This is a genomic window from Burkholderia sp. R-40, assembly GCF_049942845.1.
Classification (GTDB): Bacteria; Pseudomonadota; Gammaproteobacteria; order Burkholderiales; family Burkholderiaceae; genus Burkholderia; species Burkholderia ambifaria.
In genome coordinates, this window is the sequence record NZ_CP187968.1 from 855821 (window position 1) to 910648 (window position 54828).

54 protein-coding genes and 4 pseudogenes (1 of these 58 running past the window's edge) are annotated in these 54828 nt (G+C 67.2%); 32 read left to right on the top strand and 26 right to left on the bottom strand.

Annotated features, from left to right (window positions below):
• The first annotated feature begins 82 nt into the window (after positions 1-82).
• The 3 genes from ACP26O_RS20245 to ACP26O_RS20255 all read left to right on the top strand — a co-directional run bounded on the left by ACP26O_RS20245 (position 83) and on the right by ACP26O_RS20255 (position 2184).
• Entirely contained in the window at positions 83-514 is a 432-nt protein-coding gene (locus ACP26O_RS20245) for a YciI family protein (RefSeq protein ID WP_105831842.1), read from the top strand.
• 135 nt (positions 515-649) lie between these two features.
• Complete coding sequence (locus ACP26O_RS20250) at positions 650-1456, top strand: DinB family protein (protein ID WP_175663317.1); 807 nt, start codon at positions 650-652, stop codon at positions 1454-1456.
• On the top strand, positions 1453-2184 hold the full coding sequence (locus tag ACP26O_RS20255) for an alpha/beta fold hydrolase (protein ID WP_175663316.1): 732 nt from the start codon (positions 1453-1455) through the stop codon (positions 2182-2184). The genes ACP26O_RS20250 and ACP26O_RS20255 overlap by 4 nt, the downstream gene beginning before the upstream one ends.
• Positions 2185-2327: 143 nt before the next feature.
• On the opposite strand, the gene ACP26O_RS20260 is transcribed toward ACP26O_RS20255, so the two are convergent.
• Positions 2328-3380 (bottom strand): RNA-guided endonuclease InsQ/TnpB family protein, encoded by a 1053-nt coding sequence (locus tag ACP26O_RS20260; RefSeq protein WP_175723900.1) that lies wholly within the window; start codon positions 3378-3380, stop codon positions 2328-2330.
• 119 nt (positions 3381-3499) lie between these two features.
• On the opposite strand from ACP26O_RS20260, the gene ACP26O_RS20265 reads away from it, so the two are divergent.
• The 3 genes from ACP26O_RS20265 to ACP26O_RS20275 all read left to right on the top strand — a co-directional run bounded on the left by ACP26O_RS20265 (position 3500) and on the right by ACP26O_RS20275 (position 6522).
• Complete coding sequence (locus ACP26O_RS20265) at positions 3500-4348, top strand: alpha/beta hydrolase (RefSeq protein WP_175666635.1); 849 nt, start codon at positions 3500-3502, stop codon at positions 4346-4348.
• A gap of 155 nt (positions 4349-4503) precedes the next feature.
• On the top strand, positions 4504-5403 hold the full coding sequence (locus tag ACP26O_RS20270; protein ID WP_175666634.1) for a LysR family transcriptional regulator: 900 nt from the start codon (positions 4504-4506) through the stop codon (positions 5401-5403).
• A gap of 111 nt (positions 5404-5514) precedes the next feature.
• Entirely contained in the window at positions 5515-6522 is a 1008-nt protein-coding gene (locus ACP26O_RS20275; protein ID WP_175666633.1) for an aldo/keto reductase, read from the top strand.
• A gap of 118 nt (positions 6523-6640) precedes the next feature.
• Here ACP26O_RS20275 and ACP26O_RS20280 read toward each other — a convergent pair whose 3' ends face one another.
• Positions 6641-6871 carry a hypothetical protein gene (locus ACP26O_RS20280; RefSeq protein WP_006749871.1) on the bottom strand — a complete coding sequence of 77 codons (231 nt, stop codon included), beginning with the start codon at positions 6869-6871 and terminating at the stop codon, positions 6641-6643.
• 277 nt (positions 6872-7148) lie between these two features.
• Positions 7149-8051, bottom strand: a complete 903-nt coding sequence (locus ACP26O_RS20285) for a hypothetical protein (protein ID WP_105831849.1) — start codon at positions 8049-8051, stop codon at positions 7149-7151.
• 78 nt (positions 8052-8129) lie between these two features.
• Between ACP26O_RS20285 and ACP26O_RS20290 the strand changes: the two genes are divergently transcribed.
• Entirely contained in the window at positions 8130-8468 is a 339-nt protein-coding gene (locus ACP26O_RS20290; RefSeq protein ID WP_041491522.1) for a helix-turn-helix domain-containing protein, read from the top strand.
• A 601-nt stretch (positions 8469-9069) separates the two neighbouring features.
• A complete protein-coding gene (locus ACP26O_RS20295) occupies positions 9070-11025 on the top strand; it encodes a Xaa-Pro dipeptidyl-peptidase (RefSeq protein WP_175666632.1) in 1956 nt (651 codons plus the stop codon).
• A 123-nt stretch (positions 11026-11148) separates the two neighbouring features.
• On the opposite strand, the gene ACP26O_RS20300 is transcribed toward ACP26O_RS20295, so the two are convergent.
• Both ACP26O_RS20300 and ACP26O_RS20305 read right to left on the bottom strand, forming a co-directional pair.
• Positions 11149-11331 carry a hypothetical protein gene (locus ACP26O_RS20300; RefSeq protein WP_175666631.1) on the bottom strand — a complete coding sequence of 61 codons (183 nt, stop codon included), beginning with the start codon at positions 11329-11331 and terminating at the stop codon, positions 11149-11151.
• 64 nt (positions 11332-11395) lie between these two features.
• The gene (locus ACP26O_RS20305) at positions 11396-12328 is read right to left on the bottom strand and encodes a 2-hydroxyacid dehydrogenase (protein ID WP_175666630.1); all 933 of its coding nucleotides are present in this window, start codon (positions 12326-12328) and stop codon (positions 11396-11398) included.
• A gap of 166 nt (positions 12329-12494) precedes the next feature.
• Here ACP26O_RS20305 and osmF point away from each other — a divergent pair, with 166 nt between their 5' ends.
• The 6 genes from osmF to ACP26O_RS20335 all read left to right on the top strand — a co-directional run bounded on the left by osmF (position 12495) and on the right by ACP26O_RS20335 (position 17642).
• The gene (gene osmF / locus ACP26O_RS20310; RefSeq protein WP_175666629.1) at positions 12495-13415 is read left to right on the top strand and encodes a glycine betaine ABC transporter substrate-binding protein OsmF; all 921 of its coding nucleotides are present in this window, start codon (positions 12495-12497) and stop codon (positions 13413-13415) included.
• The gene (locus ACP26O_RS20315) at positions 13412-14590 is read left to right on the top strand and encodes an ABC transporter permease (protein WP_175701434.1); all 1179 of its coding nucleotides are present in this window, start codon (positions 13412-13414) and stop codon (positions 14588-14590) included. Before osmF ends, ACP26O_RS20315 begins: the two co-directional genes overlap by 4 nt.
• A complete protein-coding gene (locus tag ACP26O_RS20320) occupies positions 14587-15525 on the top strand; it encodes an ABC transporter ATP-binding protein (protein WP_175666627.1) in 939 nt (312 codons plus the stop codon). The genes ACP26O_RS20315 and ACP26O_RS20320 overlap by 4 nt, the downstream gene beginning before the upstream one ends.
• Positions 15522-16289, top strand: a complete 768-nt coding sequence (locus ACP26O_RS20325; protein WP_175666626.1) for an ABC transporter permease — start codon at positions 15522-15524, stop codon at positions 16287-16289. The genes ACP26O_RS20320 and ACP26O_RS20325 overlap by 4 nt, the downstream gene beginning before the upstream one ends.
• A 219-nt stretch (positions 16290-16508) precedes the next feature.
• The gene (locus tag ACP26O_RS20330) at positions 16509-17210 is read left to right on the top strand and encodes a lytic transglycosylase domain-containing protein (protein WP_175666625.1); all 702 of its coding nucleotides are present in this window, start codon (positions 16509-16511) and stop codon (positions 17208-17210) included.
• 33 nt (positions 17211-17243) lie between these two features.
• Positions 17244-17642, top strand: a complete 399-nt coding sequence (locus ACP26O_RS20335) for a lysozyme inhibitor LprI family protein (RefSeq protein ID WP_175666624.1) — start codon at positions 17244-17246, stop codon at positions 17640-17642.
• A 31-nt stretch (positions 17643-17673) separates the two neighbouring features.
• On the opposite strand, the pseudogene ACP26O_RS20340 reads toward ACP26O_RS20335, so the two are convergent.
• A pseudogene (locus tag ACP26O_RS20340) lies at positions 17674-17775 on the bottom strand (LysR family transcriptional regulator); the annotation flags it as partial.
• A gap of 1 nt (position 17776) precedes the next feature.
• Here ACP26O_RS20340 and ACP26O_RS20345 point away from each other — a divergent pair.
• Positions 17777-17917 (top strand): annotated as a pseudogene (locus ACP26O_RS20345) (alkene reductase); the annotation flags it as partial.
• A 216-nt stretch (positions 17918-18133) separates the two neighbouring features.
• Here ACP26O_RS20345 and ACP26O_RS20350 read toward each other — a convergent pair.
• The 6 genes and pseudogenes from ACP26O_RS20350 to ACP26O_RS20375 form a co-directional block, all read right to left on the bottom strand.
• On the bottom strand, positions 18134-18574 hold the full coding sequence (locus tag ACP26O_RS20350) for a dihydroneopterin aldolase (RefSeq protein WP_006749884.1): 441 nt from the start codon (positions 18572-18574) through the stop codon (positions 18134-18136).
• Positions 18571-19200 carry a sarcosine oxidase subunit gamma gene (locus tag ACP26O_RS20355; RefSeq protein WP_011659512.1) on the bottom strand — a complete coding sequence of 210 codons (630 nt, stop codon included), beginning with the start codon at positions 19198-19200 and terminating at the stop codon, positions 18571-18573. Before ACP26O_RS20355 ends, ACP26O_RS20350 begins: the two co-directional genes overlap by 4 nt.
• Positions 19190-22201 (bottom strand): sarcosine oxidase subunit alpha family protein, encoded by a 3012-nt coding sequence (locus ACP26O_RS20360; protein WP_175666623.1) that lies wholly within the window; start codon positions 22199-22201, stop codon positions 19190-19192. Before ACP26O_RS20360 ends, ACP26O_RS20355 begins: the two co-directional genes overlap by 11 nt.
• Entirely contained in the window at positions 22198-22509 is a 312-nt protein-coding gene (locus tag ACP26O_RS20365; RefSeq protein WP_011659514.1) for a sarcosine oxidase subunit delta, read from the bottom strand. The genes ACP26O_RS20360 and ACP26O_RS20365 overlap by 4 nt, the downstream gene beginning before the upstream one ends.
• 25 nt (positions 22510-22534) lie before the next feature.
• Entirely contained in the window at positions 22535-23779 is a 1245-nt protein-coding gene (locus tag ACP26O_RS20370; protein WP_006480591.1) for a sarcosine oxidase subunit beta family protein, read from the bottom strand.
• Between the two features lie 15 nt (positions 23780-23794).
• A pseudogene (locus tag ACP26O_RS20375) lies at positions 23795-25179 on the bottom strand (L-serine ammonia-lyase).
• A 262-nt stretch (positions 25180-25441) separates the two neighbouring features.
• Here ACP26O_RS20375 and ACP26O_RS20380 point away from each other — a divergent pair.
• From ACP26O_RS20380 to denD, 8 genes are all read left to right on the top strand, one after another.
• Positions 25442-26515 carry a GlxA family transcriptional regulator gene (locus tag ACP26O_RS20380; RefSeq protein ID WP_012366771.1) on the top strand — a complete coding sequence of 358 codons (1074 nt, stop codon included), beginning with the start codon at positions 25442-25444 and terminating at the stop codon, positions 26513-26515.
• 205 nt (positions 26516-26720) lie between these two features.
• Entirely contained in the window at positions 26721-27425 is a 705-nt protein-coding gene (locus ACP26O_RS20385) for a FadR/GntR family transcriptional regulator (protein WP_105789063.1), read from the top strand.
• 70 nt (positions 27426-27495) lie between these two features.
• Positions 27496-28386 (top strand): L-threonate dehydrogenase, encoded by an 891-nt coding sequence (gene ltnD / locus ACP26O_RS20390; protein WP_175666622.1) that lies wholly within the window; start codon positions 27496-27498, stop codon positions 28384-28386.
• A gap of 19 nt (positions 28387-28405) precedes the next feature.
• The gene (otnK, locus tag ACP26O_RS20395) at positions 28406-29704 is read left to right on the top strand and encodes a 3-oxo-tetronate kinase (RefSeq protein WP_175666621.1); all 1299 of its coding nucleotides are present in this window, start codon (positions 28406-28408) and stop codon (positions 29702-29704) included.
• Positions 29704-30342, top strand: a complete 639-nt coding sequence (locus tag ACP26O_RS20400; protein WP_175666636.1) for an aldolase — start codon at positions 29704-29706, stop codon at positions 30340-30342. Before otnK ends, ACP26O_RS20400 begins: the two co-directional genes overlap by 1 nt.
• Positions 30343-30481: 139 nt before the next feature.
• On the top strand, positions 30482-31807 hold the full coding sequence (locus tag ACP26O_RS20405; protein WP_175666620.1) for an MFS transporter: 1326 nt from the start codon (positions 30482-30484) through the stop codon (positions 31805-31807).
• Between the two features lie 64 nt (positions 31808-31871).
• Complete coding sequence (gene otnI / locus ACP26O_RS20410; RefSeq protein WP_175666619.1) at positions 31872-32648, top strand: 2-oxo-tetronate isomerase; 777 nt, start codon at positions 31872-31874, stop codon at positions 32646-32648.
• 28 nt (positions 32649-32676) lie between these two features.
• Positions 32677-33648, top strand: coding sequence for a D-erythronate dehydrogenase (denD, locus tag ACP26O_RS20415; protein WP_175666618.1), 972 nt, complete (start codon positions 32677-32679; stop codon positions 33646-33648).
• A 57-nt stretch (positions 33649-33705) separates the two neighbouring features.
• Here denD and ACP26O_RS20420 read toward each other — a convergent pair whose 3' ends face one another.
• From ACP26O_RS20420 to ACP26O_RS20430, 3 genes are all read right to left on the bottom strand, one after another.
• Entirely contained in the window at positions 33706-34794 is a 1089-nt protein-coding gene (locus tag ACP26O_RS20420) for a lysylphosphatidylglycerol synthase domain-containing protein (RefSeq protein ID WP_175666617.1), read from the bottom strand.
• Positions 34791-35960 carry a bacteriohopanetetrol glucosamine biosynthesis glycosyltransferase HpnI gene (gene hpnI / locus ACP26O_RS20425; RefSeq protein ID WP_175666616.1) on the bottom strand — a complete coding sequence of 390 codons (1170 nt, stop codon included), beginning with the start codon at positions 35958-35960 and terminating at the stop codon, positions 34791-34793. The genes ACP26O_RS20420 and hpnI overlap by 4 nt, the downstream gene beginning before the upstream one ends.
• 61 nt (positions 35961-36021) lie before the next feature.
• A complete protein-coding gene (locus ACP26O_RS20430; protein ID WP_175666615.1) occupies positions 36022-36300 on the bottom strand; it encodes a hypothetical protein in 279 nt (92 codons plus the stop codon).
• Between the two features lie 51 nt (positions 36301-36351).
• On the opposite strand from ACP26O_RS20430, the gene ACP26O_RS20435 reads away from it, so the two are divergent.
• Complete coding sequence (locus ACP26O_RS20435; protein WP_175666614.1) at positions 36352-36879, top strand: cytochrome b; 528 nt, start codon at positions 36352-36354, stop codon at positions 36877-36879.
• A gap of 209 nt (positions 36880-37088) precedes the next feature.
• Here the strand turns inward: ACP26O_RS20435 and ACP26O_RS20440 are convergent, their stop codons facing one another.
• The gene (locus tag ACP26O_RS20440) at positions 37089-37367 is read right to left on the bottom strand and encodes a DUF4148 domain-containing protein (protein WP_175654273.1); all 279 of its coding nucleotides are present in this window, start codon (positions 37365-37367) and stop codon (positions 37089-37091) included.
• 71 nt (positions 37368-37438) lie between these two features.
• On the bottom strand, positions 37439-37783 hold the full coding sequence (locus ACP26O_RS20445; protein WP_175666613.1) for a DUF4148 domain-containing protein: 345 nt from the start codon (positions 37781-37783) through the stop codon (positions 37439-37441).
• 204 nt (positions 37784-37987) lie between these two features.
• On the opposite strand from ACP26O_RS20445, the gene ACP26O_RS20450 reads away from it, so the two are divergent.
• Positions 37988-38677 (top strand): aspartyl/asparaginyl beta-hydroxylase domain-containing protein, encoded by a 690-nt coding sequence (locus ACP26O_RS20450; protein WP_126225999.1) that lies wholly within the window; start codon positions 37988-37990, stop codon positions 38675-38677.
• Between the two features lie 27 nt (positions 38678-38704).
• Here the strand turns inward: ACP26O_RS20450 and ACP26O_RS20455 are convergent, their stop codons facing one another.
• Positions 38705-39646: a LysR substrate-binding domain-containing protein gene (locus tag ACP26O_RS20455; protein ID WP_175666612.1), complete on the bottom strand. Its 942-nt coding sequence runs from the start codon at positions 39644-39646 to the stop codon at positions 38705-38707.
• Positions 39647-39722: 76 nt separating this feature from the next.
• Between ACP26O_RS20455 and ACP26O_RS20460 the strand changes: the two genes are divergently transcribed.
• The 3 genes from ACP26O_RS20460 (at position 39723) to ACP26O_RS20470 (ending at position 41747) form a co-directional block, all read left to right on the top strand.
• Positions 39723-40121 (top strand): nuclear transport factor 2 family protein, encoded by a 399-nt coding sequence (locus ACP26O_RS20460; RefSeq protein WP_175666611.1) that lies wholly within the window; start codon positions 39723-39725, stop codon positions 40119-40121.
• A 142-nt stretch (positions 40122-40263) separates the two neighbouring features.
• Positions 40264-40533 (top strand): MoaD/ThiS family protein, encoded by a 270-nt coding sequence (locus ACP26O_RS20465; RefSeq protein WP_011659529.1) that lies wholly within the window; start codon positions 40264-40266, stop codon positions 40531-40533.
• Positions 40534-40586: 53 nt separating this feature from the next.
• Complete coding sequence (locus tag ACP26O_RS20470; RefSeq protein ID WP_175666610.1) at positions 40587-41747, top strand: WD40/YVTN/BNR-like repeat-containing protein; 1161 nt, start codon at positions 40587-40589, stop codon at positions 41745-41747.
• A 74-nt stretch (positions 41748-41821) separates the two neighbouring features.
• Here the strand turns inward: ACP26O_RS20470 and ACP26O_RS20475 are convergent, their stop codons facing one another.
• From ACP26O_RS20475 to ACP26O_RS20505, 7 genes and pseudogenes are all read right to left on the bottom strand, one after another.
• A complete protein-coding gene (locus tag ACP26O_RS20475; RefSeq protein WP_175666609.1) occupies positions 41822-42241 on the bottom strand; it encodes an OmpA family protein in 420 nt (139 codons plus the stop codon).
• A complete protein-coding gene (locus tag ACP26O_RS20480) occupies positions 42234-42854 on the bottom strand; it encodes a M35 family metallo-endopeptidase (RefSeq protein WP_244103708.1) in 621 nt (206 codons plus the stop codon). Before ACP26O_RS20480 ends, ACP26O_RS20475 begins: the two co-directional genes overlap by 8 nt.
• Before the next feature lie 28 nt (positions 42855-42882).
• Entirely contained in the window at positions 42883-43443 is a 561-nt protein-coding gene (locus tag ACP26O_RS20485) for a hypothetical protein (protein WP_175666607.1), read from the bottom strand.
• Positions 43444-43846: 403 nt separating this feature from the next.
• On the bottom strand, positions 43847-44794 hold the full coding sequence (locus ACP26O_RS20490; protein ID WP_006757406.1) for a choline ABC transporter substrate-binding protein: 948 nt from the start codon (positions 44792-44794) through the stop codon (positions 43847-43849).
• 110 nt (positions 44795-44904) lie between these two features.
• Positions 44905-45903, bottom strand: coding sequence for a GlxA family transcriptional regulator (locus ACP26O_RS20495; RefSeq protein WP_006749908.1), 999 nt, complete (start codon positions 45901-45903; stop codon positions 44905-44907).
• Between the two features lie 118 nt (positions 45904-46021).
• Positions 46022-46918 carry a choline ABC transporter permease subunit gene (gene choW, locus ACP26O_RS20500; RefSeq protein WP_006749909.1) on the bottom strand — a complete coding sequence of 299 codons (897 nt, stop codon included), beginning with the start codon at positions 46916-46918 and terminating at the stop codon, positions 46022-46024.
• A pseudogene (locus tag ACP26O_RS20505) lies at positions 46911-48202 on the bottom strand (quaternary amine ABC transporter ATP-binding protein); the annotation flags it as partial. The pseudogene ACP26O_RS20505 and the gene choW, both read right to left, overlap by 8 nt.
• On the opposite strand from ACP26O_RS20505, the gene ACP26O_RS20510 reads away from it, so the two are divergent.
• The 3 genes from ACP26O_RS20510 to ACP26O_RS20520 are packed head-to-tail and all read left to right on the top strand — an operon-like array spanning position 48181 to position 53429.
• The gene (locus ACP26O_RS20510; RefSeq protein ID WP_175666605.1) at positions 48181-48669 is read left to right on the top strand and encodes a hypothetical protein; all 489 of its coding nucleotides are present in this window, start codon (positions 48181-48183) and stop codon (positions 48667-48669) included. The pseudogene ACP26O_RS20505 and the gene ACP26O_RS20510 sit on opposite strands and share 22 nt — an antisense overlap.
• Before the next feature lie 24 nt (positions 48670-48693).
• Positions 48694-52095: a DUF2339 domain-containing protein gene (locus tag ACP26O_RS20515; RefSeq protein WP_175666604.1), complete on the top strand. Its 3402-nt coding sequence runs from the start codon at positions 48694-48696 to the stop codon at positions 52093-52095.
• On the top strand, positions 52092-53429 hold the full coding sequence (locus ACP26O_RS20520) for a DUF3999 domain-containing protein (RefSeq protein ID WP_175666603.1): 1338 nt from the start codon (positions 52092-52094) through the stop codon (positions 53427-53429). The genes ACP26O_RS20515 and ACP26O_RS20520 overlap by 4 nt, the downstream gene beginning before the upstream one ends.
• A gap of 157 nt (positions 53430-53586) precedes the next feature.
• Here ACP26O_RS20520 and ACP26O_RS20525 read toward each other — a convergent pair whose 3' ends face one another.
• Complete coding sequence (locus tag ACP26O_RS20525) at positions 53587-54375, bottom strand: GNAT family N-acetyltransferase (protein ID WP_175666602.1); 789 nt, start codon at positions 54373-54375, stop codon at positions 53587-53589.
• A gap of 257 nt (positions 54376-54632) precedes the next feature.
• On the opposite strand from ACP26O_RS20525, the gene ACP26O_RS20530 reads away from it, so the two are divergent.
• Positions 54633-54828: the 5' portion of an NIPSNAP family protein gene (locus ACP26O_RS20530; RefSeq protein WP_105833164.1), read on the top strand. The gene runs 110 nt beyond the window's last position; only the first 196 of its 306 coding nucleotides appear in the window; its start codon is at positions 54633-54635; its stop codon lies beyond the right edge, outside the window.

A 54828-nucleotide genomic window follows, 5' to 3' on the forward strand; every position in this document is an offset into this window, starting at 1 on the left:
TAGTGTCGTAACCGATCGATTTGCCGGCCCCCACGGCCGGCCGATAGCGGATTCTCCCTTTCACGTTCAAGGAGCAACGACAATGCGCGTCATGGTGATCGTCAAGGCAACGGCCTCTTCCGAAGCGGGCGCGATGCCCGATACCGAACTGCTGGCCGCGATGGGCAAGTACAACGAGGAACTCGTGAAGGCCGGCGTGATGCTTGCCGGCGAAGGCCTCCATCCGAGTTCGCGCGGCAAGCGCGTGCATTTCTCCGGCAAGGACCGAACGGTCGTCGATGGCCCGTTCGCCGAGACCAAGGAACTGATCGCCGGCTACTGGCTGTGGCAGGTGAATTCGATGGAAGAAGCCGTCGAATGGGTCAAGCGCTGCCCGAATCCCATGCCGACCGAGTCGGACATCGAGATCCGGCCGATCTTCTCGCCCGAGGACTTCGGCGAAGCATTCACGCCGGAGCTTCAGGAACAGGAAGCGCGGCTGCGCGCGGAGATGGATCGCAAGCACGACGCGTGAGCCGGGCCGGGGGCCCCGCTGTACGGGTTCGGGTATCCCGACCGGATTCTCCGAACAAACGCATCGACGGCGATTGACGGCATCCCACCGAGTAACGTATCGTTTTGTCACGTTACTCGGCGAGGCCCTATCGTCATGCATTCCCGTTTCGACCGTTTTCGCGCGACGCCGCTCGGCGCGCAGCTCGAAGCGCTGATCGCGCAGCCCGAGCGCTATGTCGAATTCGCGGCGCTGTCGCGTGTCGGCGTCGCCGCGATCGGCGCGATCCAGCACGAGATCGCGCGCAAATTCCCCGAAATCGAGGCCGACACAACGGCCCGGCAGTTTTGCGGCGCGATGGTCGCCGACGTGATGCGCCGCCACGGGCACGACGTCGTACAGCCGCGCGGCCGGCTCGGCGGCGCACTGTTCAGCTACGGCGCGGTATTCAGCGCGGATCCGCAGGTGCGCCCGTTCGCCGACGTCATCGCCGCGCTGGCCGCGATGCCTGCCCGAGTCGCCGCGTATGCCGCGCACGTTCCCGCCGCGCTCGTCACGCGCCGCCCGGCCGGCACGGGCTTCTCGCTCGTCGAACATGTGTGCCACCTGCGCGACCTCGACGCGGTGTTCGCCGAACGCATCGATGCCGTGCGCACGCACGAGTTGCCGGTGATCACGTCCGTCGACGGCACCGCGCTCGCCGCGCAGCGCGACTACCTCGCCCAGCCGCTCGACGACGCGCTCGCCGCGTTCCGCACCGGACGCGCCGCGCTGTGCGCGACGGCGGCCGCGCTGCAACCGTCAGAACTCGCACGCTGCGGGCTGCGCGACGGCATGCGTCGGATGTCGCTCGACGAACTCGTACGCGAACTGCTCGACCACGACCTCACGCACGTGCTCGAACTCGACGAACTGCTCGCCGAACTCGAATTGCCACCCCTTACCTCCTCGGCCGCCGAATGAGCGCCCCTACCCCGCCCGTCGTGTTCGTCCACGGTTTCATCGGTACGTTCGACGTGCCCGAATGGCCCGGCCCGCATCTCGCCCCCGACCTGCTCGGCTACGGTATCCACCGCGCCGCGCCGTTCGACGCGATCACGCTCGCCGCTCAGGTCGAGCACCTGCGGCAGGCCGTCGACTCGCACTATGGCGCGCAGCCGGTCGACCTCGTCGGTCACTCGGTAGGCGGCGCGATCGCGATGCTGTTCGCGCATGCGCATCCGGCACGCGTGCGCCGCATCGCCAACGTCGAAGGCAACTTCACGCTCGACGATGCGTTCTGGTCGGCGTCGGTCGGCCGCATGTCGGCCGCGCAAGCCGACGCGATGCTCGACGCACTGCGCGGCGACCCGCTCGGCTGGCTGCGCGGCGCGATCGACGATCCGTCGCCGCGCCAGCTCGACGACGCGCGCCGCTGGCTTGCGCATCAGCCGGCAGCGACGCTGCGCGCGATGGGCCGCTCGGTCGTCGCGACGACCGGCGAATCCGGTTATCTGCAGGCGCTCGCAGAAGTGTTCGAGCGCCATCCGGTGTGGCTCGTCGCCGGCGAACGCTCGCGTGCGGGCTGGCATGTGCCGGACTGGGCGCTCGCACGCTGTGCCGGCTTCGAAACGATCGCCAACTGCGGGCACCTGATACCGGCCGAGCGGCCTGCCGCATTGCGGGAGACGCTCGCGCGCTGTTTCGGCTGACGCGCGCGGCCGCCCCGCCGTCCGGCCGCCCGCCACCCACCTGACAACCCGTAGGTTTCGCCGAAATATGGTTGAAAGGCGCGGTTGCTAGAGTCGCCGTACAGGGTTTTCCCGATGCGAGGCGCATTGACGTCCTCACCCGCCTAAAGGCAGGTGATTCCCACACCTGGCGATGCACGTCCGCATCGGAGAATGTTCAGCGCAGCGTTGGTATCTCGATCATGCTCGACACCACAGCCATCGCAGGCCCATTCTCTTATTCTCAGTCCCGCGATACCTTTCGGCCGCGTCGTGCTGTCTTTCGACCCGCACGCCGAACAGGACTGGGTAGAACCGCTTTCGTCGACTTCCTCGAACGTGGCTCCGTGCGCGATCGCCTTGTAGCGGAGTTTGCTTCGGAAGGACGACCAGGATGCGTCGTAGACGCTCTTCGCCATCCTGGTTCTGGCGAGCTTCGCGGCCGACACGTTGCCGACCGCGATGTAATCGAAACGCCGCACCAGATCGAGCGCGAGCTTGTGCTGGAAATCGGCACGGGCATTCGCCACTTTGGCGTGCAACTTCGCGATATGCCGCTTGTGCTTTCGCGCCCGTTGCGCTTTCGCCAGTTTCTCCGCCGCGCGTCGGCCGAATCGGTCATTGGGCAGCTTCTCGCCGGTCGAAAGTGTGGCGAAGTCTTTCAGGCCGAGATCGATGCCAACACCGGAACGGACCGGGCGGGCCTGCATATCGGGCATCTCGATCACGATGTTGAGAAACCAATTGCCGCGTGCATCCTGCGCAAAGTTGGTCCCATCCTTGATCTTGCCTTCGGGAAGCGAGCGGCTATTGAATACGCGAAAGGTATTGCCGGCAAAACGAAACGCATCGCCTTCGCGCTTCAGGTCACGCCCCTTCAGCGGCACCCAGCCCAGCGATTTCCTGCCGCGATAGCGCAGGTAGGGCCGACGGTGCTGACTGCGCGACTTCGCGTATTGCTCGCACGTCGCGTTGATCGTGCCGGAGTGGATGCCGAGTTCCTTACTGCTGCCGGTGGTAAGCACATTCAAGTCGAAACCCGTCGGCCACCTCTTGCTCCACTTAAGCGCATGCTTCTGCGTATCGTTGCAGAAGTTCCAGACGTAGTTCACCGCACGGCTTTGCTTGTTGAGCAGTCCGTTGAGCGACTTCACCCGGTAGCGGTAGACAAGAATCATGCAGGTGATCCTAACCCCTGGAAGAAGCTACCTGTCAACAGCAATCCTTTCCTTCCCGCCATCCGCCCCGAAGGAAGTCCCCTTGGGGGAAATGGCGGGGTTTCTCGGAGCAAATTCTGATGAACCTGATACGCGCGTTATGGCTAGTGCTGCTGCTCGCCGTCGCGGGCCCGGCCATCGCCTTTCAGGCGCGGGTCGTCGCGATTCCGAGTGCCGCGATGAACGAGACGCTCAAGGCGACCGTCGTGCTGCCCGACGACTACGCACGCCTGCGCCACGGCCCGGAACGCGGCGTCGAACGCTTTCCGGTCGTCTATCTGCTGCACGGCTCCGGCGGCGACCACACCGACTGGACCGCAAACACCCGCATCGCCGCGCTGGCCGATCGCTACCGCGTGATCCTCGTGATGCCCGACGGCGGCCACGAAAGCTGGTACATCGACAGCCCGTTCGACTCGGGCAGCCGCTACGAAACCTTCGTCGGCGACGAAGTCGTGTCCTATGTCGACATGCACTTCCGGACGATCGCGACCAAGGGCGCGCGCGCGATCACCGGCCTCAGCATGGGCGGCTTCGGCGCGCTGCGCATCGCGCTCGACCGGCCCGACACGTTCGGCGCGGTCGGCAGCATCAGCGGCGCGGTCGATCCGCGCTGCTGCGAGGACGAACCCGGCATCGACCACGTATTCGGCGACCCCGGCCGCCATGCGTCGTTCTGGAACCGCAACGCGATCGTCGAAAGCGCGCGCGCGTTCGTCCGCGCGCATCTGGACCTGACGATCGACTGCGGCCGCGACGACGCATTGGTCAGCTCGAACCGCACGCTGCACGAACGGCTCGTCGCGCTCGGCGTGCCGCACGACTATGCGGAGCGTCCGGGCGGCCATACGTGGGACTACTGGGCGCATGCGATCGGCTACCAGATGCGGTTCTTCGCGACGTCGTTCCAGCACGGCGGCTATGCGTAGGATCCCCACACCCGCCTCGCGAGCCATCCGGCGCGCATGACGCACGCCGGCTGACGCACGCGGCAGCGTTGCCGCGTTGCCGAGCCCTCGCGCCGGCGCATCGCGCGGCAGCCCCGATGGTAGGATGCGCAGGCATCGACCACCCGACTTCCTCCATGCCGCGCGACAACTTTGCCGACCTGCTCGCCTTCATCGCCGTCGCGCGCGAGCGCAGCTTCACGCGCGCCGCCGCCCGGCTCGGCGTGTCGCAATCCGCACTCAGCCATACGATCCGCGCGCTCGAGACGCGTCTCGGCGTGCGGCTGCTCACGCGCACGACACGCAGCGTGGCGCCGACCGAAGCCGGCGAGCGCCTGCTCCAGAATCTCGCGCCGCGCTTCGACGAAATCGAGGACGAACTGTCGGCGCTCGCCGAGCTGCGCGACAAGCCGGCCGGCACTGTGCGCATCAACGCGACCGACTACGTGATCCGCACGCTGCTGTGGCCGAGGCTGTCGCCGATCCTGCGCGACTACCGCGAGCTGAAGGTCGAATTCGTGACCGACTACGGGCTGTCCGACATCGTCGCGCAACGCTTCGACATCGGCGTGCGGCTCGGCGACCAGGTCGCAAAGGACATGATCGCGGTCCGCATCTCGGCCGACCTCAAGATGGCCATCGTCGGCGCGCCCGCGTATTTCGCGGAACGCGAGCCGCCGGCGACGCCGCAGGATCTCGTCGCGCACGACTGCATCAACCTGCGCCTGCCGACGCACGGCGCGCTGTACGCGTGGGAACTCGCGCGCGGCGACGACACGCTGCAGGTGCGCGTCGACGGCCAGGTCACGTTCAACGGCACCTATGAAATGCTCGACGCCGCGCTCGCCGGCTACGGCCTCGCCTACGTGCCGGCCGAACTCGCCGCGCCGCACGTCGCGGCCGGCCGGCTCGTCAGCGTGCTCGACGACTGGTGTCCGACGTTTCCGGGCCATCACCTGTACTACGCGAGCCGGCGGCAATCGTCCCGCGCATTCGCGCTGATCGTCGATGCGCTGCGCCATCCCGGCCATTCATGAAGCGGCTCGATAACTGCATGCGCATTCCCGGGGATTATCGATAAGCACGTCGGTGGCTACCATCGTCGATGTCTAACCAACGCGGGCGCTCGCCCGCATGGAGCCTCTTGCATGGATTACCGCTATCTCGGGCGCAGCGCGCTGAAGGTGTCGCCGCTGTGTCTCGGCACGATGATGTTCGGCGGCGAAACCGATGAAGCGACGTCCACGCGCATCATCGACAAGGCGTTCGACCAGGGCGTCAACTTCATCGACACGGCCGACGTCTACCACGCCGGACGCTCGGAAGAAATCGTCGGCCGTGCGATCGCGCGGCATCGCGACAGCTGGGTCGTCGCGACGAAGTTCGGCTATCCGGCCGCGCCGGATGCCGGGCCGAACCGTCAGGGCCAGTCGCGCAAATGGATCTATGAATCGGTCGACGCGAGCCTGAAGCGGCTCGGCACCGATTACATCGACATCCTGTATTTCCATCGCACGCTGACCGATGCGCCGCTCGAAGAAGGGATGCGCGCGGTGGCCGACCTGATCCGGCAAGGCAAGGTGCGCTACGTCGGGCTGTCGAATTTCAAGGGCTGGCGCATCGCCGAAATCGTGCGCATCGCCGACCAGCTCGGCATCGATCGTCCGGTGGCGAGCGAGCCGCTGTACAACCTGGTCGATCGCACGGCCGAAGTCGAACAGCTGCCGGCGGCCGCGCATTACGGCATCGGCGTCGTTCCGTACAGCCCGCTCGCGCGCGGCGTGCTGACCGGCAAATACGCGCCGGACACGCCACCGCCCGCCGATTCGCGCGCGGGCCGCGGCGACCGGCGCATCCAGCAGACGGAATGGCGGCCCGAGTCGCTGCACATCGCGCAGCAGGTGGCCGCGCATGCGGCGGCGCGCGGCACGACGTCCGTCGCGTTCGCGCTCGCGTGGGTGATGAAGAACCGGTTCGTCAGCTCGACGATCGCCGGGCCGCGCACCGAGGCGCACTGGGACAGCTACATCGATGCACTGACGCTCGAGCTCGGCCCCGACGACGAACGCTTCGTCGATTCGCTGGTGCCGCCGGGGCATGTGTCGACGCACGGATATACGGATCCCGGCTATCCGGTCGAAGGGCGAAAGGTGTGAGGTGCGTCTGCTGATGCGGTGACGCGGTGACGCGGTGGCACGCCGGGCGTAGCGCCACGCGGCAAAAAAACGAAAACGAAAAACGATGGCGGCGGAAGCAGAAGCAGAAACCGCGACTTCAGTTGCCGTGCGCCGCGTCGGCGTTCACCACGCGATCGAAGAATTCCTGCGCACGCGCCAGTTCGTCCAGCGCGCGATCGAGACGCGACATCGCGCGTGCATATTCGCCGGACGAGATGTCATCATCGCTTTCGCCGCGCACTGCGCGAAATGCCTGATCGACGTTGCGCGTCGCTTCGACGAAGCGTTGTGCAGCCCGTGCTTCCCGCGAACAGATGTGGGTCGACATCGACACTTCTCCCTCAGGTTGCTGTGTGAAGCAAGCCGACGCTCAGTGTGCGTGTTGCGCATGTCGGCGGCGTGAACGACGGCAGGCAGGCTGTCGACGCACAGCCACCATGCGGCGTGCTTCCGTGGCGATTGTCGCGCGACGCTCGCCGTTCCGCTACGGCGAGATTGCAACAAATTCTTGCGCGCGCCGAAATGGCAGCCATACCGGCACGTGTCGTTGCGCGCGCATCAGCTTTCCTTCCCGCATCGCGCGCCGCCCATGAGCGGCGCGAATATCACGCGCGCCCGATGCGCGGATGCGCGAGACCGCCGAACGCGGCCGCTTCAGACGACAGATCGAACAGATCGCCGGTGAGCTCGCGCGGATGCTCGACCGCCGGCCGGCTGCGCAGCCGGCCGGCATGCGTGGGCGCGACGTAGGCAGCCGCCGTTTCGATCGGCGGCGCGTCGAACAGGTCGCGCGTGACGCCGCGCACGGCATCCGTCGGCGACCGGCCGCGCAAGCGCGCGACCAGTTCGACGAAGCGATCGAAATCGCCAGCCCGCGTCGCCTTGTTCACGTCGGCGAGATCGCGCGCCTTCAGCACGCACGGCTGCGCGAGCCGCACGAAATACGGCGCTTCGAGTTCGACCGACAGCGCGAGCGGATAGCTCTTGCCGGTTTGCTCCTTCGCACGCCCGATGCAGTCGACCACGGCCGCGCCCTGCGCGACGCCGAGCGGCTTGCCGGTGCTCACGCTGCGCAGGTGATCGGGGAACACGCGCAATTGCGTGCCGACCGTCAGCGCGGTGGACGATACGCAGACGAGCGCGTAGTGCTGTTCGCGGCGCCGGCCCGACGGCAGCGTCGAGCGGCTCGCGATGAACGTGTGCGGCGGCAGCGGCCGCACCTGGCCGCTGGCGTCGACCCATGCATTCCACAGCAGTGCGTCCTCGCGCCTGCGCTCGCCCGAACGCGTGCGCGCCGCGACCGGCGAAAACAGCGCGAGCAGCGAGCCCGTGCGATGCGCGGCGACTTGCGCGCTGCTGCCGAGCGGCTGGTTGATGCCCCACAGAAAACGCCCGCCCCCGAGCCGGCGCTCCCATTCCTTGCGGAGCACGACGGTCGGCAGTTCCTCGCCGGACTCGGTACCGATCTTCGTCCAGCAGAACGTGGGAGGGAGATGTTTCAGTGTCATCGACTTTCTCGGGATACAGCCTCGCTGGTGACAGCAAGCCCATTCAACAACCGTAACTGTATAGGTATAATGCATCGCATGGAAGCCCCGGACCACGATTTTCCTGTACAAGACCTGTTACGCCGTCTGATGGCGGACACGCGCTCGTCCAGCGAAATCGCGCGACTTTCCGGGGTCAGCCAGCCCACCGTCTCGCGCCTGCGGCTGTCGAACGGGCATCGGTTGCGGCGCAGCGGGCCATTCAACAAGCTATGCAGTTTCTACGGCGTCGATACCGGCCCGGCGCGCCGCCGCTACAACGATCTGCTGCGCGACGCGATCGTCGACGCCTGGGACGGCTCCGACGAGCACGGGCGCGCGCTGCTGGTCGTGATTCAGGGATTGAAGGATCTGCAGGCGAAAGCCGACGACAGGTGACGGCGCGCATGCGTTCATGACGGCATGACTGGAAGGAAGGCTGACGGCAAGTAACCGGCGGGCGGTGGCGAATACGATTCGTCATCGCCCGTTTGCATTGGACGATGCGACACGGAGCAAGCGCAAGCACGTCGCCGTACATGCGCATCGCAATCGCACCACACGTCCCCGTCGGCAACCCGCTGAAACTTTATTTACCGGCGGTTAAAAAAGTTTGACACGACGATTTCACTGAGATAAGTTTTGCGCAAGCTTCCGGAAAGCAAACGCGAACCGGCAAGCCATCACGATGCGCGGCGCGGCCGAAACCGCCGATCCGTTTCATTCCGTCGCCGCACGCGCGTCGCGTCGTGTTTCCGCAGCGCAGCACCGCAGCTCGCAACATCCCCGTTTCATCGAATGATGTCGTTCCGTTTCAGCTGGAAGGACGCGGAGCCTGCTCCGTGCATTTGATTCGCAGTCCTGCGTGACGCGCATGCGTGGCGCTGCCGCTTTCCCGATGGTGCAGTTTCCTCTTCGTTGCAGGCAGTAATCGGCCCGGCCCGCAGGGGGTGTATCGCGGTCCGGTCGTCCATACACAATCACAAGAACGAGGTCGGCAATGCAATTTCATTTCAGAGGATCGCGTCGCGCCTGGCTACCCGCGCTCGTCGCAGCGGCGACGCTCGCCGCGTGCGGCGGTGACGACGGCGGCAGCGTGGCGGGCGTATCCGCACTCGCGCAAGCTCAAGGTCAGGATCAACAGGGCGACAGCGCTGCCTCGGCGGACAACGCATCCGGGCGCGTGTCGCCTTCCGGCGTCCCGTATGCGAATCCCGCCAGCGGCGGACGCTACCGGCCGGTGATCAGCAACGGGCAGGTACAACCGTCGCTGTCCGGCGGCACGATCGAGGAAAACGCGTGGGTCGACACGCCGGTCGATTCCGACGGCGACGGTACGCGCGACCGCATTCACGTCCGCATCGTGCGTCCGTCCGAAACCGCCAACGGCGCGCGCACGCCGGTCATCGTGCTCGCGAGCCCGTACTACGCCGGGCTCGCCGACAGCCCCAACCACGACGTCGACGTCGAACTCGACGGCTCGCCACATCCCGCCGCTGCGGCAGCCGCCCCCGCCGGCGCATCCGCGCGGGTCATGGCCGCCGCGCCGCAAGTCCGGATGCTGCAACAGCTCGAAGCGGCAGCGGCCGGCCGTTCATGGATCGAAGGTTATTTCGTGCAGCGCGGCTTCACGATCGTCTATGCCGATTCGCTCGGCACCGCCGGTTCCGACGGCTGCCCGACGATCCTCACGCGCGACGAATCCGTCGCGATGGCGTCGGTGATCCGCTGGCTCGGCCGCGATGCGACCGCGAAGGATACGAACGGCAAGCCGGTCGTCGCGAATTGGTCGACGGGCCACGTCGGCATGTACGGCGTGTCGTACGACGGCACGCTGCCGAAGATGGTCGCGAGCCTGCGCACGCGCGGGCTCGACGCGATCGTGCCGGTCGCCGGGCTGTCGAACATGTACGGCTACTACCGCTCGGGCGGGCTCGTGCGCGCGCCGGAGGGCTATCAGGGCGAGGACGTCGACGTCTATATCAAGGCGCTGCTGACGAATGCGCATCCGGAGCGCTGCACGCACCTGGTCGACGAGGCGCTGCAGCAGGAAGACCGCAAGACCGGCAACTACTCGCCGTTCTGGGCCGCGCGCGACATTCCGACCGCGTACGCGGTCGCGCCGGCACTCGTCGCGCAAGGGCTGACCGACGACAACGTGCGCACCGACCAGTCGACATCGTGGTATCTCGCGATGCGGCGTCAGGGCGTGCCGACGCAGCTGTGGCTGCATCGGCTGAAGCATACCGACCCGACCCGCGTGCCGGCGATGGCCGATGCGTGGACCGCGGAGGTGAACCGCTGGTTCACGCGCTACCTGATCGGCGTCGACAACGGCGTGGATCGCGATCCGCGCGCGGTGGTCGAGCAGGCCGACGGCACGCTGCTGAAAGAAGCGGATTGGGCCGCGCGGCACGCCACGCCGGTCGCGTATTTCGCGGGCGGCGACGGCGCCGGCACCGGCACGCTGCTGCGGATGCCAAGCGGCGGCCCGCTCGCGCGCTTCACCGACGATGCGTCGATCCCCGCGCTCACGCTGGCGAACGCCACGACCGGCGAGCATCGCGGCCGCTTCGAGACGGCCCCGTTCACAGCCACGACGCGCCTGTCCGGCACCGCGACCGCACGCGTGCGGCTGACCTTCACCGGCGTCGCGAACGTGACGGCGCTGCTGGTCGACCGCGCGCCGGACGGCACGGCGACGATCGTCACGCGGGCATGGACCGATCCGCGCAACCGCTTGTCGGACTGGTTCTCGGAGCCCGTGCTGCCGGGGATGCCGTATGACCTGAAGCTGACGTTCATGCCGCGCGACTACAAGCTCGAAGCGGGTCATAAGCTCGGCCTCGTCGTGCTGTCGAGCGACAACGAGGCGACGCTGCGGCCGACACCGGGCACGGGTCTCGCGCTCGATCCGGCGGGCACGTCGGTCACGGTGCCGCTGGTGTCGTCCTGACGCTGGAATGTAGCCGCGCACCCCGTGCTTCGCTTGCGCGTTGCACGGTGGTGCGCGGTTCATCGGTTGAGCCGAGCAACGCGTTTTTGCTCCGCCGCCGTGACGGCGTGCCGTTCCAGATCCTCATTGTTCGTGCAGGTTCCTGTTGTCGTAATGATCCTGCGCGGTGAGGTCGAGAGGCCGGCCGCGCACGAACGGCTGCGCGACGAACATGCTGCCGTGGTGGTCGAGATCCGCAAACTCGCACCCGAGCCGGTAGTGCTCGTCCGAATACGCGACGCCGCTGCGCGTCGCCAGCAGATTCACACGGCTACTTGCTGCCGTCCTGCAAAGCTCCGATCGACCGCGGCCCGACCGGAGAACCGCACGCTCACAACGGTGTCAGCACCGCCTGCCCGGCAAAATGCCGGGCGGCGTTGTCGAGAAACTGCTGGACCGACCGGTCGAGCGCCTCCGGCGACCAACCGCCCATATGCGGCGTCAGCACGACGTTGTCGAGACCGATCAACGCACGCGGCGGCTCCGGCTCGCCTTCGTACACGTCGAGCCCCGCGCCCGCGATGCGTTTTTCGCGCAGCGCGTCCGCCAGAGCAGCGGTATCGACAACACTGCCGCGCGACACGTTGACGAGAAAGCCACCCGGGCCAAGCGCGTCGAGCACCGCGCGATCGACCAGATGCCGGGTGCCCGCGCCGCCCGGCGTCGCGACGATCAGGAAATCGGCCCACTGCGCGAGTGCGTCGAGCCGGTCGAAATAGCGGTATGGCGCGGCGTCCTTCCGCGAACGACTGTGATAGCCGACCTCGATGTCGAAGCCGGCCGCACGGCGCGCGCACTTCTCGCCGATCTTCCCGAGCCCGACGATGCCAAGCTTCTTGCCCGATACGTTCGGCGGCATCGGCAGCCCTTCACGCCACACGCCCGCGCGGGTTTTCGCATCGAGCCTCACGACATCGCGCACCGTCGCGAGCAACAGCGCGAACGCGTGGTCGGCGACGCAATCGTCGTTGGTGCCGGCGCCCGTGACGACCGTGATGCCGCGCGCCTTCGCGTGCGCGACGTCGATATGCTCGTAACCGGCGCCAAGCGCGCTGACGAACGTGAGCTGCGGAAGGCGGTCGATGTCGGCAGCCGCGAGGCCCGTGCTGCCGTTGGTCAGTACTGCGCGAATCGTCCCGCCGTGTTCGGCGATCGCGCGTTCGCGTTCATCGGCGGTCGGGGCGTGGCGCACGTCGAACGACGCGGCGATCTCGCGATGCGCTTCGCCGCGCAATGCGATGAGGACCAGCAGTTCTGGCTTCATGTCAGCAAGTGTCCGCAGGCGGGAACGGATTTCAGTGTAACAAGCCCGCGTGACGGATGCGGGTAATCCCCACACAGGCTGTGGACACGCCGCCGCACGCGGTTTGCCAAAGCCGGCTCAGTCAAGTAACTTTCGGCGTACGCCCCCGTCCTGGAGATTGGCCTCGATGAAACTCGCCCTGCCCGCCCGGATCCTGGGCCTCGCACTCGCCGCCGCCGTCGCGCCCGGTGCGCATGCCGACACGCCCGTCGTGGTGTCGTCGAAGATCGACACCGAAGGCAACCTGCTCGGCAACGTCATCGCGCAGGTGCTGAAGGCCCACGGCATCCCCGTCACCGAAAAGATCGCACTCGGCACGACGCCGATCGTACGCAAGGCGCTGACCAGCGGCGAGATCGACATCTACCCCGAATACACGGGCAACGCCGCGTTCTTCTTCAACAAGGCCGACGATCCCGCGTGGAAGAACGCAAGCCAGGGTTACGACACCGCGAAGAAGCTCGACTACGCGGCGAACCATCTCGTCTGGCTCACACCGGCGCCCGCGAACAATACGTGGGGCGTCGCCGTGCTCGCGCCCGTCGCGCAATCGCAGCACCTGAAGACCCTCTCCGATTTCGGCAAGTGGACCGGGGGCGGCGGCAAGGTGAAGCTTGCCGCGTCGGCCGAGTTCGTGAACAGCCCATCCGCGCTGCCGTCGTTCGAGAAGGCGTACGGGTTCAAGCTGAAACCCGATCAGCTCGTCGTGCTGTCCGGCGGCGACACCGCCGCGACGATCAAGGCCGCCGCGAACCAGACCGACGGTGTGAACGCCGCGATGGTGTACGGCACCGACGGCGGCATCGCATCGAGCGGCCTCGTCGTGCTCGACGACGACAAGCACGTGCAGCCCGTCTATGCGCCGGCACCCGTGATTCGCGAAGCCGCGCTGAAGGCGCATCCGCAGATCGCCGACTACCTGAAGCCCGTGTTCGCGAGCCTCGACCTGAAGACGCTGCAAACGCTGAACGCACGTATCCAGATCAATGGCGAACCGGCGGCCGGCGTGGCCAAGAGCTATCTGAAGTCGAAGGGCTTCGTCAAGTGACGGGTCGCGCCGTGGCGTCCGCGCGGCGCATCACGCTCGACAAGGTCGGCATTCTGATCGGTGTCCTGACGATCATCGCGGTGGTCGGCATGCCGTTCATGGTACTGCGGCCAAATCGCATCGCGGCCGGCACGGGGCTGTCGGTGTTCGCCGCGCTGCCGGCCGCGCAGGGTGCCGCGCTCGCCGCACTGTGGATCGTCGGCGCGCTGTGGGCGATGACGGCGAGCCGGCCCGCATGGCGGCTCGCGGCCGGCTCCACGTGGCTCGCGACGCTCGCCTATGCGGTCGGCGCGGCCGCGGCGCATGTCGTCGCGCCCGACGACATGCTCGCGCGCGTGTCGCCCGCGGCAGGCGTCTGGCTGCTGTTGTTCGCGTGGGCCGTGCTTGTCGCGGACGCGCTCGCGCGGCTCGCCTTCGGCCCGTGGCGGCGCCTCGTCGCGCTCGCCGTCGTAATCGCGGCGATATCGGTGCCGCTCGCGAGCGGCTGGTGGGACGGCCTTTCCGTGATGCGCGAATACGCGGTGCGCAGCGACGACTTCTGGCGCGAGGCCATCCGGCACGTGTCGCTCGCGGGCGGCTCGGTCGCAGCCGCGCTCGTCGCCGGCGTGCCGCTCGGCATCGCATGCGCGCGGATCGCACCGGTACGCACCGTCGTGATGCCAGTGCTCAATATCGTGCAGACGATCCCGAGCATCGCGATGTACGGGCTGATGATGGCGCCGCTCGGCCTGCTCGCCGCGCACGTGCCGCTCGCGGCCGCGCTCGGCATCCGCGGGATCGGCGTCGCGCCGGCCGTGCTCGCGCTGTTTCTCTACTCGTTGCTGCCGATCGCGTCGAGCGTCGTGGTCGGGCTCGAGCAGGTGCCGCCGCATGTGACCGAAGCGGCACGCGCGATGGGCATGACGCGCGTGCAGCGGCTGCTCGGTGTCGACCTCGTGCTCGCGCTGCCGGTGATCCTGAGCGGCGTGCGCATCGTGCTCGTGCAGAACATCGGCCTGACCGCGGTCGCCGCATTGATTGGCGGCGGCGGATTCGGCACCTTCATCTTCCAGGGGATCGGGCAATCGGCCGCCGATCTCGTGCTGCTCGGCGCAATCCCGACGATCGCCCTCGCGCTGGCAGCCGCCGTCGTGTTCGAAGCCGCGACCACGCTCGCGAAGGGACGTACCGCATGATCGAGATCGAACGCCTCGGCAAACGCTTCGGCGACATCACCGCCGTCGACGACGTGTCGCTGACGATGAAGCAAGGCACCATCACCGCGCTCGTCGGCGCATCGGGCAGCGGCAAGTCGACGCTGCTGCGGATGATCAACCGGCTGATCGCGCCGACCAGCGGCACGATCCGCATCGACGGCGTCGACACCGCGAGCGTTCCGCCCGAGCAGCTGCGGCGGCGCATCGGCTACGTGATCCAGGGGCACGGCCTGTTCCCGCACTGGAGTGTCGCGCGCAATATCGCGACCGTGCCGCGTCTGCTCGGCTGGCCGGCCGCGCGCATCGACGCGCGCGTGCGCGAACTGCTCGAACTGTTTCACCTCGCGCCGTCCGAATTCGCGGACAAGCTGCCGCACGAACTGTCGGGCGGCCAGCAGCAGCGTGTCGGCGTCGCGCGCGCGCTCGCGGCCGAGCCCGCGATGCTGCTGATGGACGAGCCGTTCGGCGCGCTCGATCCGATCATCCGCAACAAGGCGCAGGACGACCTGTACGCGCTGCAGCGCCGCCTCGGCATCACCGTCGTGATCGTCACGCACGATATCGAGGAAGCGCTAAAGCTCGGCGACACGATCGCGGTGATGGACGGCGGCCGGCTGCTGCAGGTCGCGTCGCCAGCCGAGATTCTCGGCAAGCCGGCGGCGGGCGTGGTCGAACAGCTCGTCGCGGGCGTCGACCGGCCGCTGCGCCTGCTCGCGCTGACGCCGATCGATGCGGTGGCCGAAGCCGGTCACGCCGACGGCGAACCGATCGCCGCGACGCGCACGCTGCGCGACGCGGTGTCCGAGCTGCTGTGGCGCGGCGTCGACGCATTGCCGGTCGACGACGGCAACGGGCGTGATGCACGCCGCATCACGCTCGGCGCGATCCGCGCGCACGCGAGGAAGCCCGCATGACGACGCGGCCCGCGCGTTCACCCGTGCCGCGGCGGCTGCCCGCGTATGTCGCGCGCGCGGCCGCGCTCGCGCTATTGCTCGTGCTGCTGTTGCGTCCCGCGTGGCTGCAGGGCGTGTTCGCGCCGTTCGCGGACAACGGCGCGCCGGTCATCTACGATCGCGCGAGCCTGCTCGATCTCACGCTCGCGCACCTCGGCACCGTCGCGCTGTCGAGCCTGATCGGCATGCTGATCGCGATCGCAGCCGGCATCGCGGTCACGCGCCCCGCCGGCGCGGATTTCCTGCCGGTCGCGCGCAGCGTCGTCGACATCGGCCAGACCTTTCCGCCGGTCGCCGTGCTCGCGCTCGCGGTGCCGGCCGTCGGCTTCGGGTTGAAACCCGTGCTGATCGCGCTCGTTCTGTACGGTCTCCTGCCGATTTTCGAGAGCACGATCGCGGGGCTCGAGGACGTGCCGCGCGACGTCGTCGACGCCGCGCGCGGGATGGGCATGAGCGGCTGGCAGCAACTGGTGTCGGTCGAGCTGCCGCTCGCGTTTCCGGTGATCGTGAACGGCATCCGGCTCGCGGTCGTGATCAATCTCGGGACCGCGACGATCGGGTCGACGGTGGCCGCGCGCGGGCTCGGCGATGTCATCATCGCGGGCCTGCAGACCTCGAACACGGCGTTCGTGCTGCAGGGCGGCGTGATCGTCGGGCTGCTCGCCGTGCTGGTCAGCGATGCGATCGGCGCGCTGGCACGGGTGGCGAGTGCGCGGCGGCAGTAGCAAGCGCCTGGCGTCGCGGCGCTGCCCGCGAAAAAGACGGCGCGACAAGAAATCGGGGCGGGCTTGATCCGGACTCCGATGCGTGTACGTGCAACGATCCCGTCTGCGCACGGCGCGCGGCGTTACAAGCCTACAGCACGCTTTCATTCGAGCCCGTGCTCGAACGCGTCAGACGATTGGCCGATATACTATGCGCCTCCCATTTCCCCGCACTACACCATGCGACGACGGTTTTTCTGGCTGATCGTGCTTTCGCTCGGCATTGCGCAACAGGCTTCGGCGCAACAGGCTTCGGCGCAGCAGGCGCCCGCGCTGCCTGCGTCCGCGCCCGAAGCGGCCGCATCCGCGCCGGCCGCGGCATCTGCGCCGCTCGCCAACGCCAACGATCAGCCAAACGAAGCAAACCGTCGCATCACGTCGTACCTGACGAAGAAATTCGGTCTCGCGAAGGAGCGCGCCGCGCGGCTCGCCGATATCGTGAGCGTCACTGCGACGAAATATTCGCTGCCTCCCGCACTCGTTTACGCGATTATCTCGATCGAATCGCGGTTCCAGGAAAAGGCGCGCGGCCAGCATGGCGCGACCGGGCTGATGCAGGTCGTGCCGGCCGCCCACCGCGGCCTGCTGCGCAACGTGAAGGATCTGACCGAGCCGAATGCGAACGTCGAGGCCGGCTCCAAGATCCTGTCGGGCTATGTACGGGCGGCCGGCGGCAACGTGCAGGCCGGGCTCAAGAGCTACGGCGGATCGAATGCGTATGCGGCGAAGGTGATGCAGCGGGTCGACGCGTTCCGGTTCGTGCTCGAACCTGAAGACGATGCGAAAGCCGACAAAAACCCGACAGCCCCGAACGATACGAAGGGCCGCATGATGCCGGTCAGCGAGACGTCGAACCCGGCGTCGGCCCGCAACCGCCAGTAAGCGCACCGCGCCCCTTCGCCCGACGGTCCTGCCATGCGCCACACCATCCGCTTCCTTGCCGTCGCCGCGTTGGCGATCGGCCCCGCCTGCGCCACCGCCGCTGTCGATTGCGAGCATCAAGGCCCGACCATGGACAACGTGCGGGCCTGCGTGGTCGACCGCAACGAGCAGGAAGTCGACAGCGCGTACCGGTCGCTCGAGCGCACGCTCAAACGGCGCACCCCCGACGCCGCCGGCGAACTCGCGAAGTCGCAGGCCAGCTGGACCCGCTTCGCTGGCGACACCTGCAACTATGTGAAAGTAGCCAATCCGCAGCAGATGATCCCGAACGACGCGTGGATGAACTGCCGGGTCGACTTCAGCCAGGCACGCGTGCGCATCCTGAAGAAATGGGAAGCGCTGGAGAACGCGCCGCAACCGGCGCAGAAGTGATCGACGGGCGGACGCCCGTGCGTGCCGCCCGTCATGCCTGCGCTAAATGCGCGTGCAGAGACTCGATGAAATGCTGCGTCTTCGCGGGCAGCAGGCGCGTTTCCGTCATCGCATAGACGGGAATCGGCTCCCCTTTGGTGCTCGCCAATCCGGATTTCGTGACGCGGGTGAAAACCGGCGCGCCGCTGAACGACGCGCGGCGCGAGACGTTCTTCGGCGGCGATGCGCGCGGGTATGTCGACTATCCGGCGTTGAGCGGCACGGCTGCGGCGTGACGAAGCCGTTATTGGTCGATCTCCGCGACACGCAGGATCGATGTCGCAGCAATTGCCGGCCGAAAGCCCAATTATTCCGATATTTCAGGAACAGTGACCAACACAGCGTCTCATCACCCTTTGTTCCGATATTTCAGGAACTAAAACAAGCGCGGCGACGCTTCCGCGCCGCCGCCCGAGCTGCGACCGAATCGCCCGCGAGCGGGCATCACCCGCTCACAACTGCCCCGCCGCCCCCGTCCACCGCAGGTAATCCCCACGCGTCCAGTCGAGCGACACGCCGACGCGCTTCGTCCCCGGCCGGATCTTCGGCTTGTACATCGACAGCGTCAGCGACTCCAGCGCCGGCCATTCGCGAAACGACAGCACCGCGAGATCGGCGACGAGCGTCTCGAGCAGCCGCGTATGCGGCTTGTGCGACAGGAACGATGCGACACGCGCGCAGTAGCCGTCGTAGTCGATCCACTCACCCTGCTCGCTCGGCTCGCAGCGATACCCGAGCCGCGCATCGATCACGATCGGCTGCGGCGCCTCGTGCTCGTGCGCGTGGATGCCGATGCGCGCGGGCACCTTCAGTTCGTCGACGAACACGCTCCACCCGCGCCCGCGCAGGCGCGGCGCGTCGATCGCCACGAACGGTTCGTCGAACGGCTTCATGATGCGAGCGGCGCCGCGGCGTCGAGCATGATGCGCACGAAATAGTCGGCGAAGCTGCGGCGCAGGACGATCTCGAACGTATCGTCGCCGGTCGGGATCAGCGTGATCGGCGACTTGAAGTAGTGCGATTGCGCGCACTGGCCCGGCTTGAGCACGCGCGGATGCAGATCGAGCGGGCAGCCGCGCGCGATCACGTCGCGCACGCGTTCGCCGCTGACCTCGACGACCGTGTAGCCGCTGCCGACGTCCACGGCCGCCGCATACGAACCCTGCACGGCCTCCGCGAGCTGCGCCTCGAGCACGCCCGCCTGGACGGGCCCGTTCGAGCGCACGAGCCACTCGTCGGGACCGAGCCAGAGCACGTCGTACTCGACGGCGCGCGCCACCGTGTTCGGCGCCGACGGCGGCCGGCAACCGACCACGCGCTCGAACGCGCTGACGAATGCCGGGTCGCTCAGCTCGCCGCGCACGTTCACGAGATCGAGGAACGGCCGCTCGCGCAGCGTGAACTTCTTCGATGCGCGCGCCTGATGCGGCTTCAGCACATCGGCCGAGCCGACGAGCGGCGATTCAAGCGTCACGCCCGCGCCTGCGACCGGCGTCTGGTTTCTCGTTTCATTCCACATGCTGGCGCACCCCTTCGGTATCGTAGAAAACCGGGCTCGAGATCTTCGCGGTAACGCGCTTGCCGTTGGCCAGCGGAATCACGACGCTCTCGCCCATCTTGTTCAGGCCGCCCTTCACCACCGCCAGCGCAATCGAGCGCTTCAGGATCGGGCTGTAATAACTCGACGTCACGTGGCCGATCATCGGCGTCGGATCGACCGTCGACACCTGCGTGTCCTTCCCGATGATCTGCGCGCCTTCCGGCAGCACGAACTGTTCGTCTTCCGTCAGCAGGCCGACGAACTGCTTGCGGCCTTCCTTCGACGTATCCGAGCGCGTCAGCGAACGCTTGCCGAGGAAGTCCTTCGACTTCGCGACGAGCCCGCCCATGCCGAGGTCGTACGGCGTGACCGAGCCGTCGGTGTCCTGGCCGACGATGATGTAGCCCTTCTCCGCGCGCAGCACGTGCATCGTCTCGGTGCCGTACGGCGTGATGTCGAACTCGGCACCGGCCGCCATCAGCGCTTCCCACACCGCGCGGCCTGCATTGGCCGGCACGTTCACTTCATACGCGAGTTCGCCGGAGAAGCTGATCCGCATCACGCGCGCCTTCGCGCCCGCGACGGTGCCGTTCCGGTAGCTCATGAACGGGAACGCGTCGTTGCCGAAGTCGATGTCCTGGCACACCTTCTGCACGACCTTGCGGCTCTTCGGGCCGACCACCGCGAACGTCGCCCAGTGATCGGTGACGGACGCGAGCCGCACCTTCATGTCGGGCCATTCGGTCTGCAGCCAGCGCTCGAGCCACGTGAGCACGCGCGCCGCGCCGCCGGTGGTCGTCGTCATCATGAAATGCTGGTCGGCGAGGCGCACCGTCACGCCGTCGTCGAACACCATCCCGTTTTCGTCGAGCATCAGCCCGTAGCGGCACTTGCCGATTTCGAGCTTGTTCCACGGGTTCGTGTACATCCAGTTCAGCAGCTTCACCGCGTCCGGACCCTGGATGTCGATCTTGCCGAGCGTCGACGCGTCGAGGATGCCGACACCGTTGCGCACCGCGAGGCATTCGCGCTTCACGGCCGCGTGCAGGTCCTCGCCGTTCTTCGGGAAATACCACGGCCGCTTCCAGTTGCCGACGTCCTCGAACAGCGCGCCGTGCTCGACGTGCCATTCATGCACGGCCGTCTTGCGGATCGGGTCGAGGAAATCGCCGGTCTCGCGGCCCGCGAACGTACCGAACGACACGGGCGTGTAGTTCGGGCGGAACGTCGTCGTGCCCGTTTCGGGAATCGTCTTGCCGAGCGCCTGCGCGAGGATCGCCATCCCGTTGATGTTGCCGAGCTTGCCCTGATCGGTGCCGAAGCCCATCGCGGTGTAGCGCTTCACGTGCTCGACCGACTCGAAGCCTTCGCGTGCGGCCAGCAGGATGTCGGCGGCCGCCACGTCGTTCTGGAAGTCGACGAACTGCTTCGGCCCGCGTGCGGCGTCCTCGCGGCTGCCGACGAGCCACAACGGCTGCAGCGCGCCTTCGACGGTTTCGGCGACCTGCGGCGCGGCCACGCGCTGCGGAGCCGCGAAGCCGGCGGCCTTCGCCGCTTCGACGCCCGCGTCGAGTGCGAGCCGCAGCGCACGTGCGAGACCGAACTCGCCCGCGGCCGCACCGACGCTCGCCTCGGCCTGCACGGGCTTGCCCGGCAGGAAGCACGCCTTCTCGTCGTTCCAGCACGCCTTGCCGCCGGACTGCGCGAACAGGTGCAGCACCGGGCTGAAGCCGCCCGACATCGCGACGAGGTCGCACGGCAGCGACTGCAGCTTGCTGCCGGTCTGTCCGTTCGTGTAGGACGCGACGTCGACCGACGATACGCGCCACTTGCCCGAAGCGGCCGTCACCACGGCACCGCTCATCACCGTCACGCCCTGCCGCTTCGCGGCGGCAGGCAGCGCGCCGTTCGACGACGCACGCGAATCGACGACCGTCACCTTCGCACCGCACGCCTTCAGGTCGAGCGCGGTCTGGTACGCACGATCGTTGTTCGTGAACACGACCACGTTGCGGCCCGGCATCACGCCGTAGCGATGCACGTAGGTGGACACCGCGCCGGCGAGCATCACGCCCGGCAGGTCGTTGTTGCCGAACACGATCGGACGCTCGTGCGCGCCGGTCGCGAGGATCACGCGCTTCGCGCGGACCTTCCACAGCAGCTCACGCGTACCCTTGCGCATCGACACCGGCTGGTGATCGGTCAGGCGCTGCGTGATCGTCACGAGGTTGTGGTCCTGGTAGCCGAACGCGGTGCTGCGCGACAGGATCGTCACGTCGGGCAGCTTGCGCAGCTCGGCCTCGATCTTCTCGACCCATTGCTGCGCCGGCTTCCCGTCGATTTCCGCGCGGCACGACAGCAGGCTGCCGCCGAGCTCGCGCTGGTCGTCGACGAGGATCACGCGCGCACCGGCCGTCGCGGCCGCATGCGCGGCGGCGAGGCCCGACGGGCCACCGCCGACCACGAGCACGTCGCAGTGCGCGTAGCATTTATCGTAGCGATCGGCGTCGAGCACCTCGGGCGCCTTGCCGAGGCCGGCGGCCTCGCGGATCTTCTCTTCGTACTTCGGCCACATGTTGCGCGGCCACATGAAGGTCTTGTAGTAGAACCCGGCCGGCATGAAGCGCGAGAACTTCTGGTTGATCGCGTACTTGTCGTTCTCGAGCGACGGCTCGGCGTTCACGCTCGTCGCGACGAGGCCCTGGTACAGCTCGATCTCGGTCGCGCGCGCGTTCGGCACCGTGTACGGGCCGGACTCGAGCTGCACGACGGCATTCGGTTCCGCGACGTCCGCCGTCACGATCCCGCGCGGACGGTGGTACTTGAAGCTGCGCGCGACGAAGTGCACGCCGTTCGCGAGCAGCGCGGACGCGAGCGTGTCGCCCTGGAAGCCCTGATACGTGCGGCCGTTGAACGTGAACGTCAGCGGAATCGCGCGATTGATGCGGCCCCCGGTGCCGAGGCGGTCTTTCTGGCTCATTTGCTCGTGCCCTCTTCGTGTGCGTTGCCGGCAGCGGCGCCGTTGGCAGCCCCGCCGAACTTTTCGTAGCCCTTGATATCGTAGGTCACCGTGTCGCGCGTGACCTTGAACCAGCGGCGGCAGCCCTGCGTGTGCAGCCACTGCTCGCGATGCAGCCCGCGCTTGTTCTCGCGCATGAACACGTATTCGCCCCATTCGCGGTCGGTCATGTTCTCGTTCGCCACCGGGCGCACGATGTCGGCTTCACCGCCGCACGTGAACTCGGATTCGGCGCGCGGCCCGCACCACGGACATTCGATCAGCAACATGTTTCTTTCTCCTTCAGTGCGGGGATTAGTGCGCGACGGCGGCAGCGCCGTGCTCGTCGATCAGGTGGCCGGTGTAGAAGCGGTCGAGTGCAAACGGTGCGTTCAGCGGATGCGGTTCGTCGCGGGCGATCGTGTGCGCGAACACCCATCCCGAGCCCGGCGTCGCCTTGAAGCCGCCGGTACCCCAGCCGCAGTTGAAATACAGGCCCTTCACGTCGGTCTTGGTGATGATCGGGCATGCGTCCGGCGACACGTCGACGATGCCGCCCCACTGGCGGTTCATCCGCACGCGCGAGAACACCGGGAACATCTCGACGATCGCCTGCAGCGTGCTTTCGATGATGTGGAAGCTGCCGCGCTGGCCGAAGCCCGTGTACTGGTCGATACCCGCGCCGATCACGAGGTCGCCCTTGTCGGACTGGCTGATGTACGCATGCACCGCGTTCGACATGATCACCGAGTTGACCACCGGCTTGATCGGCTCGGACACCAGCGCCTGCAGCGGGTGGCTTTCGATCGGCAGGCGCACGCCGGCCATGTCGGCGAGCGTCGTCGTGTTGCCGGCCGCCACCACCGCGACCTTCTTCGCCTTGATGAAGCCCTTCACCGTATCGACGCCGACCACCGCGCCGCCTTCGCGGCGAATGCCCGTCACCTGGCAGTTCTGGATGATGTCGACCCCGGCGCGGTCCGCGCCGCGCGCGAAGCCCCAGGCCACCGCGTCGTGACGCGCGACGCCCGCACGGCGCTGGATCGATGCGCCAAGCACCGGGTAGCGGCTGTTCAGGTTGATCGTCGGCTCGATTTCCTTGATCTGCGCGGGCGTCAGGAATTCGGCATCGACGCCGTTCAGCCGGTTCGCATTCACGCGGCGCTCGGTGTCACGCACGTCCTGCAGCGTGTGCGCGAGGTTCATCACGCCGCGCTGGCTGAACATCACGTTGTAGTTCAGGTCCTGCGACAGCCCTTCCCACAGCTTCATCGCCTTCTCGTACAGCGCGGCCGATTCGTCCCACAGGTAGTTCGAGCGCACGATCGTCGTGTTGCGCGCGGTGTTGCCGCCGCCGATCCAGCCCTTCTCGAGGATCGCGACGTTCGTGATGCCGTGTTCCTTCGCGAGGTAGTAGGCGGTCGCGAGGCCGTGGCCGCCGCCGCCGACGATCACGACGTCGTATTCCTTCTTCGGTTCCGGGCTCTTCCACTGCTTTTCCCAGTTCTCGTGATACGAGAGGCCGTTGCGGAACAGGCTGAATATCGAGTAGCGGCTCATGTTAGTGATCCTTCGTTAGCATTCGATGACGTTCACGGCAAGACCGCCGCGCGACGTTTCCTTGTATTTCGTCTTCATGTCGGCACCCGTCTCGCGCATCGTCTTGATCACCGAATCAAGCGACACGTAGTGCGAGCCGTCGCCGCGCAGCGCCATGCGCGCCGCGTTGACGGCCTTCACCGACGCCATCGCGTTGCGTTCGATGCATGGAATCTGCACGAGCCCGCCGACCGGGTCGCAGGTCATGCCGAGGTTGTGCTCCATGCCGATCTCGGCCGCGTTCTCGACCTGGTCGGGCGTGCCGCCCATCACCGCGGCGAGCGCGGCCGCGGCCATCGAGCACGCGACGCCCACCTCGCCCTGGCAACCGACTTCCGCGCCGGAAATCGACGCCGTTTCCTTGTAGATGATCCCGATCGCCGCGGCCGTCAGCAGGAATTCGACGATGCCGGCTTCGTTCGAGCCCGGCACGAATTTCACGTAGTAGTGCAGCACCGCGGGAATCACGCCGGCCGCGCCGTTGGTGGGCGCGGTGACGACGCGGCCGCCCGCCGCGTTCTCCTCGTTGACGGCCATCGCATACAGATTGACCCAGTCGAGCATCGACAGCGGGTCGCGCAGCGACTCCTCCGAACGCGCACGCAGGTGCCCGTTCATCTCGGCCGCACGACGCTTCACGCGCATCGGGCCCGGCAGTTCGCCCTCGACCTTGCAGCCGCGCTACACGCACGACGCCATCACGCCCCAGATCGTCAGCAGGCCGTCGCGCGCCTCGTCCTCGGTGTGCCACGCGCGCTCGTTGCCCACATCAGCTCGGCGATCGACTGCCCGTCGTCGCGGCACTGGCGCAGCAGCTCGGCGCCGGTACGGAACGGATACGGCACTTCGACCGCCGCGCGCACGCCGTTCACGCGATCGCCGTCGCGATTGACGACGAAGCCGCCGCCGACCGACAAATAGTTGCGCTCGACCAGCACGTCGCCGTTCGCATCGAACGCCTGGAAGCGCATCCCGTTCGGGTGCACGATGCTCGTGCCGCTCATCAGCTTGCGATAGAAGCCGATGTTCTCCTTCTCGTCGAAGCGGATCGTCTGCTTGCCGAGCAGCGTCAGCTACTTCTACTCGCGGACGTCGTCAAGCCGCGGCTCGATCAGGTCCGGATCGATCGTGTCCGGCAGATGGCCCTCGAGACCGAGCAGCACCGCCTTGTCGGTGCCGTGGCCCTTGCCCGTTGCACCGAGCGAGCCGTATAGTTCGACCCGCACGCGGCGCACGAAGCCGAGCAGGTTCGCGTCCTCGATGTGCGATGCGAAGCGGCACGCGGCGATCATCGGGCCGACCGTGTGCGAACTGGACGGGCCGATGCCGATCTTGAACAGGTCGAACGCGCTGACGTTCATCTGGCTTCCTCTGGGTGGGCGTACATGAAATGTCGTTGGCATCAGTACATCAAAGCGTAAAATTGGCAGATAGAACAAAAACGGCATCGGCGTGGGATAGCGCCGCCAAGCCCCGCGCGGGACGGCCGGAAAGTGCGTTTTGGCGATGGTTCGCGACGCAAAAGCACAAGTCGGCTGGCGCGTGCACCGCCCGGCAGACGTACCCCGCAAACCGAGTGAAACGAGTGAGACCTGCCTTTCCGGCGTGACGAGATTGACCGCGATGACACCCGACGTACCCGCTTCCCCCCTCGCCGAACCGGCGCCGCAGCGCATCCGCTTCGGCATCGTGCTGCTGCCGAACTTCACGCTCACGGCCTTCTCGGGTTTCGTCGACATGCTGCGGCTGTCGGCCGACGACGGCGACTACAGCAAGCCCGTGCGCTGCGCGTGGAGCGTGATCGGCGAAACGCTGGCGCCGGTGCGCGCGAGTTGCGGGATCCAGATCACGCCGTGGGAAACCTTCGATGGGGCCGAACCATTCGACTACGTGGTCGTGGTCGGCGGGCTGCTGCACTCGGGGCCGCAAGCCGGCCCCGAAACGCTCGAGTTCATCCGCCGCGCGGCGACGGCCGGCGCGACGGTCGTCGGCATCTGCACGGGCGTGTTCACGCTGATGCGCGCGAAGGTGCTCGACGGCTATCGCACCTGCGTGAGCTGGTTCCACTACTGGGATTTCATCGAGCGCTTCCCGAGCGCCGATCCCGACCTGCTGATCGCCGACCGCCTGTTCGTGATCGACCAGCGCCGCATTACCTGCTCGGGCGGCCGCGCGTCGATCGACGTCGCCGCCGCGATCCTGCTGCGCCATTTCGACCATGCGACCGTGCAGAAGGCGCTGCGCATCCTGCTCGTCGGCGAGATGCAGAAAGGCAATGCGCCGCAGCCGCATCCGCCGGGTCTCGAGCCGGCCACGCACCCGAAGGTCAAGCGGGCGATTCTTCTGATGGAACAGCATGTCGGGCGCTCGCTGCCGCTCGAGGAACTCGCGTGCAAGCTCGACATGTCGACGCGCCAGCTCGAGCGTCTGTTCAAGGCCGAGACGGGCAGGAGCCCGCAGGCGTTCGCGAAGCAGGTGCGGCTGCGCACCGCCGCGTGGCTGCTGACCAGCTCCGATCGCACCGTCGCCGATATCGCGTCGAGCTGCGGGTTCGCCGACGCATCGCATCTTGGGCGCGAGTTCCGCAAGCAGTTCGGTGTGCCGCCGGCCACCTATCGCGAGCGCGGCGGAGAAGTCGCGGAAGTCGCGGTGCCGGTTGCGACGGATGCCGATCCCGTCGAAGACATCGCCGACTGACGATCGCGCGCCGTCTCCGGCGCGCTCCCTTTCCTCCTCCGACTGCGCATCGAACCGCGCACGATCGCCGCACGTTCCCCTCCAATTGGAACCGGTTCCAATCAACTTGCCCGACGTTCGCGGATCGTTGATTGAGGGTTATTCCGGATGCTGACACTCGTCCAAATTTGTATGATGACCACATCACCTTACAAACCAGAGCGCCATGTTCGAGAAAATTCCCGCCCGTGCGATGAGCGATCACGTCGCGCAGCAGCTGCTCAAGCAGATCGAAGCCGGCAGTTTCTCGGCCAGCGGCAAATTGCCGACGGAAGCCGTGCTTGCGCAGGAATTCGGCGTGAGCCGCACTGTGATCCGCGAGGCGATCTCGCGGCTGAAGAACGAAGGCGTGGTCGAGCCGCGCCAGGGCAGCGGCGTGTACGTGAACCAGCACGGCGCGATCCGGCCGCTGCGGATCGACTATGCGGAAGCCGTCGAGGCCAGCTCGCTGCCGCACCTGCTCGCGGTGCGCCGCGCGATCGAGGCTGAAGTCGCGGCCGAAGCCGCGCTGCACCACACCGCCGACGACATGGCCGACATCGACGACGCGCTGCGCAAGATCGACGATGCGGCGGCCGAAGGCCGCGACGGCGTCGCGGAAGACGTCGCGTTCCACCGCACGATCGCGGCCGTCACCGGCAACCCGTATTTCCTGAAGACGCTGCAGTTCCTGAACCAGTACCTCGAGGCCGGCGTGAAGGTCACGCGGCGCAACGAAGCGACGCGCGAGGATTTCTCGCGGCAGGTGCGCGAGGAACACGCGGCGATCGCCGACGCGATCCGCGCGCGCGATCCGATGGCGGCGCGCAACGCGGCACGCACGCACATGTACAACGCCGCGCGCCGTCTCGCGGAAGCCGGCATCTGCTGAAGCCGGCGGCGGTGCCCGAGCGGGCGCCGCCACCGTCCCGAACCTCTTCCCGAATCGATCAAGGTTGACCATGTCACGAAATGTTGGAGTCATCGGCCTCGGCGCAATGGGCCTGGGCGTCGCCCGCTCGCTGCTGCGCGCGGGGTTCCGCGTGCACGCATGCGACGTGCGCGACACCGTGCTGCAGGCGTTCGCCGCCGAAGGCGGCGCGGCCTGCGCGAGCCCGGCCGAACTCGGCGCGCAGTGCGACGTCGTCGTCACGCTCGTCGTCAATGCCGCGCAGACTGAAACGGTGCTGTTCGGCGAGCACGGCGCGGTCGCGGCGATGAAGCCGGGCGGCGTGGTGATCGCGAGCGCGACCGTCGCACCCGACTTCGCGGTTGCGCTCGGCGCGCGCATCGAGGCCGCGGGCCTGCAGATGCTCGACGCCCCGGTGTCCGGCGGCGCCGCGCGCGCGGCGTCGGGCGAGATGACGATGATGACGTCGGGCCCCGCCGCCGCGTATGCGGGCTGCGACGACGTGCTCGCCGCGATGGCCGCCAAGGTCTATCGCCTCGGCGACGCGCACGGCATCGGCTCGAAGGTGAAGATCATCAACCAGCTGCTGGCCGGCGTGCATATCGCGGCGGCCGCCGAGGCGATGGCGCTCGGCCTGCGCGAAGGCGTCGACGCCGACGCGCTGTACGACGTGATCACGCATAGCGCCGGCAATTCGTGGATGTTCGAGAACCGCGTGCCGCACATCCTGAACGGCGATTACACGCCGCTGTCGGCCGTCGACATCTTCGTGAAGGATCTCGGCCTCGTGCTCGATACCGCGCGCCGCAGCAAGTTCCCGCTGCCGCTGTCGGCCACCGCGCACCAGATGTTCATGAGCGCGTCGAGCGCCGGCCACGGCGGCGAGGACGATTCCGCCGTGATCAAGACTTTCCCCGGCATCACGCTGCCGCCCGCCCGCTGATTCGAACGACGCTCCTGCCATGACCGCTTCCGCTTCCCGTCCCCTGCTCGGCTGCATCGCCGACGATTTCACCGGCGCGACCGATCTCGCGAACATGCTCGTCAAGAGCGGCATGCGTACCGTGCAGACGATCGGCGTGCCCGCCGACGGCGCCGCGCTCGACACCATGATCGACGCCGATGCGATCGTCGTCGCGCTGAAGTCGCGCACGATTCCCGCCGCCGACGCTGTCGCGCAATCGCTCGCCGCTTACGCATGGCTGCGCGCGCAGGGCTGCCGGCAATTCTTCTTCAAGTACTGCTCGACGTTCGACTCGACCGACGCGGGCAACATCGGGCCCGTCGCCGACGCGCTGCTCGATGCGGCCGGCGGCGGCTTCGCGATCGCGTGCCCGGCGTTCCCCGAGAACGGCCGCACGATCTTCCGCGGCCACCTGTTCGTCGGCGACGTGCCGCTGAACGAATCGGGCATGGAGCACCACCCGCTCACGCCGATGAAGGACGCGAACCTGGTGCGCGTGCTGCAGCGGCAGACGACGTCGAAGGTCGGCCTGATCCGCTACGACACGATCGCGCAGGGCGCGGCCGCCGTACGTGCGCGCATCGACGCGCTGCGCGCGGACGGCATGCGTTTCGCGATCGCCGACGCACTGTCGGACCACGACCTCCACGTGCTCGGCGAAGCGTGCGCGAACCTGCCGCTCGTCACGGGCGGCTCGGGCGTCGCGCTCGGCCTGCCGGAGAATTTCCGCCGCGCGGGGCTGCTGCCCGAGCGCGACAACGCGGCGTCGCTGCCGCGCATCAACGGGTTGTCGGCCGTGCTCGCCGGCAGCGCCTCGAAGGCGACCAACGCGCAGGTCGCCGCGTGGCGCGAAAGCCGTCCGAGCTTCCGGATCGATCCGCTCGCGGCATCGCGCGGCGAACCCGTCGTCGACGACGCCCTCGCATTCGCGCGCTCGCACCTGCCGCAACCCGTGCTGATTTATGCGACCACGTCGCCCGACGACGTGAAGGCCGTCCAGCAGGCGCTCGGCGTCGAAGCGGCCGGTCATCTCGTCGAAAGCACGCTTGCGGCGATCGCCCGCGGCCTGCGCGAGCTCGGCGTGCGCAAGTTCGTCGTCGCCGGCGGCGAGACGTCCGGCGCGGTCGTGCAGGCGCTCGACGTGCAGTCGCTGCAGATCGGCGCGCAGATCGATCCGGGCGTGCCGGCCACCGCCACCATCGACGCGCAGCCGCTCGGCCTCGCGCTGAAGTCCGGCAACTTCGGCACGGTGGACTTTTTCGACAAGGCGCTGCGCGCGCTCGTCGGAGCCGCATGATGTGCGACGAAGCGAAACTGCGCGAAGAAATCTGCGTCGTCGGCGCGAGCCTGTATGCGCGCGGCCATGCGGTCGGCAGCGCCGGCAACATCAGCGCGCGGCTTGCCGACGGCTGGCTGATCACGCCGACCGATGCGTGCCTCGGCCGGCTCGACCCGAACGACATCGCGAAGGTCGGCCTCGACGGCCAGCCGCTATCGGGCGGCAAGCCGTCGAAGACGCTCACGCTGCATCGCGGGATCTATGCGAGCAACACCGAAGCGAACGGCATCGTCCACACGCATTCGACGCATCTCGTCGCGCTGACGCTCGCGGGCGTATGGCGCGACACCGACGTGCTGCCGCCGATCACGCCGTACTACGTGATGAAGGTCGGCCACATTCCGCTGATCCGCTATCGCCGCCCCGGCGACCCGGCCGTCGCGGCCGAAGTCGCGGCGCTCGCCGATCAGGTGCGCGGCGTGCTGCTCGAGCGCCTCGGCCCGGTGATGTGGGGGCCGTCGGTGTCGCACGCGTCGTATGCGCTCGAGGAACTCGAGGAAACCGCGCGGCTATGGCTGATGACGCATCCGAAGCCCGAGCCGCTGTCCGACGCCGCACTCGACGAACTGCGCCAGACCTTCGGCGTGCGCTGGTAGCGCGACGCATCGCGCACAGGCCACGCGCAAACGACGTACCGATTCCCATGCCCGCCGTGTGCGCGGGCCCTTGCCTCAGCACACACACATGATCCGGCGGCGTACGCGCCGCCGGCACACAACATCGATGGAGACGACGATGACTGCTCTCGACGCGGCCGCAAGCCGCTCGCCCGCCGCGCCCGCCCAATCGGCCGAGCTCGACCGCACCTACAAGAAAGTGTTCTGGCGCATCGTGCCGTTCCTGATGCTCTGCTACGTGGTCGCGTATCTCGACCGCGTGAACGTCGGCTTCGCGAAGCTGCAGATGTCGCAGGACCTCGCGTTCAGCGAAACCGTGTTCGGCCTCGGCGCCGGCATCTTCTTCCTCGGCTACTTCCTGTTCGAGCTGCCGAGCAACCTGCTGATGCACCGCCTCGGCGCGCGCATCTGGATCGCGCGGATCATGATCACGTGGGGCCTGCTGTCTGCCGTGTTCGCATTCGTCAGGACACCGACGCAGTTCTACGTGCTGCGCTTTCTGCTCGGTCTCGCGGAAGCCGGCTTCTATCCGGGCGTGATCCTGTATCTCACGTACTGGTTCCCGTCGCATCGCCGCGCGAAGATCATCGCGGTGTTCATGTCGGCGATTCCGGTGTCGGGCATCTTCGGCAACCCGCTGTCGGGCTGGATCATGGAACGCTTTCACGGCGGCTCCGGCTTTCACGGCTGGCAGTGGATGTTCATGATCGAGGCCGTGCCGGCCGTGCTCGTCGGCATCGCGACGATCCTGTATCTCGACAACAGCATCCGCGGCGCGAAGTGGCTCGACGAGCGCGAGAAGCAGCTGCTCGAGGATGAAATCGCCGCGCAGCCGCAGGAACAGCACAAGCACGGCCATTCGCTGAAGGCCGTGTTCGCCGACCCGCGCATGTGGTGGATGTCGCTGATCTACTTCGCGTTCGTCACCGGCCAGTACGGCCTCACGTTCTGGATGCCGACGCTCGTCAAGTCCACCGGCATCACCGATACGTTGCAGATCGGCCTGCTGTCGGCGATTCCGTTCGTCGTCGCGATCGTCGTGATGAACCTGTTCGGCCACAGCGCGGACAAGCACCGCGAACGCCGCTGGCACCTGATCGTGCCGGCGCTGATGGGCGCCGTCGGGTTTGCGGTCGCCGCGTCGTACTCGCACAATACGGCGGTGTCGATCGTGTTCCTGTCGCTCGCGGCGGGCGGCGTGCTGACCTGCGCCCCGCTGTTCTGGTCGCTGCCGACCGCGTTCCTCGCCGGCTCGGCCGCTGCCGCCGGGATCGCGATCATCAACTCGGTCGGCAACCTCGCCGGATTCGCGAGCCCGTACGTGATCGGCTACCTGAAGGACCTCACGCACAGCACGTCGTCCGGCATGTACGTGCTCGCGTCGATGCTCGTGATCGGTGCGATCGCCGTGTGGCTCACGCCCGCGAAACTCGTGAACCGCTGAGCCTGCCGCCATTCGACGCGGGGCGCCGTGCGCCCCGCTCCATTCATTCACAGGAACCGCTGCCATGCCCCGCTTCGCCGCCAACCTCTCGATGATGTATACCGAGCACGCGTTCCTCGAACGCTTCGCCGCTGCCGCCTCCGACGGCTTCAAGGCCGTCGAGTACCTGTTCCCGTACGATTTCGCAGCCGCGGACATCCGCGCGCGGCTCGACGCGCACAACCTCGAGCAGGCGCTGTTCAACGCGCCGCCCGGCGACTGGGCCGCCGGCGAGCGCGGGATCGCGTCGCTGCCGGGCCGCGAGGACGAGTTCCGGCGCGGCATCGACCAGGCGCTCGACTATGCGCGCGTGCTCGGCAACAAGAAGCTGCACGTGATGGCCGGGATGGTCGCGCCGGGTGCCGACCGCGCGCGCCATCGCGACACCTACCTGGCGAACCTGCGATATGCGGCGCAGGCAGCGTTCGCGCACGGCATCACGATCCTGATCGAGCCGATCAACCAGCGCGACATGCCCGGCTATTTCCTGAGCCGCCAGGACGATGCGCACGAGATCTGCGCGGAAGTCGGCGCGCCGAACCTGAAGGTGCAGTTCGACTGCTACCACTGCCAGATCGTCGAGGGCGACCTCGCGATGAAGCTCAAGCGCGATTTCGCGGGCATAGGCCACATCCAGATCGCCGGCGTGCCCGAGCGCCACGAGCCGGATATCGGCGAGCTCAACTACCCGTACCTGTTCGCGCTGATCGACGCGCTCGGCTACGACGGCTGGATCGGCTGCGAGTATCGCCCGAAGGCCGGCACGTCCGAAGGCCTCGGCTGGCTCAAGCCGTATCTGTAATTCAAGCATTCCTAAGAGGGCAACGAACATGAAAGTACTGATCACCGGCGGCGCCGGCTTTCTCGGCCAGCGTCTCGCGCGCAAGCTGCTCGAGCGCGGCGAGCTGACCGGCCCCGACGGCCGGACCGCCAAGATCGACGAGCTGGTGCTGCTCGACGTCGTGGAAGGCAGCGATTTCGGCGACGCGCGCGTGACGTCGATCGTCGGCGACATCGCCGATCGCGCGGTGCTCGAAAGCGCGATCGATACGCGCACGGGCGCGATCTTCCATCTCGCGGCGATCGTCAGCGGGCAGGCCGAAGCCGATTTCGATCTCGGCATGCGGATCAACCTCGACGCGTCGCGCACGCTGCTCGAGGTGTGCCGCGCACGCGGCCATCGTCCGCGCGTTGTTTTCACGAGCTCGGTGGCCGTCTACGGCGGTGTGCTGCCCGACATCGTGCAGGACGACACCGCGCTGAATCCGCAATCGTCGTACGGCGCGGAGAAGGCGATCGCCGAGCTGCTGCTGTGCGACTACGCGCGGCGCGGCTTCGTCGACGGCCGCGTGCTGCGGCTGCCGACCATCAGCGTGCGGCCGGGCCGCCCGAACGCGGCCGCGTCGTCGTTCGCGAGCGGCATCATCCGCGAGCCGCTGAACGGCGAGGAAAGCGTGTGCCCGGTGCCGGGTTCGACACGCTTGTGGCTGCTGTCGCCGCGCGGCGCGATCGACGCGCTCGTCGCCGGTTGTGAAATCGACAGCGAGAAACTCGGCAACAAGCGCGTGATCAACCTGCCCGGCCTGTCGGTGTCGGTCGACGAGATGATCGCGGCGCTGCGCGAAGTCGCGGGCGACGACGTCGTGAAGCTGATCCGCCACGTGCCGGACGAGCGCGTCGAGAAGATCGTCGGCAGCTGGCCGGGCCGCTGGGACACGACGCGCGCGGAAGCGCTCGGGCTGAAGGGCGACACGTCGTTCGCGGACGTGATCCGCAGCCATATCGCCGACGAACGGCGTTGACGGCCACGCCGCCGCGCGGGCAAGAACCGCCCGCGCGGCAGGCCCCGTCGGGCCGCATCAGCGCGGCCTGGCGGATTCCCCGGCGCGCATCGATGCGCGCTTCGCCCCGCCCGGCGGGCGCGCCGCGCCGGCCGCGTGCTGCCACGCCAGCAAGCCCGGCAGATAGAACAGCAGATCGCGCACGCGCCGCGCGCCGGCCAGCGCCAGACAGGTCGGCGCGTCGAAACCGAGCAGTCCGCCGATCAGCACGAACCCGCCCTCCTGCACGCCCAGCCCGCCCGGCATCATGAACGCGATGCTGCTCAGCAGCTGGATCAGCGCCTCGATCGCGAGCGCCTGCGCGAACGTCGGATCGGCGCCGAGGAAGCGCAGCGCGACCCAGAGTTCGAGCGCATGCCCGGCGAACTGCAGCGTCTGCCAGATCGCGAGATAGCGCACGACGATGCCGGTCTTGCGCCAGATCATCCGGATCGACTGATCGGTGCGCGCCGATTCGCCGACCAGCGCCACCACCTTCCCGCTCGTGATGCGGTTGAGCGCGCGCATCGCCCGCTCGAACGGCCGCGCATGCTGCACCAGTGCGAACAGCAGCAGCACCGGCACCATCGCCGCCATCCCGATGGCGAGCTGCGCGGCCACCCGCGCGGCATCGGACGAGCCGCGGTCGAGCACGTAGCCGATCGCGACCAGCGCGAACACCAGCTGGCTGATCAGCGTCAACTGCATGTCGGCGACGAGGCTCGCCACGATGGTCGCCGGCCGCACGCCGGCCCGCCGCAGCAAGCTGAACGACACGAGTTCACCGCCGATCCGCGCGACCGGCAGCAGCCCGTTGATCGATTCGCGAATCCAGACGAGCTTCAGCATCGCCCAGAAGGACGGCCGGCGCCGGCCGCGGATCAGCATCCGCCAATCCCATGCATTCGCGAGCATCGGCAGCACGTGAACCAGCGCGGCGAGCAGCAACCCGGCGCCGGCGGCCTGCAGCCGGTGCAGGACCGTCAATGGATGCTCGCGCCAGATCAGCCATACGGCGATGGCCAGCCCGGCGAGTGCGGCGATGCGTCCCGCATGCCGGAGCCGCCCGTCGCGATAGGTAGACAGCCGGCCCGCGCCTTCATCGTCGGATTGCGTGTCGTGCGTCATGGTTTCCCCGCCGGCGACAGCAAACCCTCACGGTCGACGCGAAAGCGCGTGCCGCGCCAGATGACATGCGACGAGAAGAAGCTCGACACGAAGATCAGGAACTGCACCAGATCGACGAACGGCAACCAGCGCGCGCCGCGCAGGCTCGCGCCGATCGCGCGCGCCGTTCTCACCATCAGCAGCGCCCGTGCGGCAAGCGCGGCCACCGTCAGCGCGCAGGCGGCCGCCGTGCCGCCAGACAACAGCAGCGCCAGCAGTGCGAGCGGCACCGGATGCATCAGCACCGAACCGGCATGACCGCCCCGGTCCGCCGCCCGGATCGTGCAACTCCAGCGCAATTCGTGCGCGTACAGGTTGGCGAACGTGTCGTCGACACACGCATGCCCGACGACGAACGGCGGAACCACGACTCGCGCCCCGATCTGCCGCACCGCTTCGCCCAGCGCGTGATCCTCGGCGAGGTGATGCGCGAAACGCGTGAGGCCGCCGATGCGTTCGAGCGTCGCGCGCGTGATCGCGATCGTCTGGCCGAAGCACGGACGCGCGCAACCGATGAAGAGCCCGGTGATCACGCCCGGCAGGAAATGGTAGTTCGTCATCGCGACGGCAACACCGGGCCAGAAACCCGGCGACGCGACGCCGCGATACACGCTCGTCACGATGCCGACCTCCGGCTCCTGTAGCGCGCCGACGACGGCGCGCAAATAATCGCGCTCGACCACCACGTCGCTGTCGGCAAGGCACAGCACCGAATGCTCCGCGTGTTCGAGCATGTTCGCGAGATTGGCGACCTTCCGGTTGGGGCCGTACAGCCGTGCATCGGCGACGACCGTGATGTTGGCATCCGGATAGCGCGCACGCAGCGCCTCGACGGCTTTAAGCGCGGCGTCGCCTGCGTCATGCACGCCGAACAGGTGCTGAACCGGTCCCGGATAATCCTGGACGAAGAAGCTTTCGAGATGCTGACCTAGATGCCATTCGTCGCCGTGCAACGGCTTCGCGACGGTGACACCCGGAAAATCGCGCGGCATCGCCGCCGCGCGGGAAAAGAACCGGCCGACCAGCACGCTGGCCGCGATCGTATAGGCAATGCCCAGCAGCACGCCCAACCCGCAAACGAGCGACATCGCCCGGGCCAGCGCGTGCACCACCTGCAGCCACTCCATGCCTCTCTCCCGAGGTTTTCCGTGCGACCGCAATGCCGGTATCGGCCCCGCGCGCACGGTTTCATCCACGCACGCAGCCGGGTCGATTGCGATCGAGCCGGATGTGAAGGATGACCAACAGACGGTACGCGCAATCAGATGACACGACTATCGTGCCGGCAACCTTACGATCCGACAGGATCGCAGTCGCGACGACGCCCCATTCATCAAACGTCATCGTGGTGAAAAATGCCTTGGGTACAACCTGGGCGCCCGCGGCGATCGGCAAAGGGGCGCGCCATCGCTCGATCGACCGGACACAATCGATGTGCGGCCGCACACTTAAAGTTTCATTAAGCATTCGTCCGTAGAATCCGCCGGAAGATACAGTCCCCCCTTGCCAGGAGCCTTCATGCCCACGCCCGCCCGATATGACGCAGTCGCCCGCGCTCTTCACTGGCTCATCGTCGCGCTTCTCGTCGCGCAGTACGCGATCGGCTGGACGATGCCCGACGTGCATCGCGACACACATCCGGTCGGGCTGATCGCCGCGCACCTGATCGTGGGCACCGCGCTGCTCGCCGCGATGGCTTGTCGCGTGCTCTGGCGCGCGACGCATCGTCCACCCGCCGACGCACTGTCGCCCACGATGCGTGCGTTGTCCGGCGCAACGCATATCGCGCTCTATGCGCTGCTGATCGTGGTGCCGTTGCTCGGCTGGATCAATGCGTCATCGCGCGCGTGGGCCGTGACGCTGTTCGGCATCGTTCCGTTGCCAGCACTGTCGGCAGCCGGGTCGGGATTCGGGCACGCGATGGGCGACGTGCACGGGATCCTCGCGTGGGTGCTGTTCGGTGGTGTGTGCCTTCACGTCGCAGCCGCGATCGCGCATCGTTTCGTCCTGCGCGACCAGGTCATGCAGCGGATGATGCCCTGGTGATCTCGTCACTCGCGTCCCTGCTCATTCCGCGATCGACCCGCGCGCCCAGCGGAATCGCGTGACCAGATGATCGCGGCGCCGCGCGAAGCGGCGCGCAATCGACGGCATGGCCGTGCGTGCGGTTCGATCAGGTCGCGTGCCGCGAACGGCATGCGTATTGCCGTGACGCGAACACGACGGCCTGAATATGCACACGTACATGTCGACACCTAGTTGTCGAGCTGCGCCGGCATGACCGAGGCCGGCGCATCCGCGGCGGCCGCGGCCGCCATCCTCGCGCGATCCTGCTCGACGAGCTTCGCCTGCGCGGCCTGAATGTCCGCGGGATATTCGCCGTCATCGCCCTTCGACGGGTCGTAACCCGCCGCTTCCAGACGAATCAGCTCGTCGCGAACCTGTGCGCGCGTGAGCGGCGCATTCGATTGCGCGAATGCGGACTGACCGGAAATCGCGCCGATCATCATCAGTAGTGCGATACAAGTTTTCATCATGAACTCCTTCAATGTTTCGTGCGGATCAAGCGTGGTGAATGTCGAACCCGGCGCAGCGGGCTTTCAGGTCAGCTGCCGAAATACGGCGTGCAGAAGCTCTCGGGCCCCACGCACGCGGCCGGGCGCGGACGGGACGGCAGCGTCGCCGGCCTTCCCGCATCGGAAGCCGCCGCCGGATCGCTGCCGATCGCGGTCTCCGTCTGATGTTGCGGCATCTGTTCGGCCTGCTGCTGGAACAGCGGGCTCACCGCGGGATACGACGTGTCGGTCACGAAGCGCAACCCGTTGTTTTCGGCGTCGATCAGTTCCTGCCTGACCTGCGCGCGCGTCAGTTCCTGGGCCGACGCGGGCGTCGCGACACTCGCGACGGAAATCGCCGCCACCGTGGCGGCCACCAGCCAATGCGTGTTCATGCTCCACTCCTTCGAAAGTCAACGAGACGACGTGCTACATCCCGTATGACGACGGCCGGTGCGCGTTTATTCCCGGAATTCCTGGGCGCCCGTTACGGACGTTCACCGAACTGTCATTCTTTCGTCAGCCGGCGTAACCCGACGTAATGCGGCCCCACCGCGCGTGGGGCAGACTGACGACACCTTGTGGATCGGTCCTCGATCATGTCCGTTGCCTACGACTACGCAGCCGGCCTGCTTCGCACGCTGTACGACCGCCATATCGATAGTGGCGCGGTGCTCGACACGGCCGCGTTCCCCGATGCCGAGCGCTTCATCCGTGCGTGGCCGGCCATCCGCGCGGAAGCGCTCGACGTCGCGCGCGACCTGCCGCGCATTCCGCGCTTTCACGAGATCATGCGCGAGCAGCACGACATCTCGGCCAACGATGCGCGCGACTGGCGGATGTTCATCATGCAGGCGTACGGCCAGCCGTTCCCGCGCAACCTGTCGCGCTGCCCGACCGTCGAATCGATCATCGCGGCGTCGCCCGACGTGCTGTCCGCGTCGCTGTCGTTCCTCTCGCCGGGCAAGCACATCCCACCGCACCGCGGGCCGTTCCGCGGCATCCTGCGCGGCTATCTGGTGCTGTCGATGCCGAAGCGCGCGGACGGCACGCCGGCCGCCGTGCTGAAGGTCGACGGCCGCGAATACCGGCTCGACGAAGGCCGCTTCCTGCTATGGGACGACACGTTCGTGCATGAGGTGTGGAACGACAGCGACGAAGTCCGGATCGTGCTGCTGCTCGATATCCGCCGGCGCGGCATGCCGCGCTTGCTGACGTGGCTGTCGAATGCGGTGATCGGCATCGTGCGGATCGGGATCCGGATACGCGGGAGGTCGATTCCGGTCTAGCAAAGCACCGGCGCACGCGCATTGCGATCAATCGTCGCGCGCAAGACGCGTCATGACTTCCGTGAGCGCCTGAATCGCCGGTTGCGCGGCGCGTTGCACCGGGTAGACAAGGTAGTAGCCCAGACCGTTGCGCACCACCTCTGAAAACGGCGCGACCAGCGTGCCGGCTGCCAGCCGATCCGCTGCCATGCGCGGATCGCCGATCGCGACGCCGTGCGCCTGGGCCGCGGCCGTCAGTGTCAGTTCGAGCGTATCGAATATGAGCCCCGTGCGCGGGTCGATCTGCGTGGCGCCCACGGCGTCGAGCCAGCATCGCCATTCATCGCGATTGCGCGCGGGATGCAGCAGCGTGGCCTGCGCGAGATCGGCTGCCGACTGCAACGACGCGCCCACCTCGCGCGTACACATCGGAGTGAGGTATTCGTCGAATAGCGGGACCGCCACCATGCCCGCCCAGCTGCCGGTGCCGCGCACGACGATCGCATCGAAATCGGCGTCGGTGAAATCCGGTGTGTCGTCCGCCGACGTGTGGATGCGCAATTCGGTCCGCGGCAATGCGTGATTGAGCGCGGACAGCCGCGGCAGCAGCCAGCGGATCGCAAACGTGGAAGGCAGCCGCAACGTCAGCGTCGACGCGGCATGCGCATGGGCGTGAGCGTGTCGCGCCAGTTGCGCGAGGACGTCGACGGCCACCGTCAGCAACGCGTCGCCTTCCGTGGTCAACGTCAATCCCGACGGATGACGGACGAACAACGCACACCGGTAGTGCGCTTCCAGTTGCTGCACCTGACGGCTCACCGCTCCCTGGGTCCGGCACAGATGCTCGGCGGCCCGGTTGAAGCTGCCCAGTTCGGCGGCGGCGACAAACGCCTGGAACGCCGTCAGCGGCGGCAGCGCGCGCGTCAGATCCGCGAGCGGGTATGCGCGGGCGGCATGCCCGGGTTGCGGATTTTTCGTTTGTTCGGTCATCGCGGCATCGCTATCGTGGTTGCACCGGCGCGACGGCTGTCGCGGACGGCTCGTCAACAATCAGCGGAGAAATATCATGGTTTCGTCGTCCGACGCACTTTACACGCGACAGGTCGATACCTACCTGAAGACACTGGAGCGCGGCGACGTCGCCGCGATCTGTGCATTGTTCACACCGGACGCGCGGATATTTTCGCCGTTTCTCGGCTGGATGGCGCCGCAGCCCTTCTTCGAAAAAGTCGCGGCGGCATCCGGACAAAGCCGGATCACGCCGATCGACATCTGCGTCAGCGCGACGGGCGCACGTCGGGCCACCGGCTATTTCACCTACGACTGGGGACTGAAAGACGGCTCCGCGGTGCAATTCGAGTGCGTCGACGTATTCGAATTCGACGAGGACGCGCGCATCAAGCGCATGATCATCGTCTATGACACGCATCCGATTCGAAGCACGGTCGGCGACAAGTACGCGTAACCGGGCAAGCGCGGGCACGTGCCATTGCCGCGGCGCAGCAACGGCTGCCTGAGCCGCCGACCGCACGGCGATGTCGCTGCCGAGCCGATCGATCGCCTAAACTACAGACCGTCCCCCTGCGCGGCTCCTGCCAGCCCCTGCCATGGCCCACCTCTTCTTCGCGGCGTCGATCCAGCGGCATATCGATACACCCGAGCGCGACGTCGACGCCCGGACGCTCGGCGAAGCGCTTGAAACCGTCTTCGGCGAACAGCCGCGGCTGCGCGGCTACATCGTCGACGACCAGGGTGCGCTAAGAAAGCATCTGTCGGTATTCATCGACGGCCAGCCGGTGCGCGACCGGCAACACCTGTCGGACGCGCTCGGCGACGCGAGCCGCGTCTATGTCGTGCAGGCGTTGTCCGGCGGATAAAGGGACGCATCTCATCGAAGCAAGCGCCCGATCGCGCACAGGAGACACCCGACATGAACGATCGACTGCTCGTCGCGACCCGCAAGGGCCTGTTCGTGCTGCACGCCGACGGCAACGGCGGCTGGTCGCTCGGCGAGCCGCACTTCATCGGCGAACCGGTCAGCATGGCGCTGGCCGATCCGCGCGACGGCACGCTGTATGCGGCGCTCAACCTCGGCCATTTCGGTGTCAAACTGCATCGCCGCCGCTCGGGCGCGGCCGACTGGGAAGAATGCGCGGTTCCGGTGTATCCGCCGCAGCCGGCCGACGCGCTACGCGCCAACGTCGGCACACATGCCGGCGACGCCGACGCCGACGCCGACGCGGGCGACGAAGCGCCCGCCCCGCCCCGGCCGCCGTGGACGCTTCAGCAGATCTGGTCGCTCGAAGCCGGCGGCGCCGACGAGCCGGGCGTACTGTGGGCCGGCACGATACCGGGCGGACTGTTCCGCTCCGGCGACGGCGGCGATTCGTGGGAGCTCAACCGCGCATTGTGGGACCGCCCGGAGCGCCCCGAATGGTTCGGCGGCGGCTACGACGCGCCGGGCATCCATTCGGTGATGGTCGATCCGCGCGACAGCCGGCACGTGACGATCGGCATCTCGTGCGGCGGCGTGTGGCAGACGTTCGACGGCGGCGCGACCTGGCGCGTGAGCGCCGACGGGATGGAAGCCGATTACATGCCGCCGGAGCGGCGCGGCGAGCCCAACGTGCAGGACCCGCATCGCGTCGTGCAGTGCGCGGCCAATCCCGATGTGCTGTGGACCCAGCATCATTGCGCGATCTTCCGCTCGACCGACGGCGCCGCGCACTGGCAGCGCATCGAAGCGCAGCCGTCGAGCTTCGGCTTCGCGGTCGCCGTGCATCCGACGGATGCCGACACCGCGTGGTTTGTCCCGGCCGTGAAGGATGCGTGCCGGATTCCGGTGAACGGCCGGTTCGTCGTCACGCGCACGCGCGACGGCGGCCGCAGTTTCGAGAGCCTGTCGAACGGATTGCCGCCCGCACCGGCCTACGACCTCGTGTATCGGCACGGGCTCGCGGTGGATGACACCGGCACGCGTCTCGCGATGGCGTCGACGACGGGCGGGTTATGGACTTCCGGTGACGGCGGCGAGAACTGGCGGCAGGTTTCCGCGCATTTGCCGCCGGTGTATTGCGTGCGGTTCGGGTAACGAACGGAGAACGACGCGCGCTCGAGGCAAGCTTCGCGGCCGGGACACACCACGCCCCTGCGCCGCAATGTGCATCATTTGTTCGTGCAACAATTGTCGGGACAGCCGGGCAGCAATGTTATTTCAGCGCGCTTTGCATTTTCATGGTCATGAATACTCAGGCGCTTATAAACATAAGCATGAACAGCATAGCGCTCCTGCTTCATCCCGAAATGCACCAACAACCGGCGAGCGGACTCGGCACGCCTCGCAGACAGCTCTTCCGGATCGATTTCGACAGGCTCGGCTACCCCGCTCACGGCTACGCCCTCGCGAACCGGAAACTGCGACAGCATTGTCGACACCCAACCTTTCAGCTTCCTCGCTTGCTCTTCGCTCACCGTGGCAGAATCCCGGTCAAACATCAGATCAAAATTTTGCCCCGGCAAATTCTCCGACCCATCGCAAGCATACGAATTTTCAGCCAGACACAACAAGACCACGCCGCTAATCAAGCCAGATAACGTATGCCGAAATACTGTCCGCATTTTTAATTGCCACCTCAGGGTTATTTTGCCCCCACTCGGGAAGAAATCGCGTGATTCCATACTTTGGATCGCCCGCCCCGAACGTATCCTTGAAATGAGTGCATTCGTGGATAATGGTTGACAACTTCGAGGTAGCCGCCCGACTTCGATCCCGAATCGTACAAAATTCCTCGTGAATGCTTATTGTATGCGTTTCAGTGTCGGGGCCGCATACGTGCGCAACAGTGCCGACATGCTTATTGGTAGGCAAGCATCCAAGTGATCTGTCCAGATCGGGACGAGCCCTCAGGAAATTCCCGGGACCGAGTGCCCGCATGACAGCAAGGGTCGACGTCAGTCCAGTGACGAGACGATGACGGACCTCATGATCATTGGCGCCAAACCACGTCCAGACACGTCTCCGTTCCTCAGGCGCCCATTCGGCCAGTCGTTTGAGCCGCTCCTTTACCAGATCGGCCCCCTCGTCGCGAAGCTCCATCACCAGCTTTCTGAACTCCGCGTCGGTCATGCCCGGACAGATTGGCGGCCCGTTGAGCGTAAGGAAAACTTTGAGCTTGGAGTTGCGCACGGTATTCGTCACGGCTGAATCGTGGACGCATACGTATTCGTCACGGGGCATCGCTACTGTCCTCCACGACCTCGAGCCTGAGTTTCTCGGCCCCACGCGTCGTTATTCGCCGAGTGTTTCCGTCGACATCAGTGACGCCACTGAAAACCTGGCCTGACATTGTGCATATGCGGTACCGAACGTAGGCAAGCGGGCGGCCGCTCCGCTCATCGCACAAGACATACTGCTCGTCATGCTCGTCGCTGGCCGTCGATGCAGACTCGGTCTGATTGCGGATCTGCCCAGTGAATGCTGCTGCTTCGTCGGCCGTAAACAACATCCTCATGCCGCGCTCGGCATAGAACACCGGCGGCGGATTGCAACCACAGACGTTGATGTCACCGCTCAACGCCCACGGTTTGCCGTTTGGTCCGGTTCCTGGCCTACGCGGCCCTTGCGGGGCAATAAAACCCTTCTGCCCGCAAGCGGTGCAGTAGGTTTTCATATCGAGCGTCGCGATATGCACGCGCGGCGGCGGATTGGAACAGGTAACGGTCGGCAGCCCTTCCATAATCGTCGCGCTGCCGCCTCGATCACCTTGTGCAAGGAAATAGCGGATCATGCGCAATCACCCGACTGGCGGCCTGCGACGGCAAGCCTCACCACCATCCGTTCTCTATTGGGAGTATCCCCGTGTCTGGCGCACTCGGCACACGAGCTGACAACGGAATGAAAATGCGTCGGCACCTTCTTCTTGGGCGACATCCTGACTCTCCTTCGCAATATTGGTGTGGTTGACCAATACGAAGATGCGCGATTGCGAAGAGGTTTTCAATCATACGAGTTCGAAATTCGCAGACCTAATTTTTCTTATATTTCTATCATCGAACTTCTTAATCGATCGATCAAGATCGCCAGACAAGCATACAAAAATGCCCCTGAAGCCAGATAACAACTCTGTCGTTCAGGGGCATATGACTACCGTCAAGCCTTACGCGGAAACCCAAAAAGAACAGCGGCCTCGCTCAATGCACGCCGAGATAAGCCTTCACCGCCGGCAGCCCCGGCTTGCCGTCGAGCGTCGTCACGCCGGCCAGCCATTTCTCGAGCGATTGCGGGTTCGCCTTCAGCCACGCGGCGGCGGCCTTGTTCGGGTCTTCCTTGTTCATGATCGGCACCATCACGTGGTTCTCGATCGCCGTCGTGAACTGCAGGTTCGACACGAACTTCGCGACGTTCGGGCAGCGCTGCGCGTAGTCGGGCGGCGTGGCCGTCAGCACCTTCGCCTCGCCGTAGTTCGGGCCGAACACGTCGTCGCCGCCGGTCAGGTAATCGATCTTCATCTGCACGTTCATCGGATGCGGTTCCCATCCAAGAAACACGATCCACTGTTTGTCGCGGGCCGCGCGATTCACCTCGATCAGCATCCCGGCTTCGCTCGACTCGACCAGCTTGAACTTGCCGAGGCCAAACTGATTCGTGTCGATCATCTTCTTGATCAACGCATTGCCGTCGTTGCCCGGCTCGATCCCGTAGATCTTGCCGTTGAGCTTGTCCGCGTACTTCTGGATGTCGGCGAACGACTTCAGGCCGCCCTGGTACACGTAGTCAGGCACCGCGAGCGTGTATTTCGCACCGGTCAGGTTCGGCGTGGCGAGCACCTTGATCGTGCCGGCCTTCGTGAACGGCTGGATGATCGGGTCCATCGTCGGCGACCAGTAGCCGAGGAACACGTCGATCTGCTTGCTCTTGATGCCGGCGAACGTGATCGGCACCGACGCGATCGTCTTGGTCGGCGCGTAGCCGAGCCCCTGCAGCATCGTCGACGCGAGGCCGGTGGTGGCCGCGATGTCGGACCAGCCGACGTCCGCGAAGCGCACGTTCTTGCACACGGGCGGGTCGGCCGCATACACCGCCGACATCGGCGCGGCGATCCCGATCCCGCATACCGTTGCGATCAATAGGCGCTTCATCTGTCTTCTCCTCAAAGTGACGTCGTTTTTCATGGTTGCGGGATCGATGGTTGAAGCCGCGCGCCGCGATCCCGGCGGCGTCGCGGACCGAACGGCTCGCGCGGGCCGCGTCAGCGCCCCGGCAGCCGCCGTTCGTAACTCGGCGCGTGACCGAACTGCGCGCGATACGCCTTGCTGAAGTGACACGGCGAATGGAATCCGCACGTCGTCGTCACGCGCGCGATCGACGCGTCCGTCGTGCGCAGCAGGTCGCGCGCGCGCTTGAGCCGCAGCGTCAGGTAATAGTGGGTCGGCGATACGTTCAGGTACACCTTGAACATGCGCTGCAAGTGCCGCTGCGACAGCCGCACGAGCCGCGCGAGTTCCTCGAGCGACAGCGGCTCCTCGATGTTCGCCTCCATCAGGCGCACGACCTCGATCAGCTCCGCGCGCGAGAACCCGACGCGCGCATCGACCGGAATCGGCTGCGTGTCGGTCGAGCTGCGGATGCGCTCGAGGATGAACTGTTCGGACACCTGCGCGGCGAGCTGCTGGCCGAAGCGCATGCCGACGAGGTTCAGCATCAGGTCGAGCGGCGCGGTGCCGCCGGTGCAGGTGAGCCGGTCGCGATCGACGACGAACAGCTCGTCGGCGAACCCCACCTGCGGAAATTCCGCATGCAGCGCGGACAGGTTCTCCCAGTGCACGGTGCAGCGATAGCCGTCGAGCAGCCCGCCGGACATCAATGCATACGCGCCGGTGCAGATGCCGCCGAGCGGCAGCCCGCGTTCGGCGAGCGCCGCGAGCGTGTCGCGCGCGCCGTCGTCGACCACGTCGCGGATGCGAATCCCGCCGCACACGATCATCACGTCGGGCAGGTTCGTGTAGTCGAGCGCCTGGGTCGGCCGCACCGCGATGCCGTTGCTGGCATGCACGGGGGCGCCGTCGAGCGAATAGATCGACCACTGGTAATGGTCGGCGCGCCCGACGTAGTTCGCCATCCGAAGCACTTCGACCGCGCTCGAGAACGCGATCATCGAGAAATTCGGCAGTGTAAGAAAGCCGAAATGGGCGAGGGACGAAACCGGTGAAACGCAAGCGGCGGGCACGGCGGCAGCGGCGGACGTCACATCGGGCTCCTGGCGAACGGTTGAGCAGGTTGCAGGACGCCAGTTCCGCGGCGCACGCCGCGGAAAACCGGAGTCGAATCGGAGAAGGCGGCCGGAAGACGCACCGGCCGCCGGTGGCTCAGGCTTGAGCGGGCGCGCCCTTCGCGCGGAACACCTGCTTCAGGCCCGAGAACAGCGGTGCTTTCACGGTGCCCGGCGCGCGGCCGAAGCTTTCGGTGATGCGGTCGAGAATGATCGCGAGCAGCACGACCGACAGACCGCTTTCGAAACCGAGGCCGATGTCGAGGCGCTGGATACTCGCGAGCACGTCGTTGCCGAGGCCGCCCGCGCCGACCATCGATGCGATGATGACCATCGACAGCGCCATCATGATCGTCTGGTTCACGCCCTGCATGATCGACGGCAGCGCGTTCGGGAACTGCACCTTGTACAGCAGCTGCCACGGCGTGCAGCCGAACGCCTGGCCGGCTTCGACGATCTCGCGGTTCACGTGACGGATGCCGAGGCTCGTCAGGCGCACGGCCGGCGGCATCGCGAAGATCACCGTCGACAGGATCCCCGGCACGCGGCCGAGACCGAACAGCATCGCGGCCGGAATCAGGTAGACGAATGCGGGCATCGTCTGCATCAGGTCGAGGATCGGACGCACGATCGCGGCGACCAGCTTGCTCTTCGCGGCCCAGATGCCGAGCGGAATGCCGAGCACGAGGCTGATGATCGTCGACGACAGCGTGAGACCGAGCGTGATGACCGTCTGATCCCAGAAGCCCGTCGCGAAGATCAGCAGCAGCGACAAGGTGGTGAACAGCGCGAAGCGCCAGCCCACGCGCCACAGTCCGACGCCGATGAAGATCGCCATCATCAGCCACATCGGGATCGCCTGAAGTCCGTGCTCGACGAACGCGGCGAGGCCCTCGATCGCGCGGCCGATCGCATCGAACGTTGCCGCATCATGGTCGAGCAGGTAGTGAACGGACCGGTCGACCCAGGTACCGAGCGGAATCATTTCAGACATGGGAACCTCGCGAACGCGTGATGGCTTTCAGGATGAGTGCGCGGTCGACCGAACCGCAGTAACAGCCGTCGTCGTCGACGACGGGCAGTGCATTCGGGCTTGCGACCACGCGCGCGACGACATGATCGAGCGTCGCGTCGCGCCGAATGCTTTCGATCGGCCGCACGGACGGCGTGTCCTGACCGAGCGCATCGCGCGTGACGAAGCCGCGGATCTTGCGTGCGGCGTCGAGCACGAACGCGTATTCGGCGCTGCCGTTCAGCGTCGCCGCGACGTTCGCCGCATCGAACTTCGACATGGTCGGCACGGCGCCCGTCTGCATCAGGTCGCCGGCAGTGAGGTAGCGGCTGGTGTCGATGCCGTCGAAGAACGCGCGCACGTAATCGTCGGCCGGGTTCGCGATGATGTCCTGCGGCGTGCCGACCTGCACGAGCCGGCCGCCTTCCATGATCGCGATGCGGTTGCCGATGCGCAGCGCCTCTTCCAGATCGTGCGACACGAACATGATCGTGCGGCGCTGTTCCTTCTGCAGTTGCAGCAGCACGTCCTGCATTTCGCGGCGCTTGAGCGGATCGAGCGCGGAGAACGCCTCGTCCATGATCATCAGCGACGGGTTCACGGCGAGCGCGCGGGCCAGGCCGACGCGCTGCTGCATCCCGCCCGACAGCTCGGACGGCAGCTTGTGCGCGAACGGTGCGAGACCGACCTGCTCGAGCACGTCCATGGCCCGGCGTTCGCGCTCCTTCTTGCCGACGCCGCCGACCTCGAGGCCGAACGCGGCGTTCGACACCACGGTGCGATGCGGCATCAGCGCGAACGACTGGAACACCATGCTCATGTCCTTGCGGCGCAGCGCGGTCAATTCCGAGCGGCGTGCCGACGCAACGTCGAGCCCGTCGATCAGCACCTTGCCGGCGCTGGGATCGACCAGCCGGTTCACGAGGCGGATCAACGTGGATTTGCCGGAGCCGGACAGGCCCATCAGCACGAATATTTCGCCTTCCTGCACGTCGAACGATACGTTGTGCACGCCGACGACCTGACCGGTACGCTTGAGCACATCGTCTTTCGTTGCACCGGCGGCGAGCATGTCGAGCGCCTGCTGCGGGTTACTTCCAAATACCTTGCACAGACCTTCGACCACGACCTTGGGGGCATCCATTGAAACCTTCTCCTCGTGTAGCGGGGACTAACGCGTCGCATAGCGTGCCTACATAGTTGCCAGAAAAAACCCCGACCTGCCGACGAATTACGACAAACGCTTGCGCAAATACGACACGGCCTCCAGCCCCGCCCGGCGGGCCGCAGCGCGCGGCGGCACCTGTTTGCGGCAACGCAATACGCGCACAGCCAACACTGGCGGGCATCGGGTGTCGGACTTGTGCGCAGCAGCGCGGCGTGCATCGCATGGCGTTTTGCGCCAATTCGCGTCGAGGGGCGCGTCGTTTTACGACAATTTCACGTCCGTTCCGGGGCCGCTCTGCTCAGACGAAAGAAAACACTGCTTTCACCCGAAAAAGCATGACCGTGCAAAAGGCCGCGCGGCGACACCGAACGGCGCACGCCGTGATACCGCGCCAACCCTGAAAATCCGCGACGAGCGCTGTGATACATTCCCCGCAAACACGCTGATCGCGACGTTGCCGCGGGCCTTTTACCGATGGTACGCCGATGGCGCGCGCGTGCCGGTTCGCCTGCCGGCCATACCGAAACAGCCTCGATCAGGCCGCGCGATGATCGAAGGACGATAACGAAATGAGAGAGGGAGCAAGGCGATGAATTGGGCCTTTGCCGCAATCGGCTTCATCGCGGGCGGTATCGCCGCATTATTCGGGGATTTCTCGGTCGCCAACGGCTCGCTGCTGGGTGCGGTGGCCGGGTTCTGCATCGGCCACGCGCTGCGGCAACGCACGCGCAACGGCGATGACACGCCACCCGGCGCGTTCGCGATGTCCGCACCGCCCGCAACCCCGCAATCCCCACCCGTTCTACTCGCCGACCGCGTCGCGCGCCTCGAAGCGACGGTCGAGACGCTGACGCGCGAAGTTGCGTCGCTGCGCGGCCAGCTGGCCGGTGCGAAAGCCGGTGCTGCCGCGACCGGCAGCGCCACGCAGGCCCCGTCGGCCACGCCGGCCACCGTCCCGCCGCCGGCCCCGCTTCCGCCGCGGCCCTCCGTGCGGCCCGCCGTCGCGAGCGCCGGCACGCCAGCGTCGACGTCCATACCGACTCCCGCGCCGATTCCCGCACCGGCAGTCGCCGCGCGGACGAGCGACGCGCCGGCCGCCGCCGGCACACCGACGAATGCACCCGCAGCCGCAGCCCGCCCGATCCCGCCCGCCCCGCCCCCGCCACGCGAACCCGGCATCGCCGACCGCGCATTCCGCGCCGCGCGCGACTGGCTGCTCGGCGGCAACACGGTCGTGCGCGTCGGGATCATCGTGCTGTTCTTCGGCGTCGCGTTCCTGCTCAAGTACGCGGCCGACAACAGCATGCTGCCGATCGAATTCCGTCTCGCCGGCACGGCGCTCGCCGCGGCCGCGCTGCTCGCGATCGGCTGGCGCGTGCGTGCACGCCGCGCCGCGTATGGCCTCGTGCTCCAGGGCGGCGGCATCGGCATCCTGTACCTGACGATCTTCGCCGCGACCAAGCTCTACGCGCTGCTGCCGGTCGGCGCCGCGTTCCCGCTGATGGTCGCGGTGTGCGCGCTGAGCGCGTTCCTCGCGGTGAAGCAGAACGCGTTGCCGCTCGCGTTCATGGGCAGCGCGGGCGGCTTTCTCGCGCCGGTGCTGCTGTCGACCGGCCAGGGCAACCATGTCGCGCTGTTCAGCTACTACGCATTACTGAATGCAGGCATCTTCGCGATCGCGTGGTTCAAGGCCTGGCGTCCGCTGAACCTGCTCGGCTTCGTGTTCACGTTCACGATCGGCTCGGCGTGGGGCGTGACGGCCTACCGCCCCGCGCTGTTCGCGAGCACCGAGCCGTTCCTGATCCTGTTCTTCCTGATGTATGTCGGCATCGCGCTGCTGTATGCGGTGAAACGCGAGCTGGCGTTGCGGCACTATGTGGACGGCACGCTCGTGTTCGGCACGCCGATCGTCGCGACCGCGCTGCAGGCGGCGCTCGTGAAGGACATCCCGTTCGCGCTCGCGTGGAGCGCCGTCGCGCTGTCGGCGTTCTACGTCGCGCTGGCCGCGTGGCTCACGCGGCGCCGCGAGCGCCTCGCGCTGCTGTTCGAATCCACGCTCGCGCTCGCGGTGATCTTCGCGACGCTCGCGGTGCCGCTCGCGTTCTCGGGCCCGACGACCAGCGCCGCATGGGCGATCGAAGGCGCGGCCGTCGTCTGGCTCGGCGTGCGCGAGAAACGCCTGCTGCGGTTCGGCTTCGGGCTGCTGATGCAGGTGGCCGCGGCCGGCGCATTCTTCACGAGCCTCCTCGGGCCGGCCGACACCACCGCGCTGCCGGTGCTCAACGGCCCGACCATCGCGATGCTGCTGATCGCGCTTGCCGGCCTGTTCACCGGCTGGTGGCTGCACGGACGCGACGAAGCGCGCGCGTGGCACGCGTGGATGCCGGAGGTCGGCGCCGCGGCCGCCGCGTGGGGGCTGCTGTGGTGGGTCGGCGGCGGGCTGCATGAGATCCTCGTCTACGCGAGCCGTCACGTCGATCTGCATGCGGACCGCTTCGTCGTCGACGCGACCGCGCTGTTCGCGGCCGGCACCGCGTGGCTGGCACACGTCGCGCGCCGCAAGCTCGCGTGGCCGATCGCAGAATGGCCGGCGCTCGCGCTGACGCCGGTGCTCGCGCTGCTCGCGTGGCGCGCGTTCGATTCGCACGAAGCGCCGCTGTCGGGCATGGGCGCGTTTGCGTGGCCGATCGCCGTCGTCGCGTGCTATGCGCTGCTGCTGCGACAGTCGCGCGGCACGACGGCCGCGGGCGCAGCAGCGGAGACGGACAGATCGGCCGTGGCAGCCATCCCCGCCCCCGTGCTCGCACCGCTGCACACGCTGATGTTCTGGACGTTGTGCGGGCTGTTCTCGCTCGAAGGCTTCTGGCGCCTGCGCGCGTTCGTGCCCGAAGGCGCGTGGAGCTGGAGCGCGTGGGCCTACGGCTTCGGCGCGCTGCTCCTGCTGGTGGCGGGCCCCGGCTCGCGGCTGCGCTGGCCGGTTGCCGCGTTCCCGCGTGCGTATCAGGTATGGGGTGCCGCACCGCTCGCCGCGCTGCTGGGATTGTGGAGCATCGCCAGCGTGACGAGCGACGGCGACGCGTCGCCGCTCTTCTGGCTGCCGCTGCTCAATCCGCTCGACGTCGCGCAACTGCTGATCTTCGTCGCGTTCGCGACCTGGCTGCGCCGCCTGAAGGCGCTCGGCATCACGTGGCATCCGCTTGCGGCCGACCTCGCGGCGCTCGCGACCGTGTTCCTGTGGTTCAACGCGCTGCTGCTGCGCACGCTGCATCACCGTTTCCACCTGGCTTACGACATCGATACCGTGCTGTCGTCGTTCGGCATCCAGCAGGTGTTCATGGTCGGCTGGAGCCTGTTCGCGTTCGCCGGCATGTGGCTCACGCGCCGTGACGGCATCGCGCGCGTATGCGCGCTCGCGTCGCTGCCGCTGATCGTCGTGATGTGGATCTGGACCTTCTATGCGAACTTCACGCAGGACGGCGGAAGCTGGGCGCGCATCCCGCTGCTCAATCCGCTCGATCTCGTGCTCGTGGTGGTCTATGCGCTCGCCGCGTCGTGGTTCGTGCGCGCGCGCAAGCTCGGCTGGTCGTTCGACAACTATCGCGTCGAACTGCTGAGCGGAGCGGGCGCGACCGCATTCCTGTGGCTGAACGCGATCCTGCTGCGCACCTTGCATCACTGGGCCGGCGTGCCGTACGAATTCGGCGCGATGGCCGAATCGACGCTCGTGCAGGCTTCGGTGTCGGTGTACTGGACGCTCTGCGCGCTCGCGATCACGATCTGGGCCACGCGCCGCGGGCTGCGTCCGCTGTGGTTCGTCGGCGCCGCGCTGCTCGCGCTCACGGTGATCAAGCTGTTCCTGTTCGACCTGTCGCACGTGACCGGCATCGAGCGCATCGTGTCGTTCATCGGCATCGGCGTGCTGCTGCTGTTGATCGGCTATTTCTCGCCGCTGCCGCCGAAGGCCGCGCTCCAACCGGACGACGCACGATGAAGCGACTCGCAGCCCTGCTCGGCCTGAGCCTGCTGACGTCGTTCGCGGCGGCTGACGGCACGCCGGGCGCCGAACGCGTCGCCCGACGCTTCTCGCTCGATCTCGACGGCAGCGCCGCGTATTACCAGCTCACCGTGCCGCAAGCCGTGTACGCGGCGAGCCGGCGCGACGATCTCGGCGACGTGCGCATCTTCAACGGCGCCGGCGAGCCCGTGCCGTATTCGCTCGATGCGCCCGCGGCGGCGGCCGTGCCGCCGTCGCGCGCGCCGGTGCACTGGTTCCCGCTGCCGCCTTCCCGCACCGACGACGGCAGCGTGCCGCTCGGCGTGTCGGTCGGGCCGGACGGCTCGCTGCGCGCGGCCGTTACCACACCGCCTCGCGCGAAGCACGCGGCGGATCTCGTCGACCTGTCGCATGCCGACGGCGAGGTCGACGCGGTGCTCGTGCACGTGAGCGACGACAGCTATCAGGGGCGCGTCGGCGTCGAAGCGAGCGACGACCTGCGCAGCTGGCGCTCGCTCGGCAGCACGCAACTGCTGAAGGTCGGGCGCGGCGACGACATGCTGGTGCAGGAACGCATCGCGCTCGAAGGCACGGGGTCGCGCTACCTGCGGCTCGACTGGCTCGACGGTGCGCCCGCGATCGGGTCGATCGAGATCGAAACGCAACCGCACGATGCGCGCACGGCGGACGCCGCGGCCGTGCCGCGCCAATGGCGCGACGCCGTGCACGTGCGCGCCGGCGGCGCGCCCGGCGAGTATCTGTTCGACACCGACGGCGCGTATCCAGTCGACCGCGTGCGCATCGACCTGCCGCAGCCGAATACGGTTGCGCGCGCAACCTTGCAGAGTCGCGCGGACGCGCAGGCGCCGTGGCGCGACGTCGCCGGCGCCGTGCTGTTCCGGCTGCAGGGCAAAGGCGCCGAACAGCGCAACCCGCCGCTGGCGTTCGCGCCGAATCCGGATCGCGCGTGGCGGATCGTCGTCGACATGCGCAACGGCGGCCTCGGCAGCGGTCAACCGGCCGTCGCGGTCGGCTGGCATCCGGCCGCGCTGACCTTCGTCGCGCGCGGCACGCCGCCGTTCACGCTCGGCGTCGGCAACGCATCGCTGCCGTCGTCGGCCGTGAGCCGCGATGCGCTGCTGGTCGGGATGGCGCCGGAAGTGCGGCCCGCGCGCGTCGGCGCGGCGTTGCCGGCCCCGGCGGTCGAGCCTGAGCGCGCCGCCGATACGGATGCGACGCGCCGTTACGTGTTGTGGGGCGCGCTGGTCGTCGCGGTCGGCGTGCTCGGTACGATCGCATGGCGCCTCGCGAAAGGCGGCCGCGACGAGTAACCTCGACACGCATTCGTCTCCTTCTTGATGCGCCGTTTACCGCGCGTGCCTGGTTTTATCGACAATCGCAACGCGCGATCGCGTACGATCGTCGCGAGAATTCGTCGGCCGGGCCTCTCTCGGTACTGGCATGCGCGCCACGCGATCAGGCTCGCCGTTATCGGCCCACGAAGCGCCCATGCTGGCGCGGCCGCCACGGCGACGAGCGGCAGCTCGCGGCGCCGGCCGCACGCCGTGCCGCCCATCCGGTGACACGGCGCACGTGCGGGTCGCGCCGGGCCAGCGCGGCCACGCGCGACGGCAACGCATACGCGAGACGCCGCACGGCCGCCGCGCGCGCAGCCAGCCTCGACGCCGGCAACATGCGGCGCGCGAAGCGCGCGACGGGCCGCTTGCAGAGGATCGCGCTGTCGTAGCGCTTGCCGGCGAAGCGCATCGTGTCGACGACCTCGAAACCCTGCGCGCCGTAGAACGCCAGCAGGTGCGAAGCAGGATGCGGCGTATCGAGCGCGAGCAGCGTATAGCCGCGCAACGCGGCCCACTGCTCGGCGAACGACAGCAGCAACGCGCCGATCCCGCGGCTCTGGCAGTCGGGATCGACGGCCACCTGCCGCACGCTCGCGACGCCTTCGCACCGGTACAGCGAACAGGCCGACGACGGATCGGTCGCATACAGCGTGGCCGTACCGACCACACGTCCGCCGCACACGGCGACGTAGCACTCGCCCGCTTGCGCGCGGCGGCGCGTGACGTCTTCGTCCTGGTCGACGCACGTGCAGTTCAGCCCCATCGCGCCGAGCCGCGCGAATGCGCGATGCAGCATCGGCGTGAGTTGCGCATAGCTGTCTACTGCCGGATCGAAACGCCGGACGATTACCCGATCGGCGCACACGGAAGGCAGCGCGCCAGCGGACCGTTCGGCGATCGCGTTCCAGGGTATCGACATTGCAATACTCCGTGGTTGGGATGCCCGAAGTCTATGAGCGCGCCGGCCGCCGTCACAAGAAAAAATGTCGTAAAAGTTTGGGGAAATGCGCGCGGGCGAGACGATTGCGACGATACGTGCGGCGGCTTTCGCGTGGCGCTTCGAGAACGCATGAACGGACGCCGATCGTTGTTCGCGCAAGCAACGTCGCGTGCGTCGTTGACACGTGCGACGACTCCATCCAGACTCGCTGCTCCCCCACCGTACCGAGCACGCTCATGGTCACCTGCTTCCTTCGCTACGTCATCGATCCGTACAAGCTCGAGCAGTTCGAAACCTACGGCAAGATGTGGATCCCGCTCGTCGAGCAATTCGGCGGCACGCATCACGGCTACTTCCTGCCATCCGAAGGCGCCAACAACATCGCGCTCGCGATGTTCTCGTTCCCGAGCCTCGCCGAGTACGAGCGCTATC

What these genes read in the sequence shown, in the direction of transcription:
- ACP26O_RS20470 (WP_175666610.1), top strand. Translation starts at nt 40,587, where the DNA reads ATGAACGATCGACTGCTCGTCGCGACCCGCAAGGGCCTGTTCGTGCTG.
- ACP26O_RS20440 (WP_175654273.1), bottom strand. Translation starts at nt 37,367, where the DNA reads ATGAAAACTTGTATCGCACTACTGATGATGATCGGCGCGATTTCCGGT.
- ACP26O_RS20285 (WP_105831849.1), bottom strand. Translation starts at nt 8,051, where the DNA reads ATGACACTGAAACATCTCCCTCCCACGTTCTGCTGGACGAAGATCGGT.
- ACP26O_RS20370 (WP_006480591.1), bottom strand. Translation starts at nt 23,779, where the DNA reads ATGAGCCGCTACTCGATATTCAGCCTGTTCCGCAACGGCCTCTCGTAT.
- ACP26O_RS20520 (WP_175666603.1), top strand. Translation starts at nt 52,092, where the DNA reads ATGAAGCGACTCGCAGCCCTGCTCGGCCTGAGCCTGCTGACGTCGTTC.
- ACP26O_RS20490 (WP_006757406.1), bottom strand. Translation starts at nt 44,794, where the DNA reads ATGAAGCGCCTATTGATCGCAACGGTATGCGGGATCGGGATCGCCGCG.
- ACP26O_RS20255 (WP_175663316.1), top strand. Translation starts at nt 1,453, where the DNA reads ATGAGCGCCCCTACCCCGCCCGTCGTGTTCGTCCACGGTTTCATCGGT.
- denD (WP_175666618.1), top strand. Translation starts at nt 32,677, where the DNA reads ATGAAAGTACTGATCACCGGCGGCGCCGGCTTTCTCGGCCAGCGTCTC.
- otnK (WP_175666621.1), top strand. Translation starts at nt 28,406, where the DNA reads ATGACCGCTTCCGCTTCCCGTCCCCTGCTCGGCTGCATCGCCGACGAT.
- ACP26O_RS20525 (WP_175666602.1), bottom strand. Translation starts at nt 54,375, where the DNA reads ATGTCGATACCCTGGAACGCGATCGCCGAACGGTCCGCTGGCGCGCTG.
- ACP26O_RS20465 (WP_011659529.1), top strand. Translation starts at nt 40,264, where the DNA reads ATGGCCCACCTCTTCTTCGCGGCGTCGATCCAGCGGCATATCGATACA.
- ACP26O_RS20280 (WP_006749871.1), bottom strand. Translation starts at nt 6,871, where the DNA reads ATGTCGACCCACATCTGTTCGCGGGAAGCACGGGCTGCACAACGCTTC.
- ACP26O_RS20515 (WP_175666604.1), top strand. Translation starts at nt 48,694, where the DNA reads ATGAATTGGGCCTTTGCCGCAATCGGCTTCATCGCGGGCGGTATCGCC.
- ACP26O_RS20430 (WP_175666615.1), bottom strand. Translation starts at nt 36,300, where the DNA reads ATGCTTAATGAAACTTTAAGTGTGCGGCCGCACATCGATTGTGTCCGG.
- osmF (WP_175666629.1), top strand. Translation starts at nt 12,495, where the DNA reads ATGAAACTCGCCCTGCCCGCCCGGATCCTGGGCCTCGCACTCGCCGCC.
- ACP26O_RS20435 (WP_175666614.1), top strand. Translation starts at nt 36,352, where the DNA reads ATGCCCACGCCCGCCCGATATGACGCAGTCGCCCGCGCTCTTCACTGG.
- ACP26O_RS20455 (WP_175666612.1), bottom strand. Translation starts at nt 39,646, where the DNA reads ATGACCGAACAAACGAAAAATCCGCAACCCGGGCATGCCGCCCGCGCA.
- ACP26O_RS20275 (WP_175666633.1), top strand. Translation starts at nt 5,515, where the DNA reads ATGGATTACCGCTATCTCGGGCGCAGCGCGCTGAAGGTGTCGCCGCTG.
- ACP26O_RS20405 (WP_175666620.1), top strand. Translation starts at nt 30,482, where the DNA reads ATGACTGCTCTCGACGCGGCCGCAAGCCGCTCGCCCGCCGCGCCCGCC.
- ACP26O_RS20260 (WP_175723900.1), bottom strand. Translation starts at nt 3,380, where the DNA reads ATGATTCTTGTCTACCGCTACCGGGTGAAGTCGCTCAACGGACTGCTC.
- ACP26O_RS20420 (WP_175666617.1), bottom strand. Translation starts at nt 34,794, where the DNA reads ATGACGCACGACACGCAATCCGACGATGAAGGCGCGGGCCGGCTGTCT.
- ACP26O_RS20400 (WP_175666636.1), top strand. Translation starts at nt 29,704, where the DNA reads ATGTGCGACGAAGCGAAACTGCGCGAAGAAATCTGCGTCGTCGGCGCG.
- ACP26O_RS20385 (WP_105789063.1), top strand. Translation starts at nt 26,721, where the DNA reads ATGTTCGAGAAAATTCCCGCCCGTGCGATGAGCGATCACGTCGCGCAG.
- ACP26O_RS20245 (WP_105831842.1), top strand. Translation starts at nt 83, where the DNA reads ATGCGCGTCATGGTGATCGTCAAGGCAACGGCCTCTTCCGAAGCGGGC.
- ACP26O_RS20365 (WP_011659514.1), bottom strand. Translation starts at nt 22,509, where the DNA reads ATGTTGCTGATCGAATGTCCGTGGTGCGGGCCGCGCGCCGAATCCGAG.
- ACP26O_RS20460 (WP_175666611.1), top strand. Translation starts at nt 39,723, where the DNA reads ATGGTTTCGTCGTCCGACGCACTTTACACGCGACAGGTCGATACCTAC.
- ACP26O_RS20295 (WP_175666632.1), top strand. Translation starts at nt 9,070, where the DNA reads ATGCAATTTCATTTCAGAGGATCGCGTCGCGCCTGGCTACCCGCGCTC.
- choW (WP_006749909.1), bottom strand. Translation starts at nt 46,918, where the DNA reads ATGTCTGAAATGATTCCGCTCGGTACCTGGGTCGACCGGTCCGTTCAC.
- ACP26O_RS20450 (WP_126225999.1), top strand. Translation starts at nt 37,988, where the DNA reads ATGTCCGTTGCCTACGACTACGCAGCCGGCCTGCTTCGCACGCTGTAC.
- ACP26O_RS20355 (WP_011659512.1), bottom strand. Translation starts at nt 19,200, where the DNA reads ATGTGGAATGAAACGAGAAACCAGACGCCGGTCGCAGGCGCGGGCGTG.
- ACP26O_RS20270 (WP_175666634.1), top strand. Translation starts at nt 4,504, where the DNA reads ATGCCGCGCGACAACTTTGCCGACCTGCTCGCCTTCATCGCCGTCGCG.
- ACP26O_RS20380 (WP_012366771.1), top strand. Translation starts at nt 25,442, where the DNA reads ATGACACCCGACGTACCCGCTTCCCCCCTCGCCGAACCGGCGCCGCAG.
- ACP26O_RS20485 (WP_175666607.1), bottom strand. Translation starts at nt 43,443, where the DNA reads ATGATCCGCTATTTCCTTGCACAAGGTGATCGAGGCGGCAGCGCGACG.
- ACP26O_RS20330 (WP_175666625.1), top strand. Translation starts at nt 16,509, where the DNA reads ATGCGACGACGGTTTTTCTGGCTGATCGTGCTTTCGCTCGGCATTGCG.
- hpnI (WP_175666616.1), bottom strand. Translation starts at nt 35,960, where the DNA reads ATGGAGTGGCTGCAGGTGGTGCACGCGCTGGCCCGGGCGATGTCGCTC.
- ACP26O_RS20250 (WP_175663317.1), top strand. Translation starts at nt 650, where the DNA reads ATGCATTCCCGTTTCGACCGTTTTCGCGCGACGCCGCTCGGCGCGCAG.
- ACP26O_RS20265 (WP_175666635.1), top strand. Translation starts at nt 3,500, where the DNA reads ATGAACCTGATACGCGCGTTATGGCTAGTGCTGCTGCTCGCCGTCGCG.
- ACP26O_RS20445 (WP_175666613.1), bottom strand. Translation starts at nt 37,783, where the DNA reads ATGAACACGCATTGGCTGGTGGCCGCCACGGTGGCGGCGATTTCCGTC.
- ACP26O_RS20350 (WP_006749884.1), bottom strand. Translation starts at nt 18,574, where the DNA reads ATGAAGCCGTTCGACGAACCGTTCGTGGCGATCGACGCGCCGCGCCTG.
- otnI (WP_175666619.1), top strand. Translation starts at nt 31,872, where the DNA reads ATGCCCCGCTTCGCCGCCAACCTCTCGATGATGTATACCGAGCACGCG.
- ACP26O_RS20325 (WP_175666626.1), top strand. Translation starts at nt 15,522, where the DNA reads ATGACGACGCGGCCCGCGCGTTCACCCGTGCCGCGGCGGCTGCCCGCG.
- ACP26O_RS20335 (WP_175666624.1), top strand. Translation starts at nt 17,244, where the DNA reads ATGCGCCACACCATCCGCTTCCTTGCCGTCGCCGCGTTGGCGATCGGC.
- ACP26O_RS20290 (WP_041491522.1), top strand. Translation starts at nt 8,130, where the DNA reads ATGGAAGCCCCGGACCACGATTTTCCTGTACAAGACCTGTTACGCCGT.
- ACP26O_RS20305 (WP_175666630.1), bottom strand. Translation starts at nt 12,328, where the DNA reads ATGAAGCCAGAACTGCTGGTCCTCATCGCATTGCGCGGCGAAGCGCAT.
- ltnD (WP_175666622.1), top strand. Translation starts at nt 27,496, where the DNA reads ATGTCACGAAATGTTGGAGTCATCGGCCTCGGCGCAATGGGCCTGGGC.
- ACP26O_RS20320 (WP_175666627.1), top strand. Translation starts at nt 14,587, where the DNA reads ATGATCGAGATCGAACGCCTCGGCAAACGCTTCGGCGACATCACCGCC.
- ACP26O_RS20360 (WP_175666623.1), bottom strand. Translation starts at nt 22,201, where the DNA reads ATGAGCCAGAAAGACCGCCTCGGCACCGGGGGCCGCATCAATCGCGCG.